Genomic DNA, 56,048 nt, shown 5'->3' with positions numbered 1-56,048 from the left:
GTCATGGCCCGGTGTCGCGAGCGCCTCCAGGACCCGACCCCCGAGATCGAGCGGCCGTACCGCGTCCGGGTCGTCGGCGAAGCCGAGGAACGCCCACGCCGCATCCCGCTCGGCACCGACCATGATCGTGTCCGGGCGATCGAGGAACTGGCCGTCGCCCGCGATGTGATCGCCGTGCGAGTGCGTGTGGAGCACGAGCAGCCGATAGCCATCACGCGGATGACGAGCCAGCCACGCCTCGACAAGACCATCGACGGTCCGGCGCACCGGGAAGAACTCCGGCGAGGCCGTGGCACCGGTGTCGATCAGGACCGCCCGTCGCTCTCCGAACAGCAGATACAGAAACGGCGCCTCGTAGTCGATCGCCTTGTTCTGCCGCAGCACCACCGTGTGCTCGTCGTACCAGTGCACCTGAAGATCGGGATCGGTGTTGTGCTTGGCCGACGGCGACCCGTGAATCCAGGCCACACCCAGCGGCTCCGCGCTGAACTTCCGGCCACCCGGTTCGCCCGCACCGAACATGACGCCTCCCGAAGTGCGTCGTCTTGGCGGGCCGGGTACGGCGCACATCTCGTCCGGGGAGACACGCAGGTGCGCCTCCGGCCGGACGCTATCACCGCATACCCGCCTCCGGGCACGATGGTTGCCGACGGCCGTCAGGTCTGGCGTGGATTCGGCTTCAGCACGGCGAACACCGCCTGGGCCGGGTCCGCCAGCCAGGCGATGCGTCCGACGTCCGGCACGTCCGCGGCCGGCATGAGCACCGTCCCGCCGTTTGCCTGCACCGCGGTGACGACGGCATCCGCATCCGCAACGGCGAAGTACGGCACCCAGCGAGCCACCTCGTGCTCCCCCTGAAGCGGAGCCACACCGCCGAAGGACCCCTCCTCCTGGTCGCCGTCCCTGATGCTCAGGACCCGGTACGTCATGCCGGGCGCCTGCATCTCCTGAGAGCGCCAGCCGAACAGCCCGTGGTAGAAGCGGATGGCCGCTTCCGGGTCCGCGACCTGCAGCTCGACCCACACCAGCGTGTTGTCCTCGGACGTCTTCTCCAGGCCCGCCCCGGCTTCGAGCACGGCGAACTCCGCACCCTGGGGATCGGTGAACTGGGCCAGTTGCCCCTCGCCCACGCTCATCGGCTCGACGCGCACACGGCCCCCGCCGGTGACCACATCACGGGCGGCGGCCTGGATGTCGTCGCTGCGGAAGTACGTCGTCCAGGCCGACTGGGCACCCTCCTCGGTCAGCGGCCCGAGGGCGGCGACGGTCTTCCCGTCCTGCTGGAAGAGCCCGTACCCGCCCGCTTCGGGCCCGAGCGACATGAACCGCCAGCCGAAGACGGCGCTGTAGAAGCCGGCAGCCGCGTCCAGGTCCGGGCTGCCGAGGTCGATCCAGACGGGCGAACCGGCGCGGTAGTCGGTGCCGAGCATACGTTTCCTCCTGCGCGTCCGGTGCTGAGACCCCGTCACTATGCCGCCCTTCACGCGTGGTGCCCGGCGTAACGGCCCGAATGTCCCGACCCTTTCACCCGGGCTGGGGAACCTGATGAGCCGCACCACTCGCCACCCTGGATCGCTTCTTGGATGCGCTGGCCGCCTGGATCAACGACGCCCCCGGCTGGTACGGGAACTTCCACCATGAGATGCCCGAGCACGGCGACTGGACGTTCTTCGCCCGCGCGTTGAGCGCGGCCGTGGGGCTACAACTCCGGGTGACGGCGACGAGAATTCCCACCCGGATGAGGCACACCCCCCAGTTGAACACGTTCAAATCTGGCGGCTACGCTTGTGCCCACCGAAGTTGAGGGGGATCGATGAAGGTAGTGCTACCCGGGGGAACCGGGCAGGTGGGCACGATCCTGGACCGTGCGCTGACGGCCGCCGGGCATGAGGTCGCGGTGTTGACCCGGCGTCCGGAGCGGGAGCGCGAAATCGGCTGGGACGGGCGCGCGCTGGGCCCCTGGGCCGACGCGATCGACGGCACCGACGTCGTGATCAACCTGGCCGGACGCAGCGTCTCCTGCCGCTACACCGCCGAGAACCTGCAAGCCATGATGGATTCGCGGGTGGAATCGGCGCGGGTGGTGGGCGAGGCGATCGCCGTCGCCGCGCGGCCACCGCGAGTGTGGCTGCAGATGAGTACCGCCACGATCTACGTCCATCGCTTCGACGCGGCGCACGACGAGGCGACGGGAGTGATCGGCGGCTCGGAGGCCGGGGTGCCGGACTACTGGTCGTACAGCGTCGAGATCGCGAAGAACTGGGAGCAGGCGCAGGCCCAGGCGCGGACACCGGCGACGCGGAAGGTGGCGCTGCGCTCGGCCATGGTCATGAGCCCGGATCGGGGCGGGGTCTTCGACGTACTGCTGTGGCTGGCCCGGCTGGGGCTGGGCGGGCCGGTCGCCGGCGGTGCGCAGTATGTCTCCTGGATCCATGACGAGGACTTCGTCCGCGCGGTGGAGTTCTTGATCGCCCAGGACGACATCGAGGGGCCCGTGAACATCTCCTCACCCGGCCCCCTTCCGCACCGTGAGTTCATGCGGGTGCTGCGCGCGGCCCGGGGCGTGCCGGTAGGCCTGCCGGCGACGCGATGGATGGCGGAGCTGGGGGCGCTCGCGTTGCGTACCGACACGGAACTGTTGCTCAAGAGCCGTCGGGTGGTACCGGGTCGGCTGAGCGCGGCCGGGTTCGGCTTTGCGTATCCCGAGTGGGAGGGAGCTGCCACGGACCTGGTTCGACGGACTCGCCGCGACCGTCAGCGGCGCACCGCTCGCGCATGAAAAAATGGGCAGCATGGGCGGACAGTCCGAGCACCCGGAACTCTGGGCGTTCCTGGATTCACTGCACCGCGGCGAACTCCTTTCCGGCACCGTCGCGGCGATCGAACGGTTCGGCGTCTTCGTGTCGCTGGACGACGGCCCCGACCACCCGGTCTTCCCCGGCGTCGGGTTCATCACGGTCCCCGAACTGTCCTGGACGCGTCTCGAAGCGGCTTCGGACGTCGTGCAGGTCGGCCGGCGCGTTTCCTGTGAGTTCCTCCAGTTCGACACATGGAATCTGGAGGCCAGACTGTCCTTGCGGGCGACGCGGCCGGACCCCTTCCAGACGTTCGCCGACCGCACCGCCGTAGGACAGGAACTACATGGACGTATAACCAAGTTGGTCCCGTTCGGTGTCTTCGTTCAGGTCGCCGATGGAATCGAGGGACTGGTCCACCTACGAGAACTCACCCCGGAGCCAGTCGAATCCCCGTCGGATGTCGTCCAGGCCGGCGACGAGGTCACGGTCGTCGTCGCGGCAATCGACCGGGAGCAACGCAGACTGACCCTCTCTCGGCGACAGGACCCACCCGGACACCAGTGACTCTTCCTTCTCATCAGGCAGGCTCGACGCGCAGGGCCGCTAGCTCTGGCAGCCGGGAACCGATGAGCACTACCGGCAGTCCCAGCCGCAGTTGTGGCTGAAGCCGACCGAGCATCCGCAAGGGGTCTGGGCGACACTCGCGACCAGTTGACGGGCCGCCGGCGGGGGTCCGGCCGCTCGGTGCGGCCGCGGAATCTCGTGCTCGTTCAAGGTGCCTCCCCCGCAAGCCCCCGCCACCTCCGCCACCTCGCTGCGGTCAGTCGGCCGTCCTCACGGGTGCGCTGCTGTGGCCGTGCCCGCGACCGCTGAGCTCGGCGTCGAGTGTTTCCTGAGCCACGCGCATGGTCTTGGCGTATACGGGGTCCTGGAGCCGCTTCCACATTTCGTCCTCGGAGACCTCTTCGACGCAGCTGACCACCCACCAGATGTTGCCGAAGGGGTCCTTGATACGCCCTCCGCGCTGGCCGAAGGCGCTGTCCGTCACGGCAGTGACGACCCGGCCGCCGGCTGCCACGGCTCGCGAGAACGCCGCGTCCGCGTCGGCGACGAACACGCGCAGCAGGCTCGGCATGGCGGGCCAGTCCGCGTGTCGGTCGAAGGCGAGCACGATGGTGTCGCCGACTCGGATCTCCGCGTGCCCGATCAACCCGTCCTCGGTCGGCACTCGCGCCAGTTCCTCACCGCCGAACGCCTCGGCGACGAAGTCGAGGAAGGCCCCCGTGTCGTCCGTGACGACCCAGGGCGCAACGGTGGTGTAGCCCTCAGGTGCGGCGGTGTTGGTCTGGTCGGGCATGGCGGTCCTTTCGCCGATGTTGTTCGTCAACGCCGACGATAGATATGAAGTAGGCCTGGTTCTGTCCTGGATCCGCGTCCTAGGCGGCAGTCCCGGACGGCAGTCCTGGATGGCGGTGCTACTTGATGTGCTGCGCGGGCCGGGTGGCGACGTGGAGCAGGTGCTCGAAGGGGCCCCGACGGAACAGGCGGGTCCATACGGTCGCGAGGAGTGCGGCGGCCACCATGAAGGCGAGGAGAGCGGGAAGCGCGGCCATCGTGTCGTCGTGGACCGCGGCCACGTACCAGACGTCGGTGAAGAACCAGAGGGCGACGATGTGCAGGACGTAGGCCGTCAGCGCCATCATGCCGACCGCCGAGACGGGTGTGGCCAGCCGCGTGAGCCGTGGCATCCGGTCCGCGACGGTCAGGCATGCGACCACGACCAGCAGGGCGACACCGGTGTTGCCGAGTATGGAGAAGGTCGTCTGGCTGTGCGGTGCGGCCACCAGCAACCAGGAGAGCGGGGCGTGACCGTCGGGTTCGCCCACGGTGTCGGACCACCATGCCGACGCCGCCGAACCGCCCGTGGCATCCGCGACGGCTGTCAGGGCGTGCGGGACCAGACGCAGGGCCAGCCAGGAGCCGCCGTAGCCGAGCAGGCCGAGCACCGCACCGGTGAGCGCCAGTCGGGCCCGGACGCCGGGCCGGGTGAGATCGAGTTTGGCCACTGCCATGCCCGCGAGCAGGAACGGTACCCAGGTGAGGACCGGATACGCCCCGGTGAACATCAGTTCGGTGATGCCGTCGGTGCCGGTCATCCGGGCCAACGGGTCCCAGGCGGCGACGGTGTCCGCCCAGTTCCCCTCCTCGATCGAATTCCGGATCACATGCAGCGCCTGGGGCAGGATCATCGCCCCCGCGGCGGCGATGAGCGCCAGCGTCCCGGCCCGCAACCGGTACAGCGGCAGGACGGTCACAAAGAGCAGCCCGTAGAAGCTGAGGATCACGTCGACGTCGGTGCCCAGGGCGGTCAGGGCGTATCCGAGCATCAACAGGACGACAGCACGGATCACGACTCGGCCCACCGCCTGTCGGCCGGGGCGTCCGGTCCGGGGGCGGGGCCGTCCGGTGATGATGACCAGCGAGAACCCGGCGAGCAGGGCGAAGAGCGCGGACGAGCGGCCCCGCGCCGTCTCCAGCAGGAACCCCAGAGGTCCGCCGATCGACACGTCCGGGCCGACATGAGCGGAGTACATGCCGAAGACCGCGATGCCGCGGGCCAGGTCTATGCCGATCAGCCGTCCGGGCGACAGTCGCCCGCGCGACGGCGCATCGGCCGGTGCGGAGGGACACTGCGTCTTCAGCGGACGTGACACCGCCGCCGGTACGTCCGGCGATGCGTTCTGGGTCATGTCTTCAGAGTGTGCCGAATCCCGGACCCCGCTCACAGGGCACATATCCGAAGATCCCCTCCCGACCGGCCCGAACCACCCCGCCGACCGGCCGAAGACACCCAGGTCGACCGGCCGGAGCGGCGCCGCCAATCGGCGGGAATCGCCTTCGGCCCGCCGAGAAACGGCCCCCGCCGTGGTACGGATCGAACGGGAGTATGCGACGAGCGGAGCGCACGTGATCCGGGTCCTGGTGGTCGACGACGAAGCCCTGGTCCGCGGCGGCTTCACCCACATCCTCAACGCGGCGGACGACATCGAGGTCGTGGCAGCCGTCCCCGGCGGCGAGGCCGTCCGAACGGTGCGCGAGTCACACCCCGACGTCGTTCTGCTGGACATCCGCATGCCGGACGTCGACGGGCTCACCGTCCTGGCCGACCTGCGCCGTATGCCGGACCCCCCGGTGGTGGCCATGCTCACCACGTTCGACGCCGACGAATACGTGGCGACCGCCCTGCGCTCGGGCGCGGCCGGCTTTCTGCTCAAGGACACCGACCCGGAGCAGCTGCCCCACCTCGTGCGAGCCCTGGCCGAAGGCGGCACCGTGCTGTCGTCCAAGGTCACACGCGCGGTGGTGGACGCCTACCTCGACAAGGACGTGCGCGAGCCCGCCGTCCACCTCACGGCCCGGCTGACCGAGCGCGAGCGCGCCGTCCTCGTTCTGATGGCCCAGGGCCTGGCCAACACCGACATCGGCGAACGGCTGCATCTGAGTACCGGCACGGTCAAGGGCCATGTCAGCGCCGTGCTCAGCAAACTGCGCGTCGGAAGCCGCGTCCAGGCGGTGCTGGTCGCCGAGCGAGCGGGCCTGCTGGCACCACCGCAGGACGAGGACGCCGGGTGAGCCGCCGAGGGGTGTCGGCTCCGCTGGTGGACGGCGTCCTCGTACTGGTCGCGCTGGTGGACGCCTGGGTCCGGGTCGGCGTCCAGGCGCCGTTGGCCATGGCCTGCGCGTTGCTCGCCGCCGGCGCCCTGTCCCTGCGGCGCCGCGCACCACTGGCAACCTTCATCCTCACCCTGCCCACGGCCATGCTCTCCGACGCGGTGTTCGCCACGATCGCCGCGCTGTACACGCTCTCCTCGCTCAGCCGCCACCGTGTCCTGCTGGTCGGCTGCTCCCTGACCTACGCGGTCATCGACTTCCTGCCCTGGCCCTGGTCGTCCCTGGAGGCCGCCGAACTCGACCAGATCGACACCCTCCTGCACCTCAGTTACACACTGGCCACCGCGGTGGCGCCCGTCTTCCTGGGCCAGCTCGTGCAGGCCCGACGCGACCTGTCGCTGCGGCTCGCAGAAATCACCGAGGCACGCGAGCAGGAACGGCAGCTGGCCGCCCAGAGCATCCTGGCCCAGGAACGCGCCCAACTGGCCCGCGAGATGCACGACGTGGTCTCCCACCAGGTCAGCCTGATCGCCGTACAGGCCGGAGCGCTCCAGGTGGGCAGCCAGGACGCGGAGACCAAGAAGGCCGCGGCCACGATCCGGCAGCTCAGTGTGCAGACCCTCGACGAACTGCGGCACATGGTCAGCGTGCTGCGCGCCTCCGGCAGCCGCCCCACGGAACTCACCCCCCAGCCGTCCCTGGCCGACCTGCAGAGCCTCGTCGACAGCAGCGGTATCGAAACAGAGCTGAAGACCGACCTGCCGACCTCCCTTCCGCCCACCGTCCAGCGCGCCGTCTACCGCACCGTGCAGGAAGCCCTCACCAACGTCCGCAAGCACGCGCCCGGCGCCTCGGCAACCGTCCAGATCCGCCAAGAGGGCGGCACCATCCACACCCTCATCACCAACGATGCCCCTACCCGCCCCGTACTCGCCCTGCCCAGCGCCCACCACGGCCTCGCCGGGCTGCGCCAACGCGCCGAACTCCTCGGCGGCTCCGTCACCTCCGGTCCCACGGCCGACGGCGGCTACGAACTCCACCTGGAACTACCCGTCGAACAGAACCGATGACCGAGGCAACCCGCGCCCTCAGCGGTAGCAGGTGGTCACGCCCGGCCGCCAGGGGCAGGCGATCCCGGCGAAGCCGCCGTTGGCGACGACATCGACGCTGAAGGTGTCGCCGCCGCGCAGCACCTGCCGTTCCTGGACGAGCCCGTCGGCGCCGTCCCGGACCGTCTCGACCAGCCACCGTCCCCGGCCGATGGACAGCGGTACGTCAGCTGTGTGGGCGACACCGGCGTACACCCCGCCCAGGAACCAGCGGTCGCCGCTGCGACGGGCGAGCACGGCGTCCTGACCGGGGTGGCCCGCGAGCAGCCGGGTGTCGTCCCAGGCGGCGGGAACCTGGTCGAGGAAGTCCCGGGCGAGTGGCCGGGTGTCGTACGACTCCGGGGTGCCGGCGAACATCTGGAGGCCCGACTCGTAGGCGACGGTGAGCCCGACCTCGGCCGCGTCGGAGTTGGGGCGCAGGCCGACACGCTGGAAACCGCCGGGGGTGAAGTCCATGGAGCCGATGACGTTGCGGGTGAAGGGCAGGGTGGTGAGGTGGCCGGCGCTGTTGGTCCGCTTCTCCTCTCCGCCGACGCCCTCCATGGTCATGACCTGCGGCCAGGTGCGCTGGATGCCCTTGGGGACGGTGGAGCCGTGGAAGTCGACCATGAGGTGGTGGGCGGCGGTATCCGCGAGGACGGCGTCGTACCACTGGAGCATGGACTGCGCCTCGGAGTTCATGAAGTCGACCTTGACGCCCTTGACGCCCCATCGCTCCAGGGTGGGCAGCCACTGAGACCGTTCCTCGGGCGTGTCGAGGTCGCGCTGATGGATCCAGACGATGATCCCGACGCCCTTGGCGCGTGCGTAGTCGACGAGTTGGGGCATCCAGCTGTTCTTCTGCCAGTCGGGGTCGGTGGTGTCCCATGCGTCGGTCTTGAAGTACCAGCCCGCGTCGACGGCCTCGTAGGGCCAGTGCCGCGCGGCGGCGTAGTCGACGTAGGCCTTCTGCGCGCCGAGGCTCTGGCCCGCCGCACGACCGCCGGCGAGCCAGGTCCACAGCACGGTGCCCGGCCGGATCCAGGAGGCGTCGGCGACCCTGGAGGCGGGGGCGAGGTCGTCGGTGAAGGTGGACCGGGTGACGGTGGCGAGGTCGCCGGTGACCATGGCCCGCCAAGGCGTGGCGAGCGGGCCGTCGGCGTGGATCCGGTCGTCGGCGAGCTTGATCCGATAGGTGCCCGTGCCCTGGTCGTGGGCGAGCCGGGCGCCGGAGTACGTGCCGGTGAGATCGGACTCGGCGAGCAGGGTGTAGCCGCCGTCGGTCGCGAACAGTGCCTGGTCCGAGTATTCGCGGGTGGGCGCGGTCGCGGCGGTGTATTGCGCGAACTGGCCCTCGTTGTCGACCCGGTACGCACCGAGCCAGGCGCTCGCGTCCGGCGGCAGGTTGAACGCCGAGGTCTCGCCGAGCACGTCGCCGTACCCGGCGGGCAGGACGTAGCGGTAGGCGACGCCGTCGGCGGCGGCACGGACGACGAGGTCGAGCCGGGCTCCGGCCGCGGTGGCGAAGGACAGCCGCGTCTCGTTCATCAGGACCCGGCGCTCCAGCCGTTTGCCGGACTTCGTCCGGTACCGCTCGCTGACCAGCCGGTCCTTGAGGTGCAGGAAGCGCAGGCCCTGGGAGAAGTCGGACCGTTCGGTGACGATGCCGACGGGCGACGGCTCGATGACCGTACGGCCGCCACGGGACACCGAGAGACTCAGCGCGCCGGTGGTGTCGTCCAGGGACACCCGCGCCCGCGGAGCGTGTGCTGCCGCGGACACGGCCCAGACGTGCTCGCGCTGCCCGATGTCATGTTCGGCCCGCGCGGGCACGGCGGTCAAGAGTGCGGCCACCAGCGCGGCGCAGAGCGCGGCGGCTGTGCGGGACACCGGCGAGCGCTTCCCCGGCTGCGAGGGCATCATCGTCCTCCCTATCTGACGGATCCTCAATACATCGGGTGTATTGGCGAACCTAGGCGCGCTTCGTGTACCTGTCAACGGATGTTGAGCGGCTGAATCGAGCGATGAGCCCTAACTCATCCGATGTATTGCGGACAGACGGAGCAGGTCGACCGCTTCGTTCGGGCGGCCTTGTTCGATGAGCAGGTGGGCCAGTTCGCGGCGGTCGGAGTCTTCCGTGGTCCCCTGGAGGGCGGCGATCGCCTCCTCCCTCCGGCCCCTGTCCGCCAACAGGCGTGCCACCGAAACGGCCCGAGACGGATACGCGTCCTGTCCGAGCCCTTGGGCTTCGGCCAACGCCTCCTCTGTTCTGCCCGCTTCGCCAAGGAGCCAGATGCGGTAGTGGGCCAGGGAATCCCGCTCTTCGGCGCGAGTGTGCTCCACGACCTCGGCCAGGAGACCGAGCGCCTCTGCGGCCCGGCCGTGATCGGTCATCAGCTCCAGGACCACGGCCAGCATGCAGGTGCAGTCCGACTCGGCGAGGTGGGGCCGTGCCACCTCGATCGCCTCGTCCACCCGCCCGTGCCGGCCGAGAAGGTCCACCAGGGAACTCGCGGCGTTTGCCGAGGCGTCGGCGAAGGGCCGCAACGCCTCGACGGCCTCGTCGAGCCGTCCCAGCTCGGCGAGCCGCTCGGCCAGCGGGGACACGCCGTACAGGCCGTGCGGGCCTGCGACAAAGGCCCGTAGTAGTCCCAGCCGGTCCTGACGGGCGAGCAGTCCGGCGAACTCCTCAAGCGTGTTGACGTTTCTGTGGTGGCCGGAGTCGATATGGGCGCTCAGCACCTCGACGGCCTCGTCCGCGCGGCCCTGTCGTTCCAGCGTCCGACTCAGCACGATCACGGCGTTCCCCGGTTTCCCGGTGCCTGTCTCGCTCTCGACCAGGGTTCTGACCAGGTCGGCGACCTCCGCATCACGCCCGTGTCCCTCGGTCGCCTCGGCCAGTGCCTCCAGGAGGAACCAGTCCGCCAAGTGGGGGCGGAGCACATCGATCGCCTCGCCGACCCGCCCGTGCCGCGCCAGCAGCCCCGCCAACTCGGCGAGCGCCAGACGCTCCCCGGCCTCGGCCTGTGCCCGCACCAGCTCGACTGCCTCCTCCACACGTCCCCGGTCCTCAAGGACGCGGGCGGCCACAGAGATGGCGCCCCACCAACCGTCGGGCGCCAGTAGGCCAGCCCCGGCACCCGTAGGCCGACGACCTTGCCCGCGTCATCGGCGCGTCGTAGTGCCACCGCCGCCTCGAAGTGGGGGTCCTGCTCGAAGGCGGCGGTCTCCTCCGCCGTCATTGCCCCGCCGCTGGGCAGCGCGGATCGAGACGGATGCGCCCGCACGACAGGGGCCTATCCCTATCTCGTCGAGCGCGAGCTCGCCGCCGACCCGCCCGCGGGCCGAGCAGTGAGACTGGCCGACGTCAGTTGCGGACACCTACGTCGACACCGCCACCTCCAGCGTCGGCCACGACGCGCCGTCGGCCACGCCAACATGGCGACCCAGGTCGAGGCCGCCATCCGCGCAGCACTGTGTCGATGCACGTCGTGCCGGTAGCCCGTGCGTGACCTGAGTACGTGGCATGAGTAGTTGTGCTCATGCCGCACGGTCAGCGGCTGGACAAGGATGAAGCCAACGCCGCGAACGCGGTGGACACACAAGGCGGTTGACCTGTCTACGGGGGTTGGTTTCATGTCCAGGCGCATCATCGTTTCCGGGCTCGCCGCTGTTGCCGTGCTGGGAGCGGCCGGTGCCTACGCCTTCGTGGCGCAGGCCTCCGAGGACGGACCGGCGGTGAAGGACAGCTCCGCCGACTACATCGCGCCGGCCACCGGCCACGACGGCTCGATCTCCTTCACGACCCGTGTGACGGACGACTCGGGAGTGCGGAGCGTGAAGGTTCTGGCCTGGCCGGGAAGCATGAAGCCGACCCCGACGGCCAAGGAGATGTCCGCCGTCGAGTCCGCCACGTGCACGGCGGCCGGGGACGCAGCCGCTACGTGCCGGTACACCGCGAAGGTCTCCGGCACGGACGCCGCCACGGCACCGCGCGGGACGTGGCACGTCGCGGTCCTTGTCACCGCGAAGGACGGCGACACGGTGTTCGTGCCCAAGGCAGCGGACTTCACCGTGACTCGCTGAGCGGCATGGAGGCGCTCACCGGAGGAAGACGACCGAGCGCAGCTTCAAGCGGTCGGTGGCCGGCGCACCGTGTGGGCGCAGGATCCAGAAGGCGCCGGTGCAGTCGGGCTCGGTGAAGACCACCGCGATCTCGTCCGTGTCGTTGTGCGGGGCGAAGGCGGGTTCGGAGGCGCCCGGGTCCGCGGCCTCCGGGATGACGAGGCATGCGCCGCTCGACGGGTTGTGGAGAGTGGCCGGGTACGGCTTCCCGTTGAGGCCGATGAACTTGTAGCTGAAGTCGCCGGTCGCGGCATGCGCGGGTGTGGACAGAACGGCGGTGAGGGCAAGGGCACCGACTGCTGCGGAGATGGAGTGCCGGATACGCACGGAGTTCTCGTTTCCTGAAAGACGCCAAGACCACCGCACCTTTACCTCTCACCCGGCCTCGTACGTGGAGACTTTGAAAGGGAAGGTTTCTCCCTCATCCGTTCGGCGGAGTCCCGTGTGGGGCGGATTCGCGAACGATCCGGGCCGTCCCGCCCGAACGCCCGGGGCAGGCAGGCGACGGGGGGAGGAGTACGCCTGCCTGCCGCGGTGGGTGATACCCCTCCGGGAAGTCAGGATCGAAAGGGGTACCGCGTGCCCCGTGGCGGGGTCATCCCGTACAGCGCAGCACCCGCCGACAGTGTCACTGTGGCGGTCGTCCAACGTCGCAAGGGGCGCCGGCGAGGGTGTCGCGTGCCCTCGCCGACGCCGGGGTTGATGGCCGGGGCGGCCGGTTACGGCGTCACCACCTTGCCGCCGAAGGTGACGACGAGACTGCCGTTCGCGGCGAAGGACCAGCCCAGGGCGCCGGAGTACGAGGAGCACCGGGACCCGTTCGAGCCGGTCCAGAACTGGTTGGAGCTGTCGGCGTCACCGATGGTCTTGTCGTTCGACCCGCTGCCGGCGAACCGGCACGAGGTGTTGTTCCGGAACACCGAAGTCCCGGCGTCGAAGGAGAAGTTGCGCTCGGCATTGTCGACACTGGCGTTGTTCGAAATGGCCATCCTGCCGGGGTTGCTGTTGTACGTGAATCCGTGATGGCCGTTGTGGTAGGCGACGCTGTGCTGGACGACATGGTTGACCGCGATGTCGTCGCCGCCGAGCTTGTAGCCGTTGCGGTCGCCGTTGGAGTTGACGGTGCCGTCGCTGAGCGTGCCGTTGTTGTAGGAGAGGGAGTACTCGATGGTCACCGGGCCGATGGCGCCGGTGTCGGTCTTGGTGTAGAGGTCCCAGCCGTCGTCGATGTTGTTGTGGGAGACGTCGTAGCGGAAGACGTTCCCGGTGCCGGTGGTGAGCTTCGCGGCGAAGCCGTCCGCGTCCTCGCCGTCGGAGTCGGCGTTGTCGTGCGACTCGGAGCTCAGGACCAGGTTGTTGGACGGCCACTGGCTGCTCGGGGTGCTGGAGGAGATCCGTCCGAGCTGCAGTCCCGTGTCGCGGTTGTAGCGCGTCACCGCGCGCTCGATGACGTTGTTGCTGCCGCCGACGTAGATTCCGTTGTCACCGGCGTGCTCGACGGTGATGCCGTAGACGCGCCAGTACGAGGCATTCAGCTGGAGTCCGCGGTTCGACGAACTCTCGCTCTGGGCGGAGAAGTTCAGCACGGGGGTCTCGCCCGGGTAGGCGGACAGGGTTGTGCGGGCGCCGGAGGTGCCGTCGTTGCCCTGCGGGACGGTGACCGTCGAGGAGTAGTTGTACGTCCCGCCGCGCAGGTAGATGGTGCCGCCGGGCGTGATGCGGCTGATCGCCGAGGTGAGCGTCGTCGGGGCCGACTGTGTTCCGGCCGCGCTGTCGCTGCCGTTCGGCGACACGTACAGCACGGTGCCCGTCGTCGCGGTGGAGACCTCGGCGTCCACGTAGTCGATGTTGGGCAGGCCGGTGGAGGCGGTCGGGTTGAGGCGGATGGTGTTGCTTCCCGCGCCGACCGGCACGGTGAGCGTCTTGGTCGCCCATGTCCCCCATGCGCCCGTGCTCTCGAAGGACGCCGACGTGGTGGTCGAGCCGTTCACCGTCACGTCGGCGGGTCGTGCGGCGGTGGTTCCGTTGGCGAAGCGGATCTGCAGCGTTGCCGTGCCGGCGGTGGAGGCGTTCACGGTGAACTGGGCGTAGGCGCCGACCGCGTTGGTGCCGTTGCAGAATCCGCTGCCCCAGTAGCCGGTCCAGTCGGAGTCGATGGTGCCGGTGCAGACCGCTGGGGAGTTCTCTGCCTCGTAACGGGTGGTCGCGGCCTGCGCTGTGGTGCCGGAGAGCGCGACGAGCGTGCCGGCCAGCAGGCCGACGGATGCGATGACTGGTCTCAGGTGCATCGTTCGCCTCGGATTCTGTTCGGTTGTGTGAACAGTGCTCACGGTTGTGTGCGACGCACAGGTACGGAAAGCGCTTTCTCGTGAAGTTAGAGAGCTGTCATAGGCGCGTCAAGACTTGGTTCCGTGTTCATTGTTCACGACCATGAATCCGCGGCGGGAGTGTTCCCTCCCTCTGGGCCGAGCCATCGGTCGAGCGGCAGCGCTGGGCGCGGGGTAGAAGTACCCCGCGCCCAGCCAGGCCTGCCGTGTGCGCTCTCAGATGCCGGCGGTGACCTTGCCGGAACCGGGACCGGGCACGTTGCGGAAGCGGAACGGCTCCGGTTCGCGGCCGGCCTGGATGAACCAGCACTCCCCGGTGCCGTCACCGGTGACGATCCGCAGCACCGTGTCCGCCACAACCTGAGCCGGGATGACCGGCAGTCCCTGCTCGGAGAGCATGTCGCGCAGCGGGTCGATGATCCGCGACTCGGCGAACCCCGGGCAGACCGCGTTGAAGCGCACGCTGTCCGGCGCAAGAGCCGGTCCCAGGGAGCGGGCGAGTCCGACGACCGCGTGCTTGTTGGCCGCATACAGGGGATCGAGCGGCACTGCCGCCAGGCCCGCCAGGGACGCGGTCGCCACGATCGAGCCGCCACCGCGCGCCCGCAGCGCCGGCAGCACCGCGTGGGTGCCGAAGACGACGCCGTCGAGGTTGGCGCCCATCGCGCGGCGGTAGCGCGCCGGGTCGAAGTCCTCGCCGACCCCGCATCCGGTCGCCACCCCCGCGTTGAGCAACGCGATGTCGACACCGCCGTACTGCTCCTGGGCGAAGTCGACCAGGGCGCGGTTGGCGTCGAGGTCGGAGACGTCACAGGCGCGGAACTGGCCGCCGACCAGCTCGGCCACCTCCCGGCCGCCCCGTGCGTCGAGGTCGGCGACGACCACCTTGGCCCCGGCCTCGGCCAGCGTCAGTGCCGAGGCCCGGCCCAGTCCGCTGGCACCGCCGGTCACGATGGCCACCTTGCCCTGGAGCGGGCCGCCGCCCGCCTGTTCGCTCCGTGCGGCGGCGGTCGCCCTCTGGCCGGCGGTCACGACAGCTCCAGCACGAGCTTGCCGACGTTCTCGCCGCGGAAGAGCATCTGCAGGGTCTCGGGGAAGTCGTCCAGCGTGCCCCTGACCACGTGTTCCTTGACCTTGATGCGGCCGGCGCCGATCAGGGCGGAGATCTCCTGTGCGGCCTCCGCGTAGCGCTTGGCGTAGTCGAAGACGACGAAGCCCTCCATGCGGGCGCGACGCACCAGCAGCGAGAGGTAGTTGGACGGGCCGTGGACCGGCGTGGCGTTGTTGTACTGGCTGATCGCGCCGCAGACCACGACGCGCGCGTGCATCGCCAGCCGGGTCAGGGCCGCGTCGAGGATCTCCCCTCCGACGTTGTCGAAGTAGACGTCGATGCCGTCAGGGGTGTGCCGGCGCAGCGCCTTCCTGACGTCCTCGGCGCGGTAGTCGATCGCCGCGTCGAATCCCAGCTCGTCGGTGAGCAGCGCGCACTTCTCCGGCCCTCCGGCGATGCCCACGACCCGGCAGCCCTTGGCCTTCGCGATCTGACCCGCGATGGTCCCGACCGCGCCGGCCGCCCCGGACACCACCACGGTCTCGCCGTCCTTCAGCGCCCCGACGTCCAACAGGCCGAAATAGGCGGTCATGCCGGGCATGCCCAGTGCCCCCAGATAGGTGGAGGGCGGGGCGAGGGAGGTGTCGACCTTCATGGCGCCCCGGCCGTCGGAGACCACGTACTCCTGGACGCCGAACGTGCCGACCACGTGGTCGCCGGGCTGGTAGTCGGGGTGGTTGGACGCGGTGACCTCGATGACCGATCCGGCGCGCATCACCTCACCGATGCCCACGGGCGGCAGATAGGAAGGGCGGTCGTCCAGCCACCCCCGCATGGCCGGGTCCAGGGAGATGACGCGCGTCCGGCCCGCGAACCGTCCCGGGCCCGGTTCCTCGACGAGCCCGGAACAGTGCTCCCAGTCCTCGGGTTTCACGTCACCCACGGGGCGCGCTGCCAGACGGATCTGACGGTTGGTCGCAGACATCATGCCTCCTGTCGCTCACGGCTCCTGGTGACCATACCGACCAGTAGGTACGCGGCGATGCGTGATCTTCGCCACAGCGTCTAGGTGATCTTGTCCTCAGGGACCTCACCCGGATGCCGGATCGAGCCGAAAACGTAACGCCCAACAGGGTTATCAGGCATTCCGACTGGTCGGTAACGTGCGCCCCCACGCCCGCTCTCCTGCCCGCCCCCACGGATCAGAGCCGCACCGGAAGGCCATGCGATGACATACGCCGACGACCACCGGCATCCGCCACCAGCACCCACGGGATGGTCACGGCCGCAGGGCCGGGCCCCTGGCCACACCCCTCGGTACGAGTCGTACGCGCGGGATCCTTGGCAGGAGTCGTACGGACGCGACGTGCCCGGGTACGACTCGTACGGATACGACGCCCTGCCGTACGACCCGTACGGGCGAGTCCCCCGGCAGGAACCGTACGCACGCGAGACCGATCGCCGGAATGCCGACCTCGTCGCCCTCCGCTCGGCCTACCGCGTGCTGCGCCGGGTCTCCACGCTGACCGCGCTCGGCTCCTTCGTGCTGTACGTGCTGCTGTCCTGCTTCGCGCCGGACCTGATGGGATCCGCCATCGCCGGTGAGGTGAGCCTGGGCATGGCGCTCGGCGTCTTCCAGCTCGTCGTCACCTTCGCGGCGATCCTCTGGTACGGGCGCAGCGCACGACGCTCGGTGGACCCGCTGGCACGGCTCGTCAGGGAACGGGCGGCCGCGTCGACCCGGAACGCCGGGGTGGCACGATGACCGACTTCGGCTCCGGGACGCAGGCCACCGTCCTGATCCTGTTCACCGTCCTGGTCACCCTCACCCTTCTCATGTGCGTGATGGCCGGGCCGGACCGCGACGACCTGACGAACTTCTACACCGGCTACCTCTCGCTCACGCCGCTCAGGAACGGCCTGGCGATCGCCGGTGACTACATCTCCGCGGCCACGGTGCTGAGCACCACCGGCATCGTCGCGCTCGCCGGATACGACGGCTATGTCCTGGCGGTCAGCACGGCCATGTCGCTGGTGCTGCTGATGTTCCTGCTGGCCGAACCCCTGCGCAACGCCGGCAAGTTCACCATGGGCGACGTCCTGGCCCGCAACATGCCCGGGCGTGCCGTCCGTATCGCCTCCTGCGTGGTGACCCTGGCGGCGACCCTCCCCTTCCTCGTCGTCCAGCTCTCCGGGGCCGGATCGCTGCTCACCTTCATCCTGGGCATCCCGCACTCGGCGGGCGCCAGGACGACATGCATCGTCCTCGTCGGCAGCCTGATGATCATTTATGCGGCGATCGGCGGCATGCGCGGCACCGCCCTCATCCAGATGATCAAGATCGTGCTCCTGCTGGGCACCAGTCTCGTCGTCGCCGCCCTGGTACTGAACCGCTTCGACTGGAACCCCGGCGACGTCCTCCGGGCCGCCCAGCACGGCAGCGGCGCCGGCTCCGCCTACCTCCGGCAGGGCCTGCAACTGGGCACCTCCGCCGGTGACCGGCTGGACTTCGCCAGTCTCCAGATCACCGTGATCCTCGGCGCGGCCTGCCTGCCGCACATCACGATGCGTCTGTACTCCGCCCGCGACGTACCCGCCGTGCGCCGCTCCATGTCCTGGGCGGTCGGCACGGTCACGACCTTCTGCCTGATCGTGATCATCCTGGGTACCGGTGCGGCGGCCCTGGTGGGATCCCGCTACATCACCGCGGCCGACCCGCACGGCAGGACGTCGGTGCTCATACTGTCCCGGATGCTCGGCGGCGGCCCCGGCTCCGCGGGCTCGACGATCCTCTACGCGGCCGTAGCCGGCACGGTGTTCATCACCCTGCTGTCCTCGGTCGCGGGGATGACCCTGGCCGCGGCCTCGTCGCTCGCCCACGACCTGTTCACCCACGCGGCGCGGCGGGGACAGGCGGCGCCGCGTACGGAGATGACGGTGGCCGCCTGGGCGAGCGTGGTCGTGGGAGCCGTTGCCATCGCGCTCTCCACCCTGGTCCAGAACTGGGACGTCGGCGTGCTGACGACACTGGCGATCTGCATCGGGGCGTCGGCCGTGGCCCCCGCGTTGACCTACTCCCTCTTCTGGCGCGGATTCACACGTACCGGCCTGCTCGCGAGCCTCTACGCAGGCGCGGCCGGCGCGCTCGTGCTGATGGTCTTCTCCAAGGCCGTTTCGGGCACGCCGGCCTCGGTCTTCCCGAACGCGGACTTCGGCTGGTTCCCCATGCAGTCCACCGGCCTGGTCTCCATCCCGGTCGGCTATCTGGCGGGCTGGCTGGGCAGCCGAATGGACCACCGACGCAACGCTGCCGAAAGCCAGGAGAACCGGCTGCTGTACGAGGAGAGCGAGGCACGGCTGCTCGCCGCGGCGGAGTGATCAGGAGGCGGCGGGCGCCAGCCCTCCGCCGCCCGTGGCGATGCCGCCCCGTGGCTCGGGTGCGGCGAACGGGGCCCTGTCCGGCCGGCACGTTGCTCCGGCCGGCGGGAGGGTGCCGTCGACGAGGTAGCGGCTCTCGTACGCGTCGACACAGTCGCTGGGGTTGAGCATGGCGGTGTGTCCGTACCCGTCGTTGGTGAGAAGGCGGGCGTCGGCCAGGTCCTTGGCCATGGCCTGCGCCGCTCGGTAGGGAGTGGCGGGGTCGTATCTGGTGCCGACCACCAGCACGGGGTGGGCCGTCGGCTTGTTCCACGGGCCGCGATAGCGGTTTGCGGCCACCGCCGGCCAGGTGGCACACGGCTCCGCCGCCCAGGTCCAGAAGCGTCCGGAATCGCCCGCGCCGATGGCGGCGGCTTCCTCCAGAGCGTGGTAGACACCGGGGTCGCGTGGATTGGGGCTGTCGGAGCACAGCACGGCACCACCCTGTTCCTCGCCCAGGTACGGGATCGGTACGGGCGGTGCGGGCAGGGGCGCGGACGGCTTCGGTACGCGCCCCTGCCACAGGTTCTGCAGCCTGTCGGCGAGGTCCGTCCAGCCGGGGTGGACGACGTTGAGGGCGCTCACCATGTCACCGACCGTCCGGCCATAGGTCCACGCGCCCACCGGGTGCGCCCTCAGACGCCGCATCAGCTCGTCGAACTTGGCCCGTGTCGCTTCGGGGCTGCCGGCCGAGAACGCGCAGGCGTCGACGGGGGTCGATCCGCACAGGCTGAGGAACTGGTCCAGGGTTGCCGCCGCGCCGCGGTCCGAACCCATGCGCAGGAACACCGGTAGTTCGGGTTCCTCGTCGGAGGCGTGGTTCGTCCAGGCCTGCGGATCGATGTTGCTGTCGAGAACCATGGCGCGGACCTTGCCGGGAAAGAGTTCGGCATAGGTGGCGCCGAGGAACGTGCCGTAGGAGATGCCCAGATAGGTCAGTTGCGGTTCGCGCACCGCCCGGCGCAGCTGGTCGAGGTCGCGGGCGGTGTCCGCGGTCGACACGTGGCGCAGGAGCTCGGGGTCGTGCTGCCGGCAGCGCCGGGACAGATCCTTGTACGCGGCGATCCAGTCCGCCCGCTGCCGCTCGCCCACGGGGAAGCCGGCGGGCCTGCCCGACATCCACGCCTTGGCTTCCTCGGGACTTGCGAAGCAGTTCACGGCGGTGCTGTTGCCGACTCCGCGTGGATCCCAGCTGACGATGTCGAACCGTGCCCGTATCTCCTGCGGGAAGAGCTGGTAGTTCTGCGGCATCTGCACCGTTCCGGGGCCGCCGGGACCGCCGGGGTTGAAGAACAGGGTGCCGATACGCCGTCCGGGGCCGGTCGCCTTCCGCTTGACGACCGCCAGTTCGATGGTGCGACGACCGGGGTTGCGGTAGTCCAGCGGCACCTTCACGGTTGCGCAGTCGAACTCAGGGCCCCGAGCGCAGGGTTTCCACTCCAACTGCGGGGCAGGCACCGGCGGCGCCGGTCCGTCGGCCGCGCTGACGTTCTGCGCGGTGCCCACGACCGCCAGGCAGCTCACGGCCGTGGCGATGGCAGCGGCACGACGCGCTCGGACAGCTGTGGAGCCGGATATGGCCATGCTCAGTCCTTCAGCTCTGTCCCTCAGCTCCGCCCCCGCGCAGCCAGGCGCCTCACGCCACCAGCGCCTCTTACGCCGGTGCGCGTCCGCTTCAACGACACCGTGGTCGGACACGGCACGCCAGCCCATGACGGCTGAACGGAGCAAGCCTCTTCGGGTGAGAACAGCAGACGAAGAAGCGGCAGCGCTCAGCCCAGGACGAGTGGGAGCTTCGCCGCGAGGTCGCCGAGCGCGGCCTTCTCCGTGTCGGTCGGCGTCCGTCGTCCGGTGCCGATCAGCAGGGCGGCCCTGTCGGAGAACGAGGCGGGAAACGAGCTCCCGGCGATCCTCTCCAGCGAAGCGCGTGCCGAGGCGAGGGTCTCGGCGGGCGGCTCGGCGGACGCGGGCAGATGCGCGATCAGGTCGAGGTGGTGCAGGGTCCACTCGACGACGTACGCGGACAGGTAGTCGGCGACGGTCAGGATCTGGTCGCGGGTGCTGACACGCCGGGCGGGATCGGCGAGTTCGGCGGCGCGGCCCGCGGCGGAGCCGACGTCGTCGAAGTGGTGCTTGAGCCGGCGCGGCTCGCCGTATGCGGCGGCCAGCCGGGGGATCAGCGCGTCGAGCGGGTCCTCACCGGTGGGCGGTTCGACGAGCTGCCAGTAGGTGACCGCGTCCACGGTCGGTTCGGCGTCGGCGGGTGTGACCAGGGTGATCAGCACGTCCTGGGCGCCGATGAGCAGATGACAGACCAGATCCCGCACGAGCCAGCCGCCGCAGCCGGAGGGCTGCTCGAAGTCCTCGTCCGGGATGTCGGCGACCGTCGAGCGCAATGCCGTCCACGAGCGTGAGAAGAGGTCCACCGCGGCACGGTATTTCAGGGCCGGGGTGGTGGACAAGCGGACGCGGGCGGTCGGCTCGACCGTGGTCCTGGATCGGCGAGTGCGTCACGAGATGGCCCGGAGCACGCCCTGGGGCGGGACGCGGAGTTGGTCGATGGCCTCGGCCGTCCCGTCGTCCGCGGGGAGGAAGACGACCAGTTGCTGGCCGTCCTCGGAGAGTTCGAGCGTTTCGCGGAGCAGCCGAAGTTCGCACCCGGAGGGGTGGTTGAGCCGGAGGACTCCGCGGGGCGGAACCACGTGACGATTCAGGCGCTGTGTGAAGTCGGGGCCGGCGACGGGTGCGAGTTCCGCGGTGAACCACTCGGAGTTCTCGACGGACGGTCCGAGCCACAGGTCGAATGCCTGCTCGTCCGCGACGTCACCCCAGTCGGCGAAGAACGTTCTGGCGCGGGGGTTGGTGAAGACGTACCGGGTGAGGTTCGGGGCGGCCGCGTCGAGCAGACCGCTTGCGTCCATCACCAACTCGTAGCCGCTGGTGCGGGCGAGGACGTCGCCCAGCCGGTTGGTCACCATGGCGATGCCCGGTTCGAGGAGGCGGAGTGTCTCCCGGACGGAGGGCCGAACATCGCGGCGCGGTGGTGCCGGTTGGCTGTGCGCGGAACATTCGCCGCCGGTGATCTTCGCGAGATAGCGCAGGTGGTTGCGCTCCGAGGGGTCGAGGCTGAGCGCGTCGGCCAGCGCGTTCACCACCGCCACCGAGGGGTTGCGGTCACGGCCCTGCTCCAGCCGGGTCAGGTATTCCACGCTGATGCCCGCCCGCACGGCCAGATCCGAGCGTCGTAGACCGGGCGACCGGCGACGCCCGTGCTCCGGCAGCCCCAGCGATTCCGGCTGGGTGCTGTCGCGCTTGGCCCGGATGAAGTCCCCCAACGGCGTGCCCATGCCGCGAGCATACGGCGCCGCTCCCTGACAGCGGAGTGCTGAAGGTGGCCCTGCGGGGGCCAGCCTGAGCGCGGTCTGGTTGCGGCCACGGGGGAGGCCTGAACGTGGTGGCCATGGACAACAACAAGCCCAGGCTCGTCGTCATCGTCGGAAGCGTTCGGGAAGGACGGTTCGGCCCGGCCGTTGCCTCGTGGGTCGCCCAACAGGCAGGCGCACATGGTGGTTTCGAAGTGGACGTGGTCGATCTGGCCGAGATCGACATTCCGCTCGCGCTGCCCGCCGCATCCCCGAAGTTCGCCGGCGACGATTACCCCCGCCCCGCCGGAATGGCGGCACTGACATCCGCTCTGGAGAGCGCCGATGCGTTCATCGTGGTCACGCCGGAGTACAACCACAGCTATCCCGCCTCGTTGAAGGCGGCCATCGACTGGCACTTCACCCAGTGGACCGCCAAGCCCGTCGCCTTCGTCAGCTACGGAGGCGCGGCGGGTGGCCGGCACGCCGTGCTGCACCTGGAGAACGTACTGACGGAGCTGCATGCGGTGACGATTCGCGATGGTCTCGCCTTCCCGAACTACTTCACGGCGTGGCAGGACGGCCGCCCGCTCGACCCCGAGGCCCCCGGGTACGCCAAGACGTTGCTCGACCAGCTGGCCTGGTGGGCGAGTGCGCTGCGGTCGGCGCGCAAAGCCGCTCCCTATCCGGCATGAAGTCCTGGGCACGGCCGGCCCTGCCTACGGACGTGACCGGTGATCTTCAGCGGGTCGTTGTCGGCCTTGCAGCCGCATCCGTGTTCGCTCGTGGCCGTGGACCCGCAAGAGCAAGAGGAGCGGCGCCGGCCGAACCATCAGGTGGCCCCGGCCGGCGCAGCCAGAGCGAGGGCGAGGGCGGGAAGCCAGCCCACCACGGCGGAGGCTCCCGCGCCTACGACTCCCGCCGTCATCAGGACGGGCAGCAGACAGCAGGCCAGGCAGGCCAGTCCGGCGAGGCCCGCCAGCGCCTTCGGTGTCCGGTGGACGCGCGGGTCAGCAGCAGGGTCCGGCATGACGGTGCTCCTCGGCGAGGTCGGTGAAGGGGATGGGGCAGCAGGCACTGCCGGCGCACGCGGTCAGGTCGTCGCAGCCCGCCTCGACAGCGGCGACCAGGGCCGCGCGGATCGTGGTCAGGTCCGCGATCTTCGCGTCGACCTCGGCGAGCTTCGCCCTCGCACGCTCCTGCAGACCGGCGACGGGGCGGCCGTGGCGGTGGCGGCCGGTCTCCAGCAACTCGGCGACCTCATCCAGGGTGAAGCCGAGGCGCTGGGCCGCCTTGATCACGCGAAGTGCGGTGACCGCGTCGTCGCCGTACAGCCGGTGACCGCCGGGACTGCGCAGCGGCTCGGCCAGCAGGCCGCGGCGTTCGTAGTAGCGCAGGGTCTGGATGTTCACACCGGCAGCCTCGGCGACCTGACCGCTGCGCAGCCCCTCACTCACGGCTGTTCCCCCGTTCCGGCCAGGGCTCCAGCACGGTTGGCGAGTACGTCCAGGACCAGTGCGTGCGCCTGATCCACCGCGATGTCCAGGCGTACTCGGGAGCCCTCGCCCGCAACGGTGAAGGTGAAGAACGAGCAGCAGCCGCTCTCCCGCTCGGCCAGGTCGCGGACCCGGTCCTGAACAGCGCCGCCACCGGACAGCTCCAGGCGCAGGAGCAACGGTTCAGGCCGGGACACGTCCGTCAGCCGCTCGCTGAACAGCGCATCCCACTCCGCCACCCGCAAGGGCCGTTCCGTCGTCGGCAGAGTGCAGGACTGGGGCACCCATCCCAGGTCGGTCATCGCGCTCACTCCCGTCACGGCGTCCCCGAGCACCGCAGCCCGGGACACCACCGACGGTAAACCTGTACCCAGGTACCCAGGTACCGGATGCAAGCTCCGATCGGCGCCGGGCGAAGCCGGTGCCCGACCTGGCCGGTCGGGTCAGCTGCCGCCGATGCCCACGGCGGTGAGCAGGACGAGAACGAGGGTCACCACGGCGAACAGCCCGTGTGCCAGTACCACCGGCAGTGGGAAGTGCCGCTCGGCGGGGACGGCCGCCTCGGCGCCGTGAGCCGCCGCGGCGGCCGGCGCCGCCCCTGCCGCTGTCCGGTCCTGGTAGACGGGGATCCAGCGGGCCAGCATCACGAAGCCCAGCAGGGCGACCGGCAGCAGCAGACCGAACGCGGTCCAGGCCAGGGCGCTCTTGTCGGCCACGACATAGATGATCCACACCACCAGGCCGACAGCGGCCAGGGCGAAGTGTCCGAAGACGACCGGTGCGGGCATACGGCTGGTGCCGGACTGCTGCTGCCGGATTCCGCCTCGTTGGATCCAGGTGCCGAGCATGTAGGAGCCGCCGGAGGCGGTGGCCACCCAGGCGATCAGTGCGGCGATGTCCATGGGGAACTCCCGAGTGAGGACGAGACCGATGTCAGCCGGACGACGTCGGGCGACGTGGGCCGGGCGCATATCCCTCGGCCTGCGTGCCCTCGTCGGCGACCCGTACGCCGTAGCGGTAGGCGAGCTTGCCGCCCAGAAATCCCGAGACGCCCAGGACTGCCAGGCTGACTGCGGACAGGACGAGCCTGCCGACGCCGACACTCCCGCCGTCGGCGTAGTCGCTGTAGCGCCACAGGAAGTTGACGACGTAGGCGGCGGTCACCAGCAGGTTCAGCGTCATATGGACCAAGGCCGTACGAAAGGCCCTGCTACCGGCGGGAATCGCGAACAGGTCGAGGAACCCGACCATGGCCGCCGGCAGGGCACCGATCACCCCCACCGCGATCAACCACTCCGAGCCCTGGGTCAGGAACCCCGGACGGTGGACGAAACGGGAAGCGATGTCGAAGACCAGACTGGCCACCCACGCACCGATCGGCACCGTCACCAGGATCGGGTGGAACGGGTGGCCGTACGGGCCGGCAAGCGCGGCAGTGACCGGTCGCTTCGCCTGGAGCTGAGACTCAGTGGCCATGGCAACCTCCCACCGGTTTCACCAACAATTCTTGGACTTATTGATGACGGGCGTCAAGGCATGCAGGACAGAAGACCAAAAAGGATAGTTGTGCCCATACAGGCTGGAGTTACCGTGTTCTCGTGACCCCTGACTCGACTCCGCAGGCCGGCGCGGCCAACGCCGCCATAGACTCCGTCAGCGTCCTGAGCGAGGACTCACGGCGGCGCCTGTTCACGTTCATCCGGCGCGCCCGCCGCGCCGTCACCCGCGACGAGGCCGCCGCCAGCGTCGGCATCTCGCGCAAGCTCGCGGCCTTCCATCTCGACAAGCTGGTCGAAGCGGGGCTGCTGCGCGCGCGGTACGGAACTCCGGGCGGGATCCGCAAGGTCGGCAGACAGCCGAAGGTGTACGAACCCACGGACGCCCAGATCAGCGTCAGCATCCCCGAGCGGCGCCATGAACTCCTGGCGGACCTTCTCCTCGAAGCCGTGCTGACCGAGCGTGCGGACGAAAGCGCCGCGCAGGCAGCGGTACGGACCGCCGAGCAGCGAGGCCGGCGGATGGGCGAGGCCGCGCGGGAGGAGACCCGCCCGGGGCGTCTGGGTCCGGAGCGCGGGCTGACCGCGTGCGAGCGCCTGCTGGACGGGTACGGCTACGAGCCCGTTCGTGAAACCCCGACCCACCTCCGACTGCGCAACTGCCCCTTCCACCCGCTGGCCGCCAAGGCCCCCGACCTGGTGTGCGGCATGAACCAGGCCTTCCTCAGCGGCTACCTGAACGGCCTTGAGGTCAACGGAATCCAAGCCGTGCCGGCCCCCGAGCCGGGGGAATGCTGCGTCCGGCTCGGTCCCAGCAGCGCTGACGATGACCAGACAGCCGAGGAGTGCTGACTCCCGCGACTGCGGTGTGGGGTGCATGCTGCGGCACAGCCATGACACCTGTTCACCGTGACCTGCGGCCCATCACCCGCAGTGCGACCATCCTGTGCACCGCTGCATCATGACGGTCAGGGGCAGTCGTATGTGAGCTGGGTGGCAACCGTGCGGTGGGTGGGGGAGAGGATGCGCAGTTCGGCCTGTGCCTGGTAGTCGCCCTTGCCCTGGAAGGTCCACAGGAGGTGCAGTCGTGCGCGCTTCTGGCCTCGGGTCACCGTTTCGCGCAGGACGTCCGAGGTGGTGCCGTCGCTGCGGATCCAGCGGTAGGAGAGCTTGCCCGGTCGGCCGTTCGTGGTGACGACGCCGACGATGTCCGCGGTGTCGTCGCACCCGACAGCCGTCGGCCGGGCTGTGACCGCCACCGTGCGCACCTGTACCGACGGACCGAGGCGCTGCCAGAGCAGGAACGCGATGACGCAGATCAGTACCAGCGTCGGCAGGGCGTGTCGGCGTAGGCGGCGATGCCGGGGCGGCGTCGCGGTCTGTGGCACGGCGGGCAGCGTGCTGTGCGTGCGATGGGCGACGGCGGCCGTCACTCCCGGGCCGAAGCGCAGCACGGTGCCTTCGACACGGTCCGGTCGCGTCGCTGCGGTCGGCGCCACCATCTTCGTGACGGTCGGCGCGATCTTCGTGGCGGCGGGCTCGATCTTCGTGGCGGTGGGCTCCACGAGGGTGTCGGTGTTCTCGGTGAGGGCCTTGGTGTCGTCGTGCTCGGGCCGCTGGATCCACTGGCTGCCGAGCACGGTGGCGCTGTACTCGGCGTCCGCCGGGCCGGGTTCGTCGGCCGGGGGGCGTTCCCCGGTGGCGGGGAGGCGGACGGTCGGGGCGTGCTCGTCGCCGGAGCCGAGCACACGCGTGGGCTCGCTGTCCCCGGCCGGCGCGGGGGTGCTGTCGTCGTGCGTGGTCATCGGAGCTCACACTGCCTGGTCAGTAGCTGCTGAGAGGCGCCGCCGTCGGCGGCGGCCGGGGTCGTCGTGGCCTGTACCGCCCAGTAGCAACCCGTGGTCTGGAAGGTGTGGTCGACGGGGATCGTGTAGTGGGTGGCGCCGTTGCGCTGGAAGGTCTGGGACCCGCCGTCCGGGGTGCCGAGCACGCCTGCGACATTGCTCGTGAACCACGAGACGGTGAGGGAGACCGGCCCGGTGCCGTCCGTGGTGATGTCGATCGTCGCCGTGGCGGTGGACGGACCCGTCTGCCGGAAGGCCGACACGGCGACGTCCTTGACGGCGGGAGCGGTCGGCGGGGCGGGGGAACTGCTCGTCGGCGTCGGGTCGGTGGTCGACCCGCCGGTCGTCCCGCCGGTCGTCGTCGCCTCGGACGGAGCCGTGGTGGCGGACGCCGAGGGGTCGTCGGTGCCGGGGGTTCCCGAGGTCTCCGCGCCCGAGGGCGACGAACTGGAGGATGCGGTGGGCGTCGGGGACACGGACGGGTCGGCCGACGAAGTCGGTTCGGTGGGCCCGGGCGTTGTCATGCCGGGCTGGGCGCTGGTGGTGGCCAGGGCCTGTGCGGCCTGCTGTGGAGCCGGTGCCGGGGTGTGCTGGACGCCGTAGGCCAGGACGATGCCCAGGAGCAGGGCCGCGGCGGTCACCAGCATCCCGGGCCGGCCGGGGAGCCACGACCCGATCCGGCCGTGGCCCGTCTCCTGGCCCAGGACCGTGCGTGCGATGTCCGTGGTGGTTTGCGGGGCGTGGCGCGCGGAGGGCAGCAGCAGCGGCAGCAGTGCCACCAGCGCGGCGAGCCGGCCGCGGCCGCGTTCCTCCCAGTCCGGCCCGTAGGCGGCGCCGGCGGCCGCCTCCAGGTCCGAGACGAACGCCTCGGCGTGGGTGGGCCGTTCCTCCGGGTCCTTGGCCAGTCCGCGCCGCACCAGTTCCCGCACCCCCTCGGGGACCTCGTCCGTGGGGATGGGCGCGTCCACGTGCCGCAGCGCGAGCTCGGCGAGGTTGTCACCCGCGTACGGCTTGTGGCCCGTCAGGCACTCGAAGAACGTGGCCGTGGCCGCGTACACATCGGCGGTGGGCGAGGCGGGGGCGCCGGTCCACTGCTCCGGAGCCATGTAGGAGGGGGTGCCCGCGATGCCGACGCTCGTGCCGGTGTCCACGGCGATCCCGAAGTCGACGAGCTTGGACGATCCGTCCGTCACGACCAGGACGTTCTCGGGCTTGTAGTCGCGGTGCACGACGCCGACGCGGTGCGCGTCGGCCAGGCCGAGCAGCGAGCCCTTGAGGACGACGAGCGCGGCCTCGGGCTCCAGCGGACCCTCCCTGGTCAGCAGGGTCCGCAACGAGACTCCGTCCACCAGCTCCATCACGATGGCGGCGCCGTCCGGGCTCTCGACGTATTCATACAGTTCGGCGACGTACGGGCTTTCCAGTCCGCCGAGCAGTCGCGCCTCAGCCCTGAACTCGTGCACGAAGCCCGGTCGGGTGCGCAGTGAGTCGCTGAGGTACTTCACCGCGACCGGAACGCCGGTCTCCTCGTGCACGGCCAGTACGACCCGTCCGCTCGCCCCCGATCCGAGCTCCAGCGACTCGGTGTATCCGGGCACTCCCCATGCGTTCATTCGGTCCCCCCGATCCGCCGTGCCACCGGAATCCCATTGGATCCAAAGCTTCGGGCACGCGTTGAGAGACATATTTTCGGCCACCAGGGTTGCGATGTGGTGCCGGGGCCGTCACGGCTTCGCCATTGCGGACGGTGGGGACGCGAAAGGTCGCCTGGCCCCGCTGTGTGCACAGAGCGGCGTGACTTGCTGAACGGCGCATGGCATCGCGAGCGTCCGTGCCGTCGCTCGGGAGGGTGTGGCGTTCTCCGCTTCCGCGGACCGCCGCGAAGGCCAGCTGACCTTGAACATCGCTGCCCAGAGGGGGTGTTGGGGGTGGAGACCCGGCCCCCTCGGCGTGCACAGGGCATCCTCGGACTTCCGTCTGTTTCCCCGTGCGGCGGTAACCCGTCGTTCACGGAGACGACGCCATGCAACGGCTTCCTGAGGGGCGAAGTTATATAGACAACTTTGCCCACCGGCGTGCCGTCGCGGCGGTGCCCGCGGCGGAGAGGACCCAACACCGTGCCACCTCTCTCACAGGCCGTCGCCGGTCCCGCCCGGTGGTCAGGCTGCCTGGGACGGGATGCTCAGCGGCCGGGAGTCGAGGACGTCATCGCCGTACAGGTCCTCCACCCAGGCGGTCTGGTAGACGGTCTCCAGATACCGCTCACCCAGATCCGGCGCGATGGCCACCGCGGTCAGCTCCCGTTCGTCCCGACGAGCCAGCCAGTCCATCGCGCCGCTGACCACGGTGCCGGTGGAACCCCCGAACAGAAACCCACGCCCGGCCAGCCGGTGACAGGCCCGAATGGTGTCGGCCTCCGCCACCCGCACCACATCGTCGACATACGACTCGTCCAGCAACGGCGGGCGCCTGCTGGTGCCCAGGCCGGGAATCATCCGCCGGCCAGGTGCGCCGCCGAAGGTCACCGAGCCGATGGCGTCGACGGCCACGATACGCACCGGCCGGTGCCACTCGCGGAAATAACGTGCGCAGCCCATCAGGGTTCCGGTGGTTCCGGCCCCGACGAACAGCACATCCAGGTCCGGGAACTGCCGGGCGATGGCCGGGGCTGTCCTTCGGTAGTGGGCCCTGCCGTTGCTGGGGTTGGCGTACTGGTTGAGCCACACATACCGGTCGTCGGAATCGCACAGTGCGTGGACGTGTCGGATGCGTGCGCCGAGCAGGCCGCCGACCGGGTCGGGCTCGGTGATGATGTGGACCTGGCCGCCCAGGGCCTCCATCATCATCCGGGTCGCCAGGTTGCAGCGGGAGTCGGTCACGCACACGAACCGGTATCCCTTGTTGGCCGCGATCATGCTCAGAGCCACGCCCAGATTGCCCGATGACGACTCCACCAGAATCGAGTCCGGCGTCAGCCGGCCGTCGCGTTCGGCGGCCTCGACCATTTCGGTGGCGGCCTTCAGTTTGATCGAGCCCGCGAAATTGAATCCCTCGCATTTGAGGAACAAGGGGTGCTCGAATATTCCCTCCAGGTCGACGTAGAGGTCGTCCTGGTTGAAGGCCTGGGGGGCGGATATGACAGGCATGCTCGTCTCCTCGATCGGGGAGGCCTTCCGGCCGCTGATCCGTCTCGGTGTCGCGGGGGAGAGGAATTCGGCGGCGAGTTTCGACTCGCCGGAACGTCTCCAGTACGCCAATTCGGAGCGGCCGTGTCATGCCACCGAAATTCGGGGCTTGACATGCGCCCCGTGTGCGCATAGGCGGCGCCACTGGGCGGGGAATGGCGAGCGGTCGATTATCAAGACCGGCGTTCGGTGTCAAGACCCGAAATTCAGGGACGGGACAGGAATTACCCGCTCGGGCCTACTGGAGAGGCGGGCGTCACGAATCCGTACGCACCGACCGACACACACCGAATCGTCTTCGAGGAGCAATCGTGGTGGATATGACTGCGGGCGTATGTGCGGCCGCGCCAAGTGACGTCTCGACCGGCATGCCGACCGTCATGGAGAGGCTTCTGGCCGAGGTGCTGGCCGGCGTCGTACGAGTCGAGCAGGTGCAGGCGCACAGTCACTTCTTCAACGACCTGGGTGCCGATTCCATGGTGATGGCGCAGTTCTGCGCGCGGGTACGGAAGCGGGAGGATCTGCCGACGGTGTCGATGAAGGACATCTACCGGTACCCCACCATCCGGAGCCTGGCCGTCGCGCTCTCCGACGCCGTGCCCACTTCCACTTCCGTCCCGTCCCAGTCGCCGCCCGCGGAGGCGTCGGCACCAGAGGCGTCGGCACCGGTGCGTCCGTCGGCCGACGCGGGGACTGCGGCCGCCACCCGGCGATACCTCGTCTGCGGAATGTTGCAGTTCCTGGTCTTCCTGGCCTATTCCTGCCTTGCCGCCTTCGCTGTCGCCGAAAGCTACGACTGGATCTCCGCAGGCTCGGGCCTGCTCGACCTCTACCTGCGGTCGGTCCTGTTCGCGGCCGCGGGCTTTCTCGGCCTGTGCACCTTCCCGATCGTGGCGAAGTGGACACTCGTCGGCCGCTGGCGATGCGGCGCGTTCCCCCTGTGGGGCATGGCCTATCTGCGCTTCTGGATCGTCAAGACCCTGATCCGCACCAGCCCCATGCGCCTGTTCGTCGGTTCACCGCTCTATGTGCTCTACCTCAGGGCGCTGGGCGCGCGGATCGGCAGAGGCGTCACGATCCTCACGCGCACGCCCCCGGTCTGCACTGATCTGCTCACCGTCGGGGATGGCACGGTCATCCGCAAGGACGTGCTGCTGTCCTGCTACCGCGCCCACGGCGGCCTGATCCAGACCGGCCGGGTCACGCTCGGCAGCAATGTGCTCGTCAGCGAGCACACGGTCCTCGACATCGACACCTCGATGGGCGACGACTCCCAGCTGGGCCACGCCTCCTCGCTGCACGCCGGCCAGGCCGTTCCCGCCGGCAAGCGCCGGCACGGCTCGCCGGCACAGCCGACCGACGTGGACTACCGGACCGTCGGCTCCGCCGACCGCCCCACCCGCAAGAGGACCGCATACGGCGCTGCGCAGTTGCTGAGCCTGCTGCTGGTGTGGCTGCCGCTGACGATGGGTGGCGCAAGCGCCCTGCTGTCCGGCGTCCCGCAGCTGCACGCATTCCTGGAGCCCCGGCCGGTGGGCAGCGCGGCGTTCTATGTCGAAGCGCTGACCGCGTCCCTGGTGGTCTTCCTCGGCTCCCTCCTCGTCGGCCTCCTCGTCGTGGGTACCGTGCCGCGCGTCCTCAACCGGGCCATCGAGCCCGGCAAGGTCTATCCGCTGTACGGCTTCCACTACGGCATCCAGCGGGCGATCGCGCTGATGACCAACAGGAAGTTCTTCTCCGCGCTCTTCGGCGACAGCTCCGCCATCGTGCACTACCTGCGCTACCTCGGATACGACCTGTCGCGCATCGAGCAGACCGGGTCGAACTTCGGCACCGAAATGCAGCACGACAACCCCTACCTGAGTTCGGTCGGCACCGGCACCATGATCGCCGACGGACTGTCCCTCATGAACACCGAGTTCTCCAGCACGTCCTTCCGCGTGTCCCGCACGTCGATCGGCCCCCGGAACTTCCTCGGGAACCGCATCGCCTACCCCTCTCAGGGCAAGACCGGCGACAACTGCCTGCTGGCCACGAAGGTCATGGTCCCGATCGACGGTCCGGTGCGTGAGGGCGTGGGCCTGCTGGGCTCACCCAGCTTCGAGATCCCGCGCACAGTGATGCGCGACAACAGGTTCAACCACCTGGAGACCGGCGACGAACTGCGCCGCCGCCTGGCCGCCAAGAACAGGCACAATGCCGCAACCGCCGGCCTCTACCTCTCGGCGCGGTTCCTCCACCTCTTCGTGGTCACCCTCATCACCATGGGCGCGGCCGGCCTCTTTCCCTCGCTCGGCGCACCGGCGATCGCCTTGGCCGGCGTCCTCACGCTCACGTTCACCGTCGTCTACTTCGCACTGATCGAACGGGCCTCCACCGGCTTCAAGACGCAGAAGCCGCTGTACTGCTCGATCTACGAGCCCCCCTTCTGGCACCACGAACGCTTCTGGAAGTTGGCCTCGGTCGACTACATCCAGGTGTTCGACGGCACCCCCTTCAAGAGCATGATCTGGCGGCTCCTGGGGGCCCGGATCGGCAAACGGGTCTTCGACGACGGCTGCTTCTTCCCGGAGCGCACCCTCGTCACCATCGGCGACGACACCACGCTGAACGCCGGGACCGTGGTCCAGTGCCACTCGCAGGAGGACGGCGCCTTCAAGTCCGACCGCAGCATCCTCGGCAGCGGCTGCACCCTCGGGGTCGGTGCCTTCGTCCACTACGGCGTGACGATCGGTGACGGTGCCGTGCTCGCCCCTGACTCCTTCCTCATGAAGGGCGAGGAAGTCTCCCCGCACGCCCGGTGGGCCGGCAATCCGGCCCGGGAGATGCCCGGCCCGGAGACCCGCCTCGAAGGCGGCCCGGACACCCGCCTCGAAAGCCACCCGGAGACCGCCCCCGCCCTTGCCGCCCGAGCTCACGGCAACCGATCCCGCGACACCAGCACCAGCAACTAGCAGAGGAAACGACCCGATGGCAACGCATCCGAACCACACGCGAACCGGCCTGGAGTACTGGCGCGGCGTGCTGACAGCCGGCGGATTCACCGCCGCGCCACGCTGGACCCTCCACCCGGCACCCGGCGTGGGCCAGTACGAGGCACATGCCCCCGACGGCACCGTGGCCCGGCTTCGCCGGCTGGCGGACGAACTGGCGGTACCGATCGATGCGCTTGTGCTGGCGGCGCACGCCAAGGTCCTCGCGGCACTGTCCGCGGAGCGCGAGATCACCACCGGGTACGTCACCGAGAACGGCCGCCTACTGCCGTGCCGGCTCACCACCGCGCCCGCCTCTTGGTGGGAACTCGTGCACACCAGCCATCGGACGGTCGCCGAACTGCGGGCGCACCAGACCGTTCCGGCCGGGGACTTCGACCGGCTCCAGCGCGAACTCGGCCTGACCGGGCCGGTGTTCGAGACCGTCCTCGATCTCACCGCGGTCGACGGGGACCTCACCGAGGACACCGCGCTGCGCGTGGGCATCCGGCACCAGGGCGGTCGGCTCGTGCTGCGGCTGCGTTACCGCACCGACATGCTCGACGCCGCAAGCGCCGCCCGTATCGCCGGCTATCACCTGACCGCGCTCGCGCTGATGACCGCCGACCCCGATGCCGAACACGCTCGCCAGAGCCTGCTGTCCGCCGCGGAGAAGCGCTTCCAGCTGGAGCAACTCGCCGGTCCCGAAAGAGAGTTGCCGAACGCGAGGGTGCATGAGCTGTTCGAGGAGCGGGTGCGGATGCATCCGGATGCCCTCGCCGCCGTGCATGCCGGCCGGCAATGGACCTATGCGGAGCTCAACGCCCGGGCAAACCGGGTGGCCCGCGCCCTTGCCGCCCGCGGGTCGGCCCGCGAGAGCGTCGTCGCGGTGGTGACCGAACGCAATCTGGACTGGCTGGTTGCGGTCCTCGCGGTCTTCAAGTCCGGAGGTGCCTACCTGCCCATCGAGCCGCACTTCCCGGCCGAACGCATCGCTGCCATGCTCTCCCGCGCCGACTGCACCCTGGCGCTGACCGAACCCGGCAGCACCACCACCCTCGACCGGGCACTCGACTCGCTGCCCGGAGTCGAGAGGCTCTTCGTCGAGGCGGCGTACGAAGAAGACCACCCGGACGACGACCTCGGCATCCGCGTCACGCCCGGCCAACTGGCCTACATCTACTTCACCTCCGGCTCCACCGGTGAGCCGAAAGGCGCCATGTGCGAACACGCCGGCCTGCTCAACCACCTCTACGCCAAGATCGACGACCTTGAGATCGGTGAAGGACAGGTGGTCGCCCAGACCGCTCCGCGGTGCTTCGACATCTCCCTGTGGCAACTGCTCTGCGCCCTCCTGACCGGTGGGCGAACCCTGCTGGTCGAACAGGACGCCATCCTCGACGTCCCCCGATTCCTCGACACCGTCACCGAGGGCGGGGCCACCGTCGTGCAGGTCGTGCCCTCCTACCTCGAAGCCGTCCTGACCGAGCTCGAACAGCGTCCCCGCGCGCTGCCCGACCTGCGGTACGTGTCGGTCACCGGGGAGGCGCTGAAGAAGGAGCTCGCCGAGCGCTGGTTCACCGCCCAGCCCCGGATCGGGCTGGTCAACGCCTACGGGCTCACCGAGACCTCGGACGACACCAACCACGAGGTCATGCACCGGGCGCCGGAACGCATCCTGCTCGGCCGTGCGGTCAACAACGTGCACATCTACGTCGTCGACGAACACCTCGCACCGGTTCCGCTCGGTGCCCCGGGCCTGATCGCGTTCTCCGGAGTGTGCGTCGGCCGCGGCTACATCAACGATCCCGAACGCACCCGAGCGGCCTATCTCGACGATCCGCACCGGGCAGGCACACGCCTCCATCTCGGCGGCGACTACGGCCGCTGGCATCCTTCGGGCAAGCTGGAGTTCCTCGGCCGGCGTGACGCGCAGGTCAAGATCCGCGGGTTCCGGATCGAGATCGGCGAGATCGAGAACGCCCTGCTGCGCCTCCCCGGTGTCCGCGACGGCGCGGTGGTGGTCACCGAGCGCGCCGATCGCAGCAAGCACCTGGTCGCCTTCTACTCCGCGCAGAACCCCGTCGACGCCGGGAGCCTCGCCGACCGGCTGGGTGCCTCGCTGCCCGCCTACATGGTCCCGGCCGCCTTCCACTGGTGCGAAAGCCTGCCGCTGACCGCCAACAGCAAGATCGACAAGAAGGTGCTGACGGTGCTGGCCACCGAACACGCCGGCAGCGAGGACGATCACGAGCCCCCGGCCACACCGACCGAGCAGCGGCTGGCGGCCGCCTGGGGCCATGTCCTCGGCGTGCCGCAGGACCGCATCGGACGCCGCGACCACTTCTTCGACCGTGGCGGCAACTCCCTCTCGGCGGTGAAGCTCGCCATAGCCCTGGACCGCACCGTGTCCCTCAAGGACGTCATGGCACACCCGGTCCTCACCGACCTCGCCGCCCTGGTCGACCAGCGCCCCGAGCGCCATGTGCCCGAACCCATGACCTCTTGCCGAATCGCATCGAGCTGAACCACAGCGAGCCGAACCACATCGAAAGGAAAGCCACCATGTCCTACGCGACTCCGGTGTCCCTCCTCAAGGTGGACCTGAACCCCGCCAAGCCCCCGATCCTGCACGTGGACACCCCCGGTGATGCCCCGGCGTGGGCCGCCGGCCACCGTCACGCCCTGCGCACCCTGGTCACCGAACACGGCGCGGTCCTCGTCCGTGGCCTGCACCTGCGCGACGCGAACCAGGCCGGCGCCGTCCTGCGCCGTCTGGCCCCGGCCCTGATGACCGACAGGGAATCCTTTGCGCCCCGCAGGACGTACGCCCCGGGTGTGTACTCCTCCTCGGCCTGGCCACCGGCCCAGCCGATGTGCATGCACCACGAACTCAGCTACACGCTCCGACCACCTGGCCTGATGCTGTTCGCCTGTCTGACCGCACCCGCCACCGGAGGAGCCACCGCCATCGCCGATGCCTGCGCCGTCCTGGAGGCGCTGCCGAACGAACTGGTCGAGCGCTTCGAGCAGGAGGGCTGGCTGCTCTCCCGCACCTACAACGACGAGATCGGCGCCCCCTACAGCGAGTCCTTCGGCACCGATGACCGCCGAGCCGTCGAGGACTACTGCCGCACCGCCGGCATCGCATTCGCCTGGCAACCCGACGGCACTCTGCGCACCCGACAGCGCCGCACCGCCGTGACGGTCCACCCGGTCACCGGCCGCCGCTGCTGGTTCAACCAGATCGCCTTCCTCAACGAATGGACGATCGAACCCGAGATCCGCGACTACCTCGTCGACGTCCACGGCGCCGACTCGCTGCCCTTCAACACCCGCTTCGGAGGCGGCGACCCCATCGGTCCGGACATCGTCCAGCTCCTCAACGACACCTACACCGCCCACACCGCCCGCGCGCCGTGGCGGCCCGGTGACCTCATGCTCGTCGACAATGTGCGCACGGCGCACAGCAGGGAGGCATACCAAGGACCACGTGAAGTACTCGTCGCCATGGCCGAGCCGCTCGCGCCGGCCCCGTGCGCGCCGCCCGCCGAGATGAGCAGCCGATGACCAACGCCCCTTCCACGGCAATGGAGCCCGCCATGTCCCAGCCGTACACCGTGCCGTCGTTCGCAGTGATCGCCGGCGCACAGGTCCAGCACGCGCTGCAGGGCCGGGAAGCCCAGATCGTGGACCTCATCGAGGCCACCTATCTGCTGCATGCCGCCGGAGAGTCGGTCAACCCGCCGTCCTACTTCCTGCGGTTCCCCGACCGCCCCACCTCCCGGATCATCGCGCTGCCCGCCTCGATCGGCGGGCAGGACCGGGTGGACGGCCTCAAATGGATCTCCAGCTTCCCCGACAACGTCCAGGCGGGCATCCCCAGGGCCTCCGCCGTCCTGATCCTCAACGATCACGACACCGGCTATCCCTTCGCCTGCCTGGAAAGCTCCATCATCAGCGCCACCAGAACCGCCGCATCCGCGGCACTGGCCGCCGACCACCTCACCCGCAACCGGCAACGGCCCACGCGTATCGGGTTCTTCGGCACGGGTCTGATCGCCCGCTACATCCACACCTTCCTGACCGCCGTGGGCTGGTCCTTCGACGAGACCGGCGTCCATGACCTGTCCAAGCAGAGCGCCGCGGGCTTCAGCGACTACCTTCGACAGACCGGCAGCGCCGGACGGATCACCGTGCACGACGACCCCGAGGAACTCATCCGCTCCAGCGACCTCGTCGTGTTCGCCACCGTCGCGGGCGAACCGCACATCAGCGATCCGGCCTGGTTCGACCACAACCCGCTGGTTCTGCATGTGTCCCTGCGTGACCTGGCGCCCCGGATCATCCTCGCCTCGACCAACATCGTCGACGACGTCGACCACTGCCTCAAGGCCGACACCTCCCCGCACCTGGCCGAACAACTCACCGGCAACCGCGACTTCCTGCACGGCACACTCGCCGACGTCATGACCGGACGAGTGACGCCCCCCACCGACCGGCCTCTGGTGTTCTCGCCGTTCGGCCTCGGCGTACTCGACCTCGCTGTCGGCAAATACGTGTACGACGAGACGGCGCGCTCCGGACAACTCCATGTCGTCGAGGACTTCTTCCACGACCTGCGCCGGCACGGGTGAAGGCTTCCGCCGCCGCCGTGACCTAGGAGCGCAGGAACCACTGCTGGTTGGTGCCGCCGTGACAGGTCCAGATGACCAGCTGGGTCCCGTCCGTCGTGGACGAGCCCGGAACGTCGAGGCACTTGCCGGACTGCTCCGAGATCAGTCGGCCCCCGGCGCCCTGAGTCCAGCGCTGGTTCGAACCGCCGGTGCAGGTCCACAGCTCCACCGGAGTGCCGTCGGCGGTGTTGCCACCGGTCACGTCCAGGCAGGCACCGCCCAGCCGCAGGGTGCTGTCGGGCGCGGCGGTCCAGTACTGGGCGGCGCTGGAATTGCACGTCCACAGGTCGGCCTTGGTGCCGTTGGCCCCCGAACCGCCGTAGGCGTCCGAACACTTGCCGGACAACCCGGAGGACAGGTAGCCGGACAGGCCGCCGGGTTGGTGGCGGATGAGCGCCGCGACGAGGGCGTGTCCCGGGAAGTCGGTCATGACGACGCCGGTGCGGGCGGAATAGCCTCCGCCGAGGAAGTCCAGAGTGCGTTGGTCCAGCCCGGTGCCACCGCCGTAGCCGCCGGCCATGTCGGCCGGAGTCGCCCCGGCCGGCGCACAGTTGGCCGAGGTGTACGACACGTACATCGCGCCCGACGGATCGGACGCCGCCTCGGTCAGGTTGTCCCTGACCCCGTTCCACTTGGCGCCGAGATCGCACTGGCTCCAGTCGTCGGTGATGTAGTGGCCCCAGTCGCCGCTCGTCAGCTGGGTGAGCCCGTAGCCGGAGTAGATCTGCCCGCGGGGCCCGGTGAACCGGGTCAGCACGATGCGGCCGCGTGCCTGGTCGAGGGTGGGCATGGCGGCGGTGGAGGTACCGGTGACCGTCGGCGCGTAGAACAGCCCGGGATAGCGGGCCAGGTAGTCCCCGAAGATGCGCATGCGGTCCGCGGCGGTGGTGTCGGACGGGTCGTCGGCGCAGTGCCCGATCGACGTGCTGCCACTGCCGCCCTCGGTGGTGTCTGCATCGCATTCACCGTGCAGGTTCAAGAGGACCGTTTCGGTGGGGTGCGCGGCGAGGAAGTCGCGAGCCTTGGACAGTACGTCGTCGAAGTTGGCGTTCTGGTAGACGTTGGTGTGGTGGACGGCGAACGCACCGCCCACGACCCGTACCCGGATGTCGATCGCCCGGATGCCCGCGTTGAGTTGTGCGGTGAGGGTCGCGGCGCTGTCGCCGTGGTTCTCCTGGGTCTCGTACGCCGACGGGTAGAGCCAACCGCCGTGAATGGCCAGGGTGTCGTGGGTGCCGGGGATCGACAGGCTGCCCAGACCCAGTCCGCCGTTCACTCCGCCCATCCAGTCCGGATGGCTCTGCGAGGTCAGGCTGTTGAAGGCGTCCGTGGAAGCGGACGGCTGCGCCGCGGCCGAGCCGGGAGTCAGCACGCCGAACGCGGCGCCCGTCAGGACGAGGGCAGCGGCGAGGGCGGCCCGGCGTAGAAGCCGTGCGGGTCTCGTTGACCGGAACATGTCAGCAATATAGGACCGGATTCTCGAACAGGTCCAGACCAGGGAGCGGTGAGTCCGAGCCCCCGGCACACGTGGTGCCGGGGGCTCGGCGCGCGTTCTTGTTCAGGCGCAGGTCAGTTGCGGTGCTGCCCAGTCGGCGTGGTCGTAGTTGACGTCGTCTCCGGAGTCGGTGACGGAGAGGCGGAGCTCCAGTCCTCCCGTGAGGTCCGCGGAGAGCGCCTTGGCCGCGTCCGCGCCCGTCATGCGGCCGCTGTCCGCGACGAGCGTGTCGTCCCGGTAGAGGCGGAAGACGACGGACCCGTTGCTCCCGCCGGCCTCGTCGTCCACGCCCACGTTCACGGTCAGGCGTGAGCAGCCACGGCCGAGGTAGTACGTCACGTCCCCGGCCGCGTGGGCGCCGAGGCCCTTGGCATAGGTGGTGCCGTTGACGGTGAGGGTGTGGCCGTCGCCGGCGGCCTTCTCGCCGTTGCTGCGGTCGCGCTCGACCGGACCCCAGCCGTTGGTCGCCGAGGCCCACGTCAGGTCGCTGAGCGCGTGCGTGCCGGCCGTCGGGCCGCTGCCGCACGCGAGCCGGGCATCGGCCCAGTCCGCGTGGTCGAAGTCGATCCCGTCACCGCCGTCGGTCACGACGAGTCGCAGCGTCGTCCCACCGGTCAGATCCGCCGTGAGGCGAAGCGGCGGATCGGCGGCCGTCCGTACGCCGCTCTCGGCGACCTCGGTCGTGTCCCGGTAGATCCGGAAGGCGACGGACCCGCCCGCGGTCGATTCGTCGTCGACACCGACGTCCACGCGCAGGGACTTGCAGGTGCCGCCGAGGTGGTACGTGATGTCGCCGCTGGCGTGCGTGCCGAGGCCCTTGCTGTAGGCGGTGCCGTTGATGGTGAGCGTGCGGCCGTCTCCTGCTGCCTGTTCGCCGTTGCTGCGGTCGCGTTCGACCGGGCCCCAGCCGTTCACCGCCGAGGTCCACGGCAGGTCGCTCAGCTGATGGATGCCCGTCGGCGGCGGGACCGGCGTGCCAGGCGTGACGCGGTACATCACCGTGCCGTGCGCGGGCACGGACGCGCTGATCGCACCCGTCGTGGTGGACTGCTGCTTGGACCAGAGATCCTTGAGGGAGTACGACGTCGAACCGCCCAGGCCGATGGCCTCCGCCGTCGTCGACACCGTTCGTGCGGTCGTGTTCTCGTTGGTCAGCGTCACCGACCGCCCGCCGTCGGCAAGCGGTTTGGACATCACGACGAGACCGCCGGACGAGGACACCACCGTGCCCTGTCGGCCGAGCGGGTCCTGGTCGACGCCTATGACGTCGGTGTTCTTCAGGATGTCCAGCGAGGCCGACGACACACCGCGCAGATCCGTGCCGATCAGGAGCGGCGACGCCATCTGAGCCCAGAGGCTGAAGTGGGTGCGGTATTCGGTGTCGGTCATGCCGCCGTTGCCGACCTCCAGCATGTCGGGGTCGTTCCAGCCGCCCGGCCCCGCGTACGGGGCCAGGGACTGGTTCTTGTGGGCGATGCCGATCATGCTGGACCAGGAGTCGGAGATGTCCCCGGTCGTGCGCCATGAATTCCCGTACTGCGCCGCCCAGTTCCAGGGCTGGTTCTCGCCCCACTCGCAGATGCTGTAGACGATCGGGCGGCCGGTGGCCTTGAGCGCGTCTCCCATGGCCTTGTACCGCTGCTTGGCGTCCACGGCGTTGTTGTTGCAGTTGTCGTACTTGAGGTAGTCCACGCCCCAGGACGCCCACAGGTCGGCGTCCTGCTGTTCGTGTCCGAGCCCGCCGGGAAAGCCCTGTGTGTCGCATGTCTTGGTGCCGGCGCTGGAGTAGAGCCCGAACTTGAGGCCCTTGGAGTGGACGTAGTCCGCGACGGCCTTGATCCCGTGGGGGAAGCGGACCGGGTCGGGCACGAGGTTGCCGTTCGTGTCCCGGTTCGGCAGCGCCCAGCAGTCGTCGATGTTGACGTACGTATAGCCCGCGTCCTTGAGTCCCAGGGAGACGAAGGCGTCGGCGATGCCCTTGACCATGTCCTCGTTGAACTCGGCCCGGCAGTGCGTCGAGTTCCAGTTGTTGAAGCCCATCGGCGGGGTGCGGGCGAGGCCGTTGTCCACGGCGGGTCCCGCGACCGGCATCGTCACCGTGCCCGACGCGGGCCTGGCCGCGACGAGGGCCGGGACGGCCAGGCACAGGGCGGCCATGGTCACGGCGAACTGCTTTCTGCGAAGGTGTCGTTCGGCAGACACGTGCGGCTCCCAGGGGGGTGAGTGGTGCACACGATCAAACGCGGGCGAACGAAAGTCACCACATCCCAGCTGCCTGTCTGGAGCATGTCAATACCTGTGTGTCCTCGGCCGAGTCCGCTTCCGTGCCGCAGAGTTCGGATGCGCTTTCTCCTCATGCGTGCCGTCGCGCGGCTTCACCCTGGGCCGGGACGGGAAGCGCCTTCTCCTCGGCGTCCGCCGGCCAGAGGAACACCGGCGACAGGACCAGTTCGATGAATCCCAGCGCCACCTGGAACGCATGCGGCCACCCGTGCGTGGCGAGCGAGAGCAGTCGCCCGAAGGCGCCCAGCGGGAACACGCCGGCCGGCCATCGCACCGCCGCGGCGGGGATCGGCGACCGCCGGGCCGCCCAGAGCCAGGCAAGACCGTACCCGGCGAAGATCGCACCGAAGAACCGGCCCAGACTGTCGATCGTCGGCCCGGCCGACCGCTCGCCCGGGATCGCCGCGTTGCCGAGCGGCACATGGAAGAGCCCGCTCGCCACGCAGGCGTACCCCAGGGTGACGACCAGTACCCGGAGCGCCTTGGCTTTGGTCATGACGTCGTCGCCCCCAGCTAGTAGACGTGTGTCTACTAGGCTGGAGCTCCTTAGTAGACATGTGTCAAGTAAGATGCGGTCGTGCCTCCCCGTCAGCGGCTCAGCCCCGCCGAACGCCGCGCCCAACTCCTCACGGTCGCCGCGCGCCTCTTCGCCGCGCAGCCGTACGACGAGGTGCTGATGGAGGACGTCGCCGAGCGCGCCGGTGTCTCCCGCGCACTCCTCTACCGGCACTTCCCGAGCAAGCGGGACCTGTTCGCCGCGCTCTACCAGCAGGTCGCCGACGAACTGCTCGCCAAGACCCGGCTCGACCCCACCGCCACCCTGGTCGAACAGCTCACCCAGGGCCTGGACGCGCACATCGAGTACTTCGCGGAGAACCGCAACACCGTCCTGGCGGCCAATCGCGTGCTGGCCGGTGACCGCCTGATCCAGACGATCATGACGAATGAACTCGATGCCCTGCGGGAGCGCCTGCTCGGCGTGCTTCCGCTCGCCGACGACAGCACCCGGGATGCCGTGTCGGGCGTCCTGAAGAGCTGGCTGGTGTTCGTCCAGGTGCTGTGCGCGGACTGGCTCACCGAGGAGACCTGCACCCGTACCGAACTGCGCGACGTGTGCGTCGGCGCCGCGGTGGGCGCCATCCGGCCCCTCCTGGACGAGGACCCCGCGCCGGACTGGCCCCGCTGACATCGACTTGTCGATGCTCTGCCGGTGCGGGACACCCGCGGAGTGGCATGCTGATCAGGCAGGACGGAAACGTTCCGACGAGGTGACCGTGTGGCCGGGCGCGGAGCAGACGTGATGCCGAGGCGATTCGACGAGGAGCTGCCTGATGGGGAAGTACACGGATGTCCACCGCCGAAGCCTGGCCGACCCGGAGGGGTTCTGGCTGGAGGCGGCCGAGGCCATCGAATGGTCCCGCAAACCGACCAGAGCCCTGGATGCCTCGCGGGCGCCGTTGTACGGCTGGTTCCCCGACGGCGAGCTGAACACGGCCCACAACGCCCTGGACCGGCACGTGACTTCCGGGCGCGGCGGGCAGCCGGCACTCGTCCACGACTCCCCGGTGACCGGCACCAAGACCTCGTACACCTACGCCGAACTGCGCGATGCCGTGGCCGTCTTCGCCGGGGCGCTGGCCACGCTCGGCGTCACCAAGGGCGACCGCGTGATCATCTATATGCCGATGGTGCCGGAAGCCATCATCGCCATGCTCGCCTGCGCGCGCATCGGCGCCGTTCACTCGGTCGTGTTCGGCGGATTCGCACCCAAGGAACTCGCCGCCCGCATCGAGGACGCCCAGCCCAAGGTGGTCGTGGCGGCGTCCTGCGGAATCGAACCGACCCGCGTCATCGACTACAAGGCGATCATCGACCAGGCGCTGCAGACCACCCGGCACCAGCCGGAACACATCGTGATACTGCAACGCGAGGCCGCACGAGCCGAGTTGAGCCACCGGGACCTCGACTGGCACGAGCTGGTCGCCACCGCGAAGCCGGTCGATCCCGTGCCGGTTGCGGCAACCGACCCCCTCTACATCCTCTACACGTCCGGAACCACCGGCAGGCCCAAGGGCGTACTGCGCGACAACGGCGGTCACGCCGTCGCGCTGGCCTGGTCGATGAGCAACATCTACGGCATCGGTCCCGGCGACACCTGGTGGGCGGCCTCGGACGTCGGCTGGGTCGTCGGCCACTCCTACATCGTCTACGCGCCGCTGCTGATCGGTGCCACCACGGTGCTGTACGAAGGCAAACCCATCGGGACACCGGACGCCGGCGCCTTCTGGCGAGTGATCTCCGAGTACGGAGTGAAAGCGCTGTTCACCGCACCGACCGCGCTGCGGGCCATCCGCAAGGCGGACCCGGATGCCACCGAGCTGTCGCGATACGACCTCTCCGCGTTCGACGCCCTCTTCCTCGCCGGAGAGCGCCTCGACCCGGACACCTACCGCTGGGCCCACGACACCCTGGGCGTGCCCGTCATCGACCACTGGTGGCAGACCGAGACGGGCTGGCCCATCGCGGCCAATCTGCGCGGACTGGAACTGATGCCCGCCAAGCCCGGGTCGGCCACCGTGCCCGTCCCCGGGTTCGACGTCCAGGTCCTGGACCCGGCCACGAGCGAGCGGATGCCCGTGGGCCAGGAGGGAGCGATCGCGGTCCGGCTTCCCCTGCCACCCGGTTCGCTGCCCACGCTCTGGGGCGACGACCAGCGGTACATCGACGCCTACCTGGCCGAGCACGACGGCTACTACACCACAGGCGACTCCGGTTTCTTCGACGAGGACGGCTATCTCTTCGTGATGGGCCGCACCGACGACGTCATCAATGTCGCCGGGCACCGCTTGTCCACCGGCGCGATCGAAGCCGTACTCGCGGCGCATCCCGCAGTCGCCGAATGCGCGGTGATCGGCGTCCACGACGAGGTGAAGGGGCAATTGCCGCGCGGACTGGTCGTGCTCAAGTCCGGTGTGCATCCGGACGAGGCCACTCTCCGCGAAGAGCTTGTCGCCGCGGTACGCAGAGACATCGGACCGGTGGCGGCCTTCCGCGACGTGACCGTGGTCGACGCCCTGCCCAAGACCCGCTCCGGCAAGATCCTCCGCAAGGCGATGCGCGGCATCGCCGACGGCCGGGACGTACCGATGCCCTCCACCATCGAGGACCCCGGGGCGCTGGACGACCTCCGGCCGATTCTGCGGCCGCGGTAGGCCGAAGAAGGGTGTTCAGGCCGACGGGCCGATCAGCTCGTCGGCAACCCACCGTGCGACGTCGGCGGGGTAGGGCGCCGGCAGCCCGAGGACGATGTGCCGGAAGCCGGCGCCCGTCGCCTCGCCGATCGCGTCCCGGGTGACGCCGGGCCGGTCGTAGGCGACGGGCAGGTGGATCGAGCGGGTGACCGAGGCGGGATCGCGGCCGATCTCGGCGCAGTAGCGGTCCAGCAGCGCGCCGCGGCGGATGGCGTCGTCGATGTCGCCGCCCGGGATGTTCCACAGGTCGGCGTGCTCGGCGACCACACGCAGCGTCGCGGACGAGCGTCCGCCGATCAGGATCGGCGGGTGGGGGCGCTGGACGGGTTTGGGGTTGCCGAACGCTCCGGTGAGGCGGTGATGGGCGCCGTGGAAGTCGAACGGCTCCTCCTCGGTCCACAGGCGCCGGATCACCGTGCAGGCTTCGGCGAGGCTCCCCACGGCGTGCGCGGAATCGTGGAACGGCAGGCCGTGGGCTTCGTACTCACGCCGGGCCAGGGGGTGGCCGGGGCGTGAGCCGACGCCGATGCCGAAGTCGAGCCGTCCGCCGGAGACGATGTCGACGGTTGTGGCGATCTTGGCCAGCATCGCGGGCGGCCGGAACCGGTTACTGGTCACCAGCACGCCGAGCCGCAGTCGTCGGGTGTGGGCGGCGAGGGCCGAGAGCAGCGTCCAGCCCTCGTAGGTCGGTCCGTCCGGATCTCCCCCGATCGGCATGAGGTGATCGAACAGCCACGCGTGCTCGATCTCCGGGATCGTGTCCGCCTCGCGCCAGACGCGCAGGACGTCGTGGTAGTCGACCTGTGAGGGGGCGGTCATGATCCCGAATCGGGTTCGGGGTGAGCTTCGGGATGGGTGTCGGGGTGTGCTTCGGGGTGTGTGAGGCATGGAGTCGCTGGTCCTCTCGAAGCTCATGGGCCGATCAGCGGCGCCGCAGTGACGGGTCGAGCAGCGCGGGCGGGGTGTCGTGCTTCTCCTGCGGGGCCAGGTCGGTGCCGGGGGCGACGACGGCGTCGATCGCGTCGAGTACGTCGGCGGAGAGCACGGTGTCTGCGGCGGCGAGTTGGGAGTGCAGGTGGGCCTGCGTGCGGGGACCGATGAGCGCGCTGGTCACGGCGGGGTGCGCGGTCACGAATCCGAGCGCGAGCTGGATCATCGTGAGACCGGCCTCGTCGGCGACTTCGGCCAGCCGCTCGACCGCGTCGAGCCTGACCCGGTTGGTGGGGCTGGTGATGTCGAAGCGTTCGGGCATGAACGTCGAGCGGTTGGTGGTGACTTCCTGTCCCGCGCGGATCGCGCCCGACAGCCAGCCCGAGGCCAGCGGGCTCCACACCAGCACACCGAGGCCGTACTCCTCGGTCACGGGCAGCACATGGGTCTCGATGCCGCGCTGCAGGATCGAGTAGCCGGGCTGTTCTGTGACGTAACGGCTCAGGTGATGTTCGCGGGCGGCCCACTGGGCCTGCACGATGCGGTACGCGGGGAAGGTCGAGGAGCCGAAGTAGCGGATCTTTCCCGCGCGTTGCAGGTCGGTCAGGGCCGACAGCGTCTCCTCGTCGCTGGTGCTCGGGTCCCACCGGTGGATCTGGTAGAGGTCGACGTGGTCGACACCGAGACGGCGCAGGCTGTTGTCCAGCTCGGTGATCAGCCAACGGCGCGAGCTGCCCCGGTGGTTGCGCTCGTCGCCCATGGGCATGGAAGCCTTCGTGGCCAGCACGAGGTCGTTGCGGCGGCCTGCGATGGCCTTGCCGACCATCTCTTCGGACTCGCCCTGGCTGTACATGTCGGCGGTGTCGATGACGTTGATGCCGGCTTCCAGGGCGGCATCGACGATCGCGGTGGCCTCGTCCTGCGTGGTGCGCCCGATCTTGCCGAAGTTCATTGCGCCGAGCGCGAGGGAGCTGACCTGCACACCGGTGCGGCCCAAGGTGCGGTACTGCATGACGTGTTCCTCCATTGCGGGTGAAACGTGGTGACAATGCGTGAAGTGGGTGCCGGGCCCGCTGCTCTGGCATCATGAGCAAGCGGAACCTCGTTCCGCTTCAACGATACGGAACCATGTTCCGTTTTTGCAAGCTCGACAACGGAGGCGCGGCGCGATGAACGAGGGCGACGAGGGCGCAGGGCACGCGGCCCCGGCCAGGCGGAAGGACGCTCGGCGCAACAAGGAGACCCTGCTCGACGCGGCGGCCGCGGTCTTCGTCGCGTCAGGCGTCGAAGCGCCGGTACGCGACATCGCGGCCGAGGCGGGCGTCGGGCTGGGCACGATCTACCGGCACTTCCCGACGCGAGCGGATCTCATCATCGCCGTCTACCGGCACCAGGTCGACGCCTGCGCCGAGGCGGGCCCCGCTCTGTTGGCGACCAGCGCAACTCCGTACGCCGCACTGGGGCAATGGATCAACCGCTTCGTCGACTTCCTGGTCACCAAGCACGGACTCGCCGCCGTGCTGCAGTCCGAGAACGCCGGCTTCGACGCGCTGCACGCCTACTTCCTCGACCGCCTCCTGCCCGTGTGCACCCAACTGCTCGAAGCAGCGGCCGCCGCCGGTGAGATCCGCTCCGACCTGGAGGCCTACGAGCTCATGCGCGGCGTCGGAAACCTCTGCATCGGCGCGGAGAACGATCCCCGCTACGACGCCCGCCGACTGGTCGACCTCCTCATCGCGGGGCTGCGCCAGTCCCACTGACCATAGGCAAGGCAGCTGATGCAGGAGCGCAACTGCCGCGCCGGCAAACCTGGTCGACGCATGGCGGCCAGACTCATAGTCTCCGCCTGTGACTGATCCCAGCGAGTCGGAAGGCGCATTCAGGAATCGGTGCGCGAACACCGCGCGGATGCTCGCGCCGCTCGTCGGCTACTTCATCAGCCGGATCTCGTTCGAGGCATTCAACGAGGACGACTCGCTGGAGATCACGCTCAGGGAGGGGCCGTCGAAGCCCGATGTCGTGATCTCCCTCTCCGGCCTCTATTACGCCACGGTCTCCAAGCCCCCGGAGATCTCCGGCTGCTTCGTCGACGAGATCTCCCTGGCGCACCTGCCGAGGACGCCACACCCCTGGCCCGAGGGGGCAGTCGGCCGAGTCGGCCGATTCGACGGATTGAGTGAGTTGGCGTGGCTGCAGATCATCGGCCCGGCCGAGGTGGACGTCATCGCAGCGATCGTGACTGTCTACACGGCAATGAGCGACGATGAAGCCTCGGCGGACGAGCGGGTGTGAGAAAAGAAGGCCGGTACCGGACCCCGACTCACCGGCCGGCTTCACCGGGGTCATCCGGACCGAGAGGGCGTGCGCAGGCGATGAGCAGGGCTACGTCGTCGGGGGCGCCGGGGTGGCGGAGGCGGTGGAGGAGGCGGTCGCAGGTGTCCTCCAGCGGGCCGAGTTCCTCAAGGAGGTGCAGGAGGGTGTCGAGGCGCTCGTCGATGGGGTAGTCGCGGGTCTCGACCAGCCCATCGGTGTACAGCACCAGTTGATCGTAGGGGGCGAGTTCGATGGCCGTGCTCTCGAACGGGACTCCGCCCACGCCCAGGGGAGCGCCGGTGGGCAGGTCGAGGAGCACGGGGCGTCGACCGCCGCGTACGAGGACGGGGGGCAGATGGCCGGCGCTGGCGATGCGGCACTCGCCGCGGTGGGGGTCGTAGACGGCGTAGAGGCACGTGGCGATGTACTGCTCCAGCCGCCCGGTGATCGCGTCGAGGTGCTGCAGAACCTGGGCGGGTTCGAGGTCCAGGTCGGCGTAGGCCGCGGTGGCGGTGCGCAGGCGGCCCATCGTGGCGGCGGCGTCGATGCCGCTGCCCATGACGTCGCCCACGACGAGCGCCGTCCTGGCATTCTGCAGCGGCAGCACGTCGTACCAGTCACCGCCGATCTCGTAGGCGGCCTGCGCGGGCCGGTAGCGCGCGGCGACCTGCAGACCGGGAAGATCCGTCGGCAGGTCGGGGAGCAGACTGCGCTGCAGGGTCTCCGCGGCGCTGCGCACGCTCTGGTGCGTGCGCGCGTTGTCGATGCACATCCCCGTGCGGGAGGCGAGTTCGGTGGCGATGGCGAGGTCGTCCTCGTCGAAGGGACGTGGGTCGCGGGCGCGGGTGAGACCCAGGAAGCCAAGGGTGCTGCCCCGAGCGGTGAGCGGAACGGCGAGGTACGAGTGCACCCCGGCGCGGGCCAGCAATGTGGCCGCATGATCGTCACGGGCCATGCGCCTGAGGTCACTTCCCTCGGCATGACTGACCAGTATGGGGCGGCCCGTGCGCACGCACTGCGTGGCCAGCCGGTCGGCACCGTACGCCGCGAGCTCGCCGGGTGGGTCGGCGGCCCGCTCGGCATCGGTGGGATAGGCCGCCTTCACCGCCAGGGCACGGAAGAGTTCCGGGCCGGTGAAGGACCGGGGGCGGTGCTCGTCCAGGACCGAGTCGAGTACGTCGACGGAGACCACGTCGGCGAAGTCGGGCACGGTGACGTCAGCCAGTTCCCGGGCCGTCTGGTCGACCTCCAAAGTCGTGCCGATACGAATGGAACCGGCGGCGATGAGAGCCAGACGCCGTCGTGTCTCGGTGGCCGCCAGCGCGGACTCGTAGCGCTCGGTGACGTCGACCACCCACTCGGCCACCCCGAGAACCTGGCCCCGGGCGTCCTCCAGCCGGTACACCGAGATCGACCACGCATGCGTGCGCCCGGGGTCGGAAGGCGTGCGGCCGACGACGGTCGACTCCTCCACCAGCGGGATCCCGGTCTCCAGGACCTGCCGCATCGCCGCCTCGGCCGCCTTGAACTCCGAGGACTTCATGACCTCGCGGTAGCGGCGCCCGAGATGGTGCTTCTCGGCAAGTCCGTGCATGCGCTCCAGAGCGGGGTTGACGGTCACGTACCGCAGGTCGGTGTCCAGGATCGCCACGCCGATGGGGGACTGGGAGACCAGCCGCGTGGACAGGGCGACGTTCTTTTCGAGCTCGCGCAGCGTGGGGGAGTCGGCCCCCAGGCCAAGGGCGTAGAAGTCGCCGTGGTCATTGAGCAGGCGCATGTTGCGCAGCTCCACCATGCGTGTGCTGCCGTCCGCGCAACGGATGGGGAACGTCCCCGCCCAGGGCTGGCCCGTCTCCATGACCTCGGCGAATGTCTTGATCACCCAGTCCCAGTTGTCTTCGTGGACGAGCAGCTGTGCCGCGAACTGGCCGAGCGCTTGCTCGGCGCTATAGCCGTAGAGCGCCTCGGCCTGCGGACTCCACAGGACGATGCGGCCCTCGGCGTCCAGCAGTACGGCCGCGACACCGAGCAGGTCCATCAGCCCCCGCGGCGTCGACGCCCGGTCCTCCGGCCGGCCGCTGTTCTCCAGTCCGAGGTCGGCAGGAGGCTGCCCGGTTGAGCTTGCGCTCATCGCCGGCCCTCCTTCCAGCCGCTGGTGTCGTACGACCTGCTCGCGGGACCGGGCCGGAACCCGGCCGCAACTGCACGTACCCCCGCCTCCAGGTACCCCGCATCCATGGTCTCTCCCGGCAGCGGGACGGGGCACCTCGGTAGCAGCCCCACGGCTCCTCGACCGGCTGCGTACCGCACCTGTTGCGCAGCTTCTTCCAGGTCTTGCTGCCGACCACCCCGTCGTCGCACCCGGGTTGCACCGGTAGCTCTTCAGGGGGCACTCGGCCTCCGCCACCGCGTTGCCGGAGCCGATCGGCCACGGACGGCTGCGGGCGCCGCCAGGAGCCCTGCCCCCAGCGCCGGCGCCGCGGCCGTCAGCGTGATCATCCACGGCGACAGGTGCACTGCGTGCCCGCCTTGTCGGTCATCATGGGCCGGTGCGTGCGGTGCTGTTCAGCCCCGACGGGCACGCAGTGGCCACCGGCAGCGATGACGAGACCGCGCGTCTGTGGGACGCGGCCACCGGGCAGAGTCACGCCGTCCTCACCAACATGGCCATGTTGGTGGCACTGAGCCCGGACGGCCGTACCCTCGCCGCGGGCCACAACAACGGCACGATCCGACTCTGGGACCTCCACAGGCGAACTGTCCGCGCCATCTTGCCGTGCCCTGCACCGGGGGGTTCACGCAACAGGAACGCGCTCAATATCTGCGGGGCCGGCCGCGGGGTCGGGTGTGCAGACCCATGTAGCCGGAACCGCGGCATCCCTCGCAATCGCCGGGTCAGGGGCTGTCCGGCACTTGGTGCCTCTCCGGCAGCAATGACCGCAGTGCCATGGCCGTCACCTCGGCCTCCACGGTCTCCCGGTCGGAGACCACTGCCGCGCGGAAGGAACGGCCCGCCAAGAGCGAGATGAGCCACCAGGCTGCGGTGTGCGGGTCGATGTCGTGGCGGATGTCGCCCGCGCCCTGGCCGCGGCGGAGCAGGTCGGCGAGCGTATCGGCGAAGTGCTGGTGGACGTGGCGGAGGGCGTCGCCGAGTTCCGGGTCGTGGGAGAGGGCCGTGGCGTCGGCGAAGAGGAACCCATGGGATCCGGGCTGGTGGAAGCGGTCCATGTGGGCCGGATCGAGGAAGGCCGCCAGCACCTCGGGGACCGGGCGTCCGGCGTCGGCGGCCCGGTTGAGCAGCTCGGACACGGCGGAGGTGGCGTGGTCGAGGGCCGCCCGGTACAGCGCGGCCTTGGACCCGAAGTTCTGGAACACCACCGGCTCGGTGACGCCGACGCGCCTGGCGATGTCGGAGACCTTGCCCCGCTGGTAGCCGGTCTCGGAGAAGACCTCCGTGGCGGCCATGAGGATGGACGCGCGCCGCTGCGCCGCGGGCAGGCGCGTCCGGGTACGGGCTCGGGGCTCGGTCACGCCCGTCATCCTATGCCGCCCCTTGCCGTTTCTCTTAGTCGTGACTAAGTTAGGAGCAGTACTTAGTCACGACTAAGTTATGGAGGAGGGTCCATGTCCCTCGGTCACCTCATGCAAGGCAAGCCGCGCCCTGACACACCTGGCGTGACGATCGCAACCCCGCGCGCGTACGAAGTCTTCGGCGCCCTCTGTTTCGCCGGTCGCCGCCACCGTGCCTTCACCCGCCTCGCCGAGCTCAGCGGAGCCGAGCCCGGTGACCGCGTCCTGGACGTGGGCTGCGGCACCGGCTACCTCACCCGGCACATGGCCACGCGTGTCGGCCCCGAGGGCGCGGTGACCGGTGTCGACGCGTCACCGCCGGTCCTCGACTACGCCCGTCGGCGCAAGCCACGGCCGGGCAGCGCCGCCTGCACCTATCGGGAGGGCATCGCCGAGTCCCTCGACCTGCCCGATGCCGCCTTCGACACGGTCGTCACCAGCCTGATGCTGCACCACCTGCCGGAGGAGCTCCGGCCTGCGGCACTTCGTGAGATGTACCGGGTTCTGCGGCCCGGCGGGCGTCTGCTGGTCGTCGAGTTCCGCCCGCCGAAGTCCAGGCTCGGCCGCCACCTCGTACATGGCGGGGCGGGCCACGCCATGGCACACCACCGCGTGGAACTGCTGGCAGGACTGATCACGGACGCGGGCTTCGAGGTGCGCGGCAGCGGTGACATACGGCCGTGGCTGCGCCATGTGCAGGCGGTGCGGCCGACGCGATCCGAGTCCGCGGAGGCATGACATGGGGGTGTGACACAAGGGCGTGGCTGCCTCACCCGGTCGGATGACAAACGGCATTTCGCGGCTGCCCGCGTGGTCGTGGGCGTCTTCCGGGTGCGGGCATCCCCCGGACGGCCGATGGTGGGAGGTGGGGACTGGTCCGTTACCTGTGCGGATGATCACGGAGGTGTCGCACATGTCCACGATCGAGAACCAGATCGACGTTGCTGTACCCGCCGAGGTGGCCTGGGACTACCTGCACAGCGTGGAGAGCCTTCCGCAGTTCGTGGACGGCGTCCGGGAAGCGCGACCAGAGGGCAAGCGCCGAGCACATCTGGCCCTGGAATCGGCGGCAGGACCGCGGGAACTCGATGCCGAGTTCACCGACCGTGCCAAGGGCGGTGCGCAGGGCAGCGTGATGATGTGGCACACCGCAAAGGGTGAGGGCGCCGACCTCAAGGGCGCGTTCACCGTACGGGCGATCGACGACGAGCACACACAGATACAGCTCCGCGTCGAGTACGACCCGGAGAAGACCCGCGAGACCTTCGGCGGCCCCAAAGGGTTCGCCCAGTCCGACAGGATTCAGCATCTGATCCAGCAGGATCTCGAACAGTTCAAGGACTTTGTCGAAGGCAAACGCTGAGCTCACACGCCGGGGCCCGTCCCCGGATCCGGTAGGTACGACGCGAGTTGCACCTTGCCATGGAGCGACTCCTGGCCCGTGATCGGCTGGTGCGACGGAACGCGCAGTTGGCGCAGGCTGGGGTGGGCGGCCAGCGAGGAGATGTCCACGGCCTTGGCGGCCGCGTCCAGGGTGAGGGTGTCGAGGCGCGGGAAGGCCGCCAGCCAGTACCAGGTGACGGATTGCTCGGCCGGGAGCCACAGATGGGTGACCCGGTCGGGGTGCAGGGCGTGGATCAGATGGATCGCGTCGAAGCCCTCCGACACACGCACATGCGAGCGGCCCCCCAAGGTGCTGAAGACCGCCAGTTCCTCCGGCGTGGTGACTTCGAAATAGACGTCGTCCTCGGGCAGGTCGGCCAGCACACCCTCGGCGTAGGACGCGGTGTCGAAGCGATGCCAGGCACTGCACAGCAGCTGTCGTACCGGCGGGTCTGGATGGTCCTGATAGCGGCTGAGCAGGGGGATGGCGGCGTCCCCGCCGATGAGGACGGCCGTGTGTGCCGTCAAGAGCGCTTCCTCGTCCGACAGCCGGTCGGGCCCCGGCAGGAGTTCCAGCGCGACGGAGCCGATGCTGGCGAGTTCGTAGGCTTCGGAGGCGCTGCGGGGCGGAATGAGGGCGCTCGCGCGATCGCTGATCGCGGCCCGCACACGGGGCTCCAGCTCGGTGGCATGTTCGACGGCCGCAGTGGCGAGCAGGTGCAACTGGGCTCTGCGGTAGCCGGACGTTGAGCCGTCTCCGCGTCTGAGCAGGTCCATCAGGAGCTCCGCGCCCTCCCTGGGACGGGCATGCGCCACGGCCATGCGGATGACGTCCTCCCACTGGGATTCGACCGCGCGCAGGACGAGCAGGGCCATGTCGCCCTCCTCGACTGCGGCCTTCGCACCCAGGTAGTCCTGGAACGTCCGGTGGATGAAGTCGATGGAGCCGACGGCCGGCTCGCGCAGCAGTCCGCTGCGGAGCAGAAGGTGTTGGAAGATCGCCGCGGCGTCTCCCTGGGCCGCCGCGACCGGCACGCTGGGCAGAGTGTCCGCGATGATGCGTTCGGCGTGGCTGCGGTCGAGTTCGGACTTGCCGTTGAGGATGAATTTGTAGGCCAGGCGCTGCAGCAGCCGGACCTTCGGCTCCTCGGTGAGTTCGATCCCGTCCGGCGCGTCCATGTCGCGTTCCCGGTCGCGCCGTGCCAGCAGCATCGACAGCGCGGCGTCGTACAACTCCTTGCGGCCGCTGGGCAGGTAGCCGCGCCGGTCGCAGTGCAGCGCGCAAATCAGGCCGCACATCAGCGGGTTGGTGGCGAGCCGGGCGAGATCCTGTTTGGTGCGGACGGCGGTGACCAGGGAGGCCTCGTACGCGTCGAGAAGGTTGCGCTCCTCCTGCTCGCTGACGCTACGGGCGGCGTTGTGCCATCGGTGGATGAACGAGGTGACGTCGTGCCGGCTCATCGGGGCGAGCGACAACTCGGTGAACTTCTCCGTTGCGAGCCATCGGTCGCGCACGGCCGAGGGGCGAGAGGTGACGAGCCAGACGTTCCTGTGGTAGGTCGCGAGCAGATCCTGCAGCCAACGGCGAGTGCGCTCGCGAATCTGCTTCGGCACCTCGTCGATTCCGTCGATCAGAAGCAGCCCCCGGCCCGCGGCCAGCACTCGGTCCGCCCATCCGGCCGGCTGCGCTCCGGCCAGGGGAGAACGGGTGCGGTGCAGAAACTCGTCCGGGGCCGGGAGGTCGTCATGCTGACGCGTCAGCGTACGCATGGGCAGCACGAACGGCACCCGCCCGATGAGTGTCGCCAACGGGGCCTCGCTGTCCAGGACGGTCAGATCCTGCTGGGCCGTGGTCACCGCCAGCCACTGCACCAGCGTCGTCTTGCCGGAGCCCGCGACTCCACGGAGCAGCACACGATCACGTCCGTTGAACGCATGCTCCGCCCGGATCATGGCATGGCGGGTGTCCCGGTCGAGGTCCGCCTCCAGACTCAAGTACGCGGTACCGAGCGGCCATTGTTCGGGCGACCGTGAAAGATCGATCCCGTAGATGGTGAGCATCCCGTGCTTCTGGGCGATGTGCGCGGCGTACCGCTCCTCGAAGAGGGTGTCCTTCGTGACGGGGGAGGGGTTTCGCGCCAGCAGCAGGTCCGTCTTGGCGATCACTTCCGCGAGCCGGCTGCTGTGCTCGACGAGCGTACGTGCGACAAATGTCGAGCGCTGGGTGAAGAAGTGGAGAATGTGCACGCACGCCGTTGCCAAGAGGGCGTCGTGGAGTTGGGCGGCGTCGGTGGACAGGTCGCGCGCAGCGTCAGGTCCCGCGGCCTTCAATGCCTGGAGCAGCGCCTGCGGGCCCATCTGAACGGCCTGTACGTCGTCCATCTCCAGCTCGCCGAGATGCGTCAGGGTCCGGGCCAGGGCCAGCGCGACCGCCTCCTCCTCGTCCGGCGCGACGGGCCGCTCACCGACGGGGGCGGATCCCACCGCACTGCGGAGCAGGGCCCGGGTGAGCTTGTGCAGGTCTGCGTCCGTCAGCCGACGCTTCTCACCGGTGAACGACACCAGCGAGGAGATCCGCACAGGTCGGTCGACGAGGCCCGCCCCCGGACCTTCGCTGACGAACAGCTTCTTGACCAAGGGGGTGACGACACCAGAGGCGAGGCGAGTCGCGATCGCACCAGCATCCATCGTCCCCCCCAGACGGCCGCACGTTCCCCAGTGCACTCAGCTGATTCTTGCCCCAACGGGGCCCATCCATCCGGGACTTCGCTCCGGACGTCCGAGAGCTGCGCCCAGCGCGCCGAGAACCGCGATGTCCGGTCAGCTCAGATGCCGGGCGAAGAACCGCGGCGAGCTGTCCACTTCGAACGACGGTACGTCCCTGTGATTGCCGCAGTTGGCATGCAGCGTCTTCTCGGTCGAGGTGAAGGCGTCGACAGCCTGACCGGCCAGATAGCTGTGCATGCCGGCGACAAGTGCGCCCGGATTCTCACCGGCGGCCATGCCGGCCCGTATCTCCGCCGCGATCCACCCGAACTCCTCGTCCTTGGGGCGGTCGCCGTGGTTGGGCGCGTCGATCGCGACGACCGCGAAACCCTCGGCGGCGTAGCGGCGCGCGCGGGAGGCGCCTTCTTGCAGGTGCGGTCACGGATCGGCAGGCTGCCGTCGGGACGGCGGGCAACCCTCGGAGGCATCGACATCCGTTCACCCCCTGCCAACTGAGGCGCCCCGAAGTTCTCGGACAGCGGTCCCCATAGGATCGAAGTCCAGAACGGCGGAGAGAGCACGTGGCACAGAAGCGTAGGAAGTTCAGT

48 protein-coding genes, 3 pseudogenes and 1 riboswitch (1 of these 52 running past the window's edge) are annotated in these 56,048 nt (G+C 69.5%); of the genes and pseudogenes, 20 read left to right on the top strand and 31 right to left on the bottom strand.

Annotated elements, in window-relative coordinates; genetic code table 11:
- Nucleotides 1–522: the 5' portion of an MBL fold metallo-hydrolase gene (locus tag ACFY1J_RS26235; protein WP_390709401.1), read on the bottom strand. It extends 348 nt beyond the left edge of the window; the window shows 522 of its 870 coding nt (coding positions 1–522); its start codon is at nucleotides 520–522; the stop codon falls past the left edge of the window.
- 12 nt (nucleotides 523–534) lie between these two features.
- Nucleotides 535–603: riboswitch (guanidine-III (ykkC-III) riboswitch) on the bottom strand.
- Between the two features lie 53 nt (nucleotides 604–656).
- Nucleotides 657–1,430 (bottom strand): VOC family protein, encoded by a 774-nt coding sequence (locus tag ACFY1J_RS26230; RefSeq protein WP_390709400.1) that lies wholly within the window; start codon nucleotides 1,428–1,430, stop codon nucleotides 657–659.
- Between the two features lie 383 nt (nucleotides 1,431–1,813).
- Between ACFY1J_RS26230 and ACFY1J_RS26225 the strand changes: the two genes are divergently transcribed.
- Both ACFY1J_RS26225 and ACFY1J_RS26220 read left to right on the top strand, forming a co-directional pair.
- A complete protein-coding gene (locus ACFY1J_RS26225; RefSeq protein ID WP_390709399.1) occupies nucleotides 1,814–2,779 on the top strand; it encodes a TIGR01777 family oxidoreductase in 966 nt (321 codons plus the stop codon).
- A gap of 13 nt (nucleotides 2,780–2,792) precedes the next feature.
- Nucleotides 2,793–3,362 (top strand): S1 RNA-binding domain-containing protein, encoded by a 570-nt coding sequence (locus ACFY1J_RS26220; protein WP_390709398.1) that lies wholly within the window; start codon nucleotides 2,793–2,795, stop codon nucleotides 3,360–3,362.
- A gap of 256 nt (nucleotides 3,363–3,618) precedes the next feature.
- Here the strand turns inward: ACFY1J_RS26220 and ACFY1J_RS26215 are convergent, their stop codons facing one another.
- Nucleotides 3,619–4,155 (bottom strand): VOC family protein, encoded by a 537-nt coding sequence (locus ACFY1J_RS26215; RefSeq protein WP_390732063.1) that lies wholly within the window; start codon nucleotides 4,153–4,155, stop codon nucleotides 3,619–3,621.
- Between the two features lie 118 nt (nucleotides 4,156–4,273).
- A complete protein-coding gene (locus tag ACFY1J_RS26210; protein WP_390732062.1) occupies nucleotides 4,274–5,548 on the bottom strand; it encodes a DUF418 domain-containing protein in 1,275 nt (424 codons plus the stop codon).
- A gap of 217 nt (nucleotides 5,549–5,765) precedes the next feature.
- On the opposite strand from ACFY1J_RS26210, the gene ACFY1J_RS26205 reads away from it, so the two are divergent.
- Nucleotides 5,766–6,431 carry a response regulator gene (locus ACFY1J_RS26205; protein ID WP_390732061.1) on the top strand — a complete coding sequence of 222 codons (666 nt, stop codon included), beginning with the start codon at nucleotides 5,766–5,768 and terminating at the stop codon, nucleotides 6,429–6,431.
- Nucleotides 6,428–7,540, top strand: coding sequence for a sensor histidine kinase (locus ACFY1J_RS26200; protein WP_390732060.1), 1,113 nt, complete (start codon nucleotides 6,428–6,430; stop codon nucleotides 7,538–7,540). Before ACFY1J_RS26205 ends, ACFY1J_RS26200 begins: the two co-directional genes overlap by 4 nt.
- Nucleotides 7,541–7,558: 18 nt before the next feature.
- Here ACFY1J_RS26200 and ACFY1J_RS26195 read toward each other — a convergent pair whose 3' ends face one another.
- On the bottom strand, nucleotides 7,559–9,478 hold the full coding sequence (locus ACFY1J_RS26195; RefSeq protein ID WP_390732059.1) for a glycoside hydrolase family 97 catalytic domain-containing protein: 1,920 nt from the start codon (nucleotides 9,476–9,478) through the stop codon (nucleotides 7,559–7,561).
- A 111-nt stretch (nucleotides 9,479–9,589) separates the two neighbouring features.
- A complete protein-coding gene (locus tag ACFY1J_RS26190; protein WP_390732058.1) occupies nucleotides 9,590–10,615 on the bottom strand; it encodes a hypothetical protein in 1,026 nt (341 codons plus the stop codon).
- A gap of 579 nt (nucleotides 10,616–11,194) precedes the next feature.
- Between ACFY1J_RS26190 and ACFY1J_RS26185 the strand changes: the two genes are divergently transcribed.
- Nucleotides 11,195–11,644 carry a DUF5707 domain-containing protein gene (locus ACFY1J_RS26185; protein WP_390732057.1) on the top strand — a complete coding sequence of 150 codons (450 nt, stop codon included), beginning with the start codon at nucleotides 11,195–11,197 and terminating at the stop codon, nucleotides 11,642–11,644.
- A gap of 15 nt (nucleotides 11,645–11,659) precedes the next feature.
- Here the strand turns inward: ACFY1J_RS26185 and ACFY1J_RS26180 are convergent, their stop codons facing one another.
- The 4 genes from ACFY1J_RS26180 to ACFY1J_RS26165 all read right to left on the bottom strand — a co-directional run bounded on the left by ACFY1J_RS26180 (nucleotide 11,660) and on the right by ACFY1J_RS26165 (nucleotide 16,046).
- Nucleotides 11,660–12,010 (bottom strand): hypothetical protein, encoded by a 351-nt coding sequence (locus ACFY1J_RS26180; RefSeq protein ID WP_390732056.1) that lies wholly within the window; start codon nucleotides 12,008–12,010, stop codon nucleotides 11,660–11,662.
- Between the two features lie 392 nt (nucleotides 12,011–12,402).
- The gene (locus tag ACFY1J_RS26175; RefSeq protein ID WP_390732055.1) at nucleotides 12,403–13,971 is read right to left on the bottom strand and encodes a carbohydrate-binding protein; all 1,569 of its coding nucleotides are present in this window, start codon (nucleotides 13,969–13,971) and stop codon (nucleotides 12,403–12,405) included.
- Between the two features lie 255 nt (nucleotides 13,972–14,226).
- Complete coding sequence (locus ACFY1J_RS26170; RefSeq protein WP_390732054.1) at nucleotides 14,227–15,042, bottom strand: SDR family NAD(P)-dependent oxidoreductase; 816 nt, start codon at nucleotides 15,040–15,042, stop codon at nucleotides 14,227–14,229.
- Nucleotides 15,039–16,046 (bottom strand): NADP-dependent oxidoreductase, encoded by a 1,008-nt coding sequence (locus tag ACFY1J_RS26165; RefSeq protein ID WP_390709387.1) that lies wholly within the window; start codon nucleotides 16,044–16,046, stop codon nucleotides 15,039–15,041. Before ACFY1J_RS26165 ends, ACFY1J_RS26170 begins: the two co-directional genes overlap by 4 nt.
- A gap of 381 nt (nucleotides 16,047–16,427) precedes the next feature.
- Between ACFY1J_RS26165 and ACFY1J_RS26160 the strand changes: the two genes are divergently transcribed.
- Both ACFY1J_RS26160 and ACFY1J_RS26155 read left to right on the top strand, forming a co-directional pair.
- Nucleotides 16,428–16,826 (top strand): DUF485 domain-containing protein, encoded by a 399-nt coding sequence (locus ACFY1J_RS26160; RefSeq protein ID WP_390732053.1) that lies wholly within the window; start codon nucleotides 16,428–16,430, stop codon nucleotides 16,824–16,826.
- On the top strand, nucleotides 16,823–18,439 hold the full coding sequence (locus ACFY1J_RS26155) for a cation acetate symporter (protein ID WP_390732052.1): 1,617 nt from the start codon (nucleotides 16,823–16,825) through the stop codon (nucleotides 18,437–18,439). The genes ACFY1J_RS26160 and ACFY1J_RS26155 overlap by 4 nt, the downstream gene beginning before the upstream one ends.
- Here ACFY1J_RS26155 and ACFY1J_RS26150 read toward each other — a convergent pair whose 3' ends face one another.
- The 3 genes from ACFY1J_RS26150 to ACFY1J_RS26140 form a co-directional block, all read right to left on the bottom strand.
- Nucleotides 18,440–19,873, bottom strand: coding sequence for an alpha/beta hydrolase (locus ACFY1J_RS26150; protein WP_390732051.1), 1,434 nt, complete (start codon nucleotides 19,871–19,873; stop codon nucleotides 18,440–18,442).
- A 377-nt stretch (nucleotides 19,874–20,250) separates the two neighbouring features.
- On the bottom strand, nucleotides 20,251–20,904 hold the full coding sequence (locus tag ACFY1J_RS26145) for a maleylpyruvate isomerase N-terminal domain-containing protein (RefSeq protein ID WP_390709383.1): 654 nt from the start codon (nucleotides 20,902–20,904) through the stop codon (nucleotides 20,251–20,253).
- Nucleotides 20,905–20,988: 84 nt separating this feature from the next.
- Nucleotides 20,989–21,825 (bottom strand): helix-turn-helix domain-containing protein, encoded by an 837-nt coding sequence (locus ACFY1J_RS26140; RefSeq protein ID WP_390709382.1) that lies wholly within the window; start codon nucleotides 21,823–21,825, stop codon nucleotides 20,989–20,991.
- Nucleotides 21,826–21,938: 113 nt separating this feature from the next.
- On the opposite strand from ACFY1J_RS26140, the gene ACFY1J_RS26135 reads away from it, so the two are divergent.
- A complete protein-coding gene (locus ACFY1J_RS26135) occupies nucleotides 21,939–22,535 on the top strand; it encodes an NADPH-dependent FMN reductase (protein ID WP_390709381.1) in 597 nt (198 codons plus the stop codon).
- 137 nt (nucleotides 22,536–22,672) lie between these two features.
- Here the strand turns inward: ACFY1J_RS26135 and ACFY1J_RS26130 are convergent, their stop codons facing one another.
- From ACFY1J_RS26130 to ACFY1J_RS26110, 5 genes are all read right to left on the bottom strand, one after another.
- Complete coding sequence (locus tag ACFY1J_RS26130) at nucleotides 22,673–22,870, bottom strand: hypothetical protein (RefSeq protein WP_390732050.1); 198 nt, start codon at nucleotides 22,868–22,870, stop codon at nucleotides 22,673–22,675.
- Nucleotides 22,851–23,297: a MerR family transcriptional regulator gene (locus ACFY1J_RS26125; protein WP_390709379.1), complete on the bottom strand. Its 447-nt coding sequence runs from the start codon at nucleotides 23,295–23,297 to the stop codon at nucleotides 22,851–22,853. The genes ACFY1J_RS26130 and ACFY1J_RS26125 overlap by 20 nt, the downstream gene beginning before the upstream one ends.
- A complete protein-coding gene (locus ACFY1J_RS26120) occupies nucleotides 23,294–23,638 on the bottom strand; it encodes a hypothetical protein (protein ID WP_390709378.1) in 345 nt (114 codons plus the stop codon). Before ACFY1J_RS26120 ends, ACFY1J_RS26125 begins: the two co-directional genes overlap by 4 nt.
- A gap of 141 nt (nucleotides 23,639–23,779) precedes the next feature.
- Entirely contained in the window at nucleotides 23,780–24,238 is a 459-nt protein-coding gene (locus ACFY1J_RS26115) for a hypothetical protein (RefSeq protein WP_390709377.1), read from the bottom strand.
- Nucleotides 24,239–24,269: 31 nt separating this feature from the next.
- Nucleotides 24,270–24,812: a DUF2231 domain-containing protein gene (locus tag ACFY1J_RS26110; protein ID WP_390709376.1), complete on the bottom strand. Its 543-nt coding sequence runs from the start codon at nucleotides 24,810–24,812 to the stop codon at nucleotides 24,270–24,272.
- Between the two features lie 122 nt (nucleotides 24,813–24,934).
- On the opposite strand from ACFY1J_RS26110, the gene ACFY1J_RS26105 reads away from it, so the two are divergent.
- The gene (locus ACFY1J_RS26105; protein WP_390709375.1) at nucleotides 24,935–25,684 is read left to right on the top strand and encodes a helix-turn-helix transcriptional regulator; all 750 of its coding nucleotides are present in this window, start codon (nucleotides 24,935–24,937) and stop codon (nucleotides 25,682–25,684) included.
- Between the two features lie 116 nt (nucleotides 25,685–25,800).
- Here ACFY1J_RS26105 and ACFY1J_RS26100 read toward each other — a convergent pair whose 3' ends face one another.
- The 3 genes from ACFY1J_RS26100 to sbnA all read right to left on the bottom strand — a co-directional run bounded on the left by ACFY1J_RS26100 (nucleotide 25,801) and on the right by sbnA (nucleotide 29,822).
- On the bottom strand, nucleotides 25,801–26,637 hold the full coding sequence (locus ACFY1J_RS26100; RefSeq protein WP_390732049.1) for a hypothetical protein: 837 nt from the start codon (nucleotides 26,635–26,637) through the stop codon (nucleotides 25,801–25,803).
- The gene (locus ACFY1J_RS26095) at nucleotides 26,634–28,289 is read right to left on the bottom strand and encodes a protein kinase (protein ID WP_390732048.1); all 1,656 of its coding nucleotides are present in this window, start codon (nucleotides 28,287–28,289) and stop codon (nucleotides 26,634–26,636) included. Before ACFY1J_RS26095 ends, ACFY1J_RS26100 begins: the two co-directional genes overlap by 4 nt.
- A 546-nt stretch (nucleotides 28,290–28,835) precedes the next feature.
- Complete coding sequence (gene sbnA, locus ACFY1J_RS26090; protein WP_390732047.1) at nucleotides 28,836–29,822, bottom strand: 2,3-diaminopropionate biosynthesis protein SbnA; 987 nt, start codon at nucleotides 29,820–29,822, stop codon at nucleotides 28,836–28,838.
- A 359-nt stretch (nucleotides 29,823–30,181) separates the two neighbouring features.
- Here sbnA and ACFY1J_RS26085 point away from each other — a divergent pair, with 359 nt between their 5' ends.
- Genes ACFY1J_RS26085 through sbnB form a run of 4 tightly spaced genes read left to right on the top strand, consistent with a single transcriptional unit; the run spans nucleotide 30,182 to nucleotide 37,470 of the window.
- Nucleotides 30,182–32,815, top strand: coding sequence for a Pls/PosA family non-ribosomal peptide synthetase (locus tag ACFY1J_RS26085; protein WP_390709686.1), 2,634 nt, complete (start codon nucleotides 30,182–30,184; stop codon nucleotides 32,813–32,815).
- A 16-nt stretch (nucleotides 32,816–32,831) separates the two neighbouring features.
- Nucleotides 32,832–35,360: an amino acid adenylation domain-containing protein gene (locus ACFY1J_RS26080; RefSeq protein WP_390732046.1), complete on the top strand. Its 2,529-nt coding sequence runs from the start codon at nucleotides 32,832–32,834 to the stop codon at nucleotides 35,358–35,360.
- 38 nt (nucleotides 35,361–35,398) lie between these two features.
- Nucleotides 35,399–36,403: a TauD/TfdA family dioxygenase gene (locus ACFY1J_RS26075; protein WP_390732045.1), complete on the top strand. Its 1,005-nt coding sequence runs from the start codon at nucleotides 35,399–35,401 to the stop codon at nucleotides 36,401–36,403.
- A complete protein-coding gene (gene sbnB, locus ACFY1J_RS26070) occupies nucleotides 36,400–37,470 on the top strand; it encodes a 2,3-diaminopropionate biosynthesis protein SbnB (RefSeq protein ID WP_390732044.1) in 1,071 nt (356 codons plus the stop codon). Before ACFY1J_RS26075 ends, sbnB begins: the two co-directional genes overlap by 4 nt.
- Before the next feature lie 22 nt (nucleotides 37,471–37,492).
- On the opposite strand, the gene ACFY1J_RS26065 is transcribed toward sbnB, so the two are convergent.
- From ACFY1J_RS26065 to ACFY1J_RS26050, 4 genes and pseudogenes are all read right to left on the bottom strand, one after another.
- A complete protein-coding gene (locus tag ACFY1J_RS26065; protein WP_390732043.1) occupies nucleotides 37,493–38,965 on the bottom strand; it encodes a phosphatidylinositol-specific phospholipase C domain-containing protein in 1,473 nt (490 codons plus the stop codon).
- A 102-nt stretch (nucleotides 38,966–39,067) separates the two neighbouring features.
- A pseudogene (locus tag ACFY1J_RS26060) lies at nucleotides 39,068–39,493 on the bottom strand (NPCBM/NEW2 domain-containing protein); the annotation flags it as partial.
- Between the two features lie 33 nt (nucleotides 39,494–39,526).
- Nucleotides 39,527–41,161, bottom strand: a pseudogene (locus ACFY1J_RS26055) (NPCBM/NEW2 domain-containing protein); the annotation flags it as partial.
- 196 nt (nucleotides 41,162–41,357) lie between these two features.
- Nucleotides 41,358–41,783: a DUF4345 domain-containing protein gene (locus ACFY1J_RS26050; RefSeq protein WP_390732042.1), complete on the bottom strand. Its 426-nt coding sequence runs from the start codon at nucleotides 41,781–41,783 to the stop codon at nucleotides 41,358–41,360.
- Nucleotides 41,784–41,864: 81 nt separating this feature from the next.
- Here ACFY1J_RS26050 and ACFY1J_RS26045 point away from each other — a divergent pair, with 81 nt between their 5' ends.
- Nucleotides 41,865–42,473 carry a TetR/AcrR family transcriptional regulator gene (locus ACFY1J_RS26045; protein WP_390732041.1) on the top strand — a complete coding sequence of 203 codons (609 nt, stop codon included), beginning with the start codon at nucleotides 41,865–41,867 and terminating at the stop codon, nucleotides 42,471–42,473.
- 145 nt (nucleotides 42,474–42,618) lie between these two features.
- Nucleotides 42,619–44,499: a propionyl-CoA synthetase gene (locus ACFY1J_RS26040; protein ID WP_390732040.1), complete on the top strand. Its 1,881-nt coding sequence runs from the start codon at nucleotides 42,619–42,621 to the stop codon at nucleotides 44,497–44,499.
- Nucleotides 44,500–44,514: 15 nt separating this feature from the next.
- Here ACFY1J_RS26040 and ACFY1J_RS26035 read toward each other — a convergent pair whose 3' ends face one another.
- Both ACFY1J_RS26035 and ACFY1J_RS26030 read right to left on the bottom strand, forming a co-directional pair.
- Nucleotides 44,515–45,426, bottom strand: a complete 912-nt coding sequence (locus ACFY1J_RS26035; protein WP_390732039.1) for an LLM class flavin-dependent oxidoreductase — start codon at nucleotides 45,424–45,426, stop codon at nucleotides 44,515–44,517.
- 34 nt (nucleotides 45,427–45,460) lie between these two features.
- Nucleotides 45,461–46,480 (bottom strand): aldo/keto reductase, encoded by a 1,020-nt coding sequence (locus tag ACFY1J_RS26030; protein WP_390732038.1) that lies wholly within the window; start codon nucleotides 46,478–46,480, stop codon nucleotides 45,461–45,463.
- A gap of 157 nt (nucleotides 46,481–46,637) precedes the next feature.
- Here ACFY1J_RS26030 and ACFY1J_RS26025 point away from each other — a divergent pair, with 157 nt between their 5' ends.
- Nucleotides 46,638–47,228 carry a TetR/AcrR family transcriptional regulator gene (locus ACFY1J_RS26025; RefSeq protein ID WP_390709361.1) on the top strand — a complete coding sequence of 197 codons (591 nt, stop codon included), beginning with the start codon at nucleotides 46,638–46,640 and terminating at the stop codon, nucleotides 47,226–47,228.
- Between the two features lie 148 nt (nucleotides 47,229–47,376).
- Entirely contained in the window at nucleotides 47,377–47,760 is a 384-nt protein-coding gene (locus tag ACFY1J_RS26020; protein ID WP_390732037.1) for a hypothetical protein, read from the top strand.
- 28 nt (nucleotides 47,761–47,788) lie between these two features.
- Here ACFY1J_RS26020 and ACFY1J_RS26015 read toward each other — a convergent pair whose 3' ends face one another.
- Complete coding sequence (locus ACFY1J_RS26015; protein WP_390732036.1) at nucleotides 47,789–49,912, bottom strand: SpoIIE family protein phosphatase; 2,124 nt, start codon at nucleotides 49,910–49,912, stop codon at nucleotides 47,789–47,791.
- Between the two features lie 385 nt (nucleotides 49,913–50,297).
- Between ACFY1J_RS26015 and ACFY1J_RS26010 the strand changes: the two are divergent.
- Nucleotides 50,298–50,519, top strand: a pseudogene (locus ACFY1J_RS26010) (WD40 repeat domain-containing protein); the annotation flags it as partial.
- 157 nt (nucleotides 50,520–50,676) lie between these two features.
- On the opposite strand, the gene ACFY1J_RS26005 reads toward ACFY1J_RS26010, so the two are convergent.
- Nucleotides 50,677–51,312: a TetR family transcriptional regulator gene (locus tag ACFY1J_RS26005; protein WP_390709358.1), complete on the bottom strand. Its 636-nt coding sequence runs from the start codon at nucleotides 51,310–51,312 to the stop codon at nucleotides 50,677–50,679.
- 144 nt (nucleotides 51,313–51,456) lie between these two features.
- On the opposite strand from ACFY1J_RS26005, the gene ACFY1J_RS26000 reads away from it, so the two are divergent.
- Together ACFY1J_RS26000 and ACFY1J_RS25995 are read left to right on the top strand one after the other, a co-directional pair.
- The gene (locus tag ACFY1J_RS26000) at nucleotides 51,457–52,089 is read left to right on the top strand and encodes a class I SAM-dependent methyltransferase (protein WP_390732035.1); all 633 of its coding nucleotides are present in this window, start codon (nucleotides 51,457–51,459) and stop codon (nucleotides 52,087–52,089) included.
- 175 nt (nucleotides 52,090–52,264) lie between these two features.
- Entirely contained in the window at nucleotides 52,265–52,714 is a 450-nt protein-coding gene (locus tag ACFY1J_RS25995) for an SRPBCC family protein (protein ID WP_390709356.1), read from the top strand.
- A 2-nt stretch (nucleotides 52,715–52,716) separates the two neighbouring features.
- Here ACFY1J_RS25995 and ACFY1J_RS25990 read toward each other — a convergent pair whose 3' ends face one another.
- Complete coding sequence (locus ACFY1J_RS25990; RefSeq protein WP_390732034.1) at nucleotides 52,717–55,371, bottom strand: NACHT domain-containing protein; 2,655 nt, start codon at nucleotides 55,369–55,371, stop codon at nucleotides 52,717–52,719.
- Nucleotides 55,372–55,554: 183 nt separating this feature from the next.
- The gene (locus tag ACFY1J_RS25985; RefSeq protein ID WP_390732033.1) at nucleotides 55,555–55,737 is read right to left on the bottom strand and encodes a hypothetical protein; all 183 of its coding nucleotides are present in this window, start codon (nucleotides 55,735–55,737) and stop codon (nucleotides 55,555–55,557) included.
- Nucleotides 55,738–56,048: the final 311 nt, after the last annotated feature.

Origin of the sequence: Streptomyces sp. NPDC001406 (assembly GCF_042895285.1) — a bacterium.
Classification (GTDB): Bacteria; Actinomycetota; Actinomycetes; order Streptomycetales; family Streptomycetaceae; genus Streptomyces.
Note: the sequence above shows the minus strand (reverse complement) of the source record. Positions and strands in the feature narration are given on the sequence as shown.

What these genes read in the sequence shown, in the direction of transcription:
- ACFY1J_RS26095 (WP_390732048.1), bottom strand. Translation starts at nt 28,289, where the DNA reads ATGAACGCATGGGGAGTGCCCGGATACACCGAGTCGCTGGAGCTCGGA.
- ACFY1J_RS26115 (WP_390709377.1), bottom strand. Translation starts at nt 24,238, where the DNA reads ATGGACATCGCCGCACTGATCGCCTGGGTGGCCACCGCCTCCGGCGGC.
- ACFY1J_RS26175 (WP_390732055.1), bottom strand. Translation starts at nt 13,971, where the DNA reads ATGCACCTGAGACCAGTCATCGCATCCGTCGGCCTGCTGGCCGGCACG.
- ACFY1J_RS26040 (WP_390732040.1), top strand. Translation starts at nt 42,619, where the DNA reads ATGGGGAAGTACACGGATGTCCACCGCCGAAGCCTGGCCGACCCGGAG.
- ACFY1J_RS26135 (WP_390709381.1), top strand. Translation starts at nt 21,939, where the DNA reads ATGGACAACAACAAGCCCAGGCTCGTCGTCATCGTCGGAAGCGTTCGG.
- ACFY1J_RS26110 (WP_390709376.1), bottom strand. Translation starts at nt 24,812, where the DNA reads ATGGCCACTGAGTCTCAGCTCCAGGCGAAGCGACCGGTCACTGCCGCG.
- ACFY1J_RS26215 (WP_390732063.1), bottom strand. Translation starts at nt 4,155, where the DNA reads ATGCCCGACCAGACCAACACCGCCGCACCTGAGGGCTACACCACCGTT.
- ACFY1J_RS25985 (WP_390732033.1), bottom strand. Translation starts at nt 55,737, where the DNA reads ATGGCCGCCGGTGAGAATCCGGGCGCACTTGTCGCCGGCATGCACAGC.
- ACFY1J_RS26030 (WP_390732038.1), bottom strand. Translation starts at nt 46,480, where the DNA reads ATGCAGTACCGCACCTTGGGCCGCACCGGTGTGCAGGTCAGCTCCCTC.
- ACFY1J_RS26100 (WP_390732049.1), bottom strand. Translation starts at nt 26,637, where the DNA reads ATGACCACGCACGACGACAGCACCCCCGCGCCGGCCGGGGACAGCGAG.
- ACFY1J_RS26065 (WP_390732043.1), bottom strand. Translation starts at nt 38,965, where the DNA reads ATGTTCCGGTCAACGAGACCCGCACGGCTTCTACGCCGGGCCGCCCTC.
- ACFY1J_RS26080 (WP_390732046.1), top strand. Translation starts at nt 32,832, where the DNA reads ATGGCAACGCATCCGAACCACACGCGAACCGGCCTGGAGTACTGGCGC.
- ACFY1J_RS26155 (WP_390732052.1), top strand. Translation starts at nt 16,823, where the DNA reads ATGACCGACTTCGGCTCCGGGACGCAGGCCACCGTCCTGATCCTGTTC.
- ACFY1J_RS26025 (WP_390709361.1), top strand. Translation starts at nt 46,638, where the DNA reads ATGAACGAGGGCGACGAGGGCGCAGGGCACGCGGCCCCGGCCAGGCGG.
- ACFY1J_RS26120 (WP_390709378.1), bottom strand. Translation starts at nt 23,638, where the DNA reads ATGACCGACCTGGGATGGGTGCCCCAGTCCTGCACTCTGCCGACGACG.
- ACFY1J_RS26020 (WP_390732037.1), top strand. Translation starts at nt 47,377, where the DNA reads ATGCTCGCGCCGCTCGTCGGCTACTTCATCAGCCGGATCTCGTTCGAG.
- sbnA (WP_390732047.1), bottom strand. Translation starts at nt 29,822, where the DNA reads ATGCCTGTCATATCCGCCCCCCAGGCCTTCAACCAGGACGACCTCTAC.
- ACFY1J_RS26225 (WP_390709399.1), top strand. Translation starts at nt 1,814, where the DNA reads ATGAAGGTAGTGCTACCCGGGGGAACCGGGCAGGTGGGCACGATCCTG.
- ACFY1J_RS26085 (WP_390709686.1), top strand. Translation starts at nt 30,182, where the DNA reads ATGACTGCGGGCGTATGTGCGGCCGCGCCAAGTGACGTCTCGACCGGC.
- ACFY1J_RS26130 (WP_390732050.1), bottom strand. Translation starts at nt 22,870, where the DNA reads ATGCCGGACCCTGCTGCTGACCCGCGCGTCCACCGGACACCGAAGGCG.
- ACFY1J_RS26230 (WP_390709400.1), bottom strand. Translation starts at nt 1,430, where the DNA reads ATGCTCGGCACCGACTACCGCGCCGGTTCGCCCGTCTGGATCGACCTC.
- ACFY1J_RS26035 (WP_390732039.1), bottom strand. Translation starts at nt 45,426, where the DNA reads ATGCCTCACACACCCCGAAGCACACCCCGACACCCATCCCGAAGCTCA.
- ACFY1J_RS26220 (WP_390709398.1), top strand. Translation starts at nt 2,793, where the DNA reads ATGGGCGGACAGTCCGAGCACCCGGAACTCTGGGCGTTCCTGGATTCA.
- ACFY1J_RS26195 (WP_390732059.1), bottom strand. Translation starts at nt 9,478, where the DNA reads ATGCCCTCGCAGCCGGGGAAGCGCTCGCCGGTGTCCCGCACAGCCGCC.
- ACFY1J_RS26185 (WP_390732057.1), top strand. Translation starts at nt 11,195, where the DNA reads ATGTCCAGGCGCATCATCGTTTCCGGGCTCGCCGCTGTTGCCGTGCTG.
- ACFY1J_RS26075 (WP_390732045.1), top strand. Translation starts at nt 35,399, where the DNA reads ATGTCCTACGCGACTCCGGTGTCCCTCCTCAAGGTGGACCTGAACCCC.
- ACFY1J_RS26210 (WP_390732062.1), bottom strand. Translation starts at nt 5,548, where the DNA reads ATGACCCAGAACGCATCGCCGGACGTACCGGCGGCGGTGTCACGTCCG.
- ACFY1J_RS26140 (WP_390709382.1), bottom strand. Translation starts at nt 21,825, where the DNA reads ATGGGCACGCCGTTGGGGGACTTCATCCGGGCCAAGCGCGACAGCACC.
- ACFY1J_RS25995 (WP_390709356.1), top strand. Translation starts at nt 52,265, where the DNA reads ATGTCCACGATCGAGAACCAGATCGACGTTGCTGTACCCGCCGAGGTG.
- ACFY1J_RS26015 (WP_390732036.1), bottom strand. Translation starts at nt 49,912, where the DNA reads ATGAGCGCAAGCTCAACCGGGCAGCCTCCTGCCGACCTCGGACTGGAG.
- ACFY1J_RS26165 (WP_390709387.1), bottom strand. Translation starts at nt 16,046, where the DNA reads ATGTCTGCGACCAACCGTCAGATCCGTCTGGCAGCGCGCCCCGTGGGT.
- sbnB (WP_390732044.1), top strand. Translation starts at nt 36,400, where the DNA reads ATGACCAACGCCCCTTCCACGGCAATGGAGCCCGCCATGTCCCAGCCG.
- ACFY1J_RS26050 (WP_390732042.1), bottom strand. Translation starts at nt 41,783, where the DNA reads ATGACCAAAGCCAAGGCGCTCCGGGTACTGGTCGTCACCCTGGGGTAC.